This window comes from Streptomyces sp. NPDC041968 (genome assembly GCF_055589025.1).
In genome coordinates this window covers 171,645-226,526 of record NZ_JBVJCB010000007.1, presented here as the reverse complement: position 1 = coordinate 226,526, position 54,882 = coordinate 171,645, and the positions used below count along the sequence as shown (strand labels likewise).

The window sequence follows — 54,882 nt, the reverse complement described above, 5'->3', positions numbered from 1 at the left end:
CCGGCATCGAGCGCTGGATCTGGTCGAACTGCTCGCGGAATCGCTGTGGTGCCATGGCATGTCCTCCACTGAGGCGGCGGCGGTGACGGTCGTGGCCGCGGCCGTGGCTGCGGTCGTCGCTGGGTCGTCGCTGGGTCGTCAATCAGAGTCCCGGGGTGGCTGATTGATACAGACACCCACCTGTGGGGCGTGGTTCCGGAGCACTACCATCCGTGGAGTGACAGCGGGAAACGAGTCGGTTCTCCAACTGCTGCCGATGGTGTTCGCCGCCCCCAACGAAGCGCTGACGCGGGCGGAGGAGCTGCTCGGGGCCGAGCCCGCGCCGCTGCACGCCTCGATCGCCCATCAGGTGATCGGCATCTGGCAGCGCGACTTCGGGGACACCCGGCAGGCGCTGGCCCATCTGCGGCGCGCCCGCGACCTGGCGGCCCGGGCGGACTCGGCCGAGCGGGAGGCGGACGTGCTGGCCACGCTCGGGGTGGCGCTGGTGCACTCCGGCCGCACCCGCGAGGGGCTGGCGGCGTTCGAGCGGGGCGTGGCACGCGGCAGCGGGCACACCCGGGCACGGGTGCTGTACCGGCGGGCGTACGTGTGGTGGGTGCTGGGGCGCCACCGGGAGGCGCTGGAGGACGTACGACGGGCGATCCCGGTGCTGCGGCAGGCGGACGACGTGATCTGGACGGCGCGGGCCCTCACCCTGCGGGCCACGGTGCACCTGGCGCTCGGCGCGGTGGAGCGGGCCGACGCGGACTTCACCGAGGCGGAGGCGCTGTGGGACACCACCGGCCAGGAGCACGACAAGGCCGACGCGGTGGAGAGCCGCGGCCTCGCGGCGTTCCGCTCGGGTGATGTGCCGACGGCACTGCGGCTGCTCGACGAGGCCGAGGAGCGGTACGCCAAGCTGGGCACGCCGACCTTCATGCTCACCATCCGGCGCTGTGAGGTCCTGATGGCGGCGGGGCTGGCCACGGAGGCGCTGGCCGAGGCGGACGGGGCGATCGCGGCGCTGGACGGGATCGGCGGGCAGTCCACCCGCAAGGCGGAGCTGCTGCTGGTCGCCGCCCGCGCGGCCCGGCTGGCGGGTGAGGCGCAGACCGCGCTCGCGCGCGCGGCCGTCGCGGTGCGGCTCTTCGCGGGGCAGCGACGTACCTGGTACGAGACACACGCCCGGCTGGTGCTGATCGAGGCCCGGGTCGCCACGGGGCACGGGTCGGGCCGGCTGGTCGCGGACGCGGCGGCGGTGGCGGAGCGCCTGGCCGCCTTCGGTGCGCCGGCCGCCCCGGAGGCCTCCCTGCTCGCGGGCCGGATCGCGCTGGACCTGGGCTGGACGGCGGACGCGGAGCGGCATCTGGCGGTCGCCGCGCGCAGCCGGCACGGCGGGCCGCCGCTGGCGCGGATGACGGGTTGGGCGGCGCAGGCGCTGCGGGCGCGCGCGGCGGGTTCGGCGCGGGGGGTGCTCGAAGCATGCCGTCGTGGCCTCGACGTCCTCGACGACCACCGCATGACACTGGGCGCCTCGGAGCTGCGGGCCCGGGCCACCGCGCAGGGCGCGGAGCTGGCCGCACTGGCGCAGCGGGCGAGTCTGGTCTCGGGCGGGCCGCGGCGGCTGCTGGTGTGGAGCGAACGCTGGCGGGCGACGGTGCTGACGGCGCCGCCCACCCGGCCGCCGGCCGATCCGGTGCTGCTGAGCACGATGACGGCCTTCCGGGAGCTGGCCGCCCGGGTGGACGACGCCCGCACGGGCGGCGGCCGGCCCGTCCCCGCCCTGGAGCGCGAACAGCGGCGCCTGGAGCGGGAGATCCGCTCCCGCACCCTGCACATGCGGGGTGAGGCCCCGGGCGACGGCGACCGCTTCGACGTCGGGCGGCTGCTGGACCGGCTCGGTGACGACGTACGCCTGGTGGAGCTGGCCGTGCTCGACGGGCGGGTGCACGTGCTGCTGTGCGGGCAGGGGCGGGTGCGGCGGTTCGAGGCCGGGCTGCTGGCGGAGGCGGAGGCGGAGGCCGAGCACGTACAGGCCGGTCTGCGGCGGCTCGCCCACCCCGGGGCGGAGGCCCGGCTGCCGCTGGTGGAGGCGGCGGGCGCGCGCCTTCAGGAGCTGCTGCTCGGCCCCGCCGCGGCGCATCTCGGCTCCGGTCCGGTCGTGGTGGTGCCGCCGGGCCGCCTGCACCGCGTGCCGTGGGCCCTGCTGCCCGTCCTGCGCGAACGGGTCCTGAGCGTCTCCCCGTCGGCGAGCAGCTGGCTGCGCGCCAGGGAGACCGCGCCTCCGCCCGGCGGCCGTCAGGTCCTGGTACGCGGGCCGGGACTGGCGAGCGACGGTGCCGAGGTCTCCGAACTCGCCGACCGCTACGGCGCGCGGCGCCCCACCGGAACGGTCGCACGGGGCGACGGCGCCCAGCACGCCGGGCCCCGGGACAGCACAGTGCGGGACGACGGCCGGGGCGCCGGGGGCGGTGCGCCTCGGGAGCCGGTGCGGGTGGGCCGGCCGACCGTGCTGGAGGGCGACGAGGCGCGGGTGCCGCGGGTGTTGCGGGAGTTGGACGGGGCGGCGTCGGCGCACATCGCCGCGCACGGCACCTTCCGTGCGGACAGCCCCTTGTTCTCGTCGTTGCGGATGGCGGACGGTCCGCTCATCGTGCACGACTTCGAGCGGCTGGACCGCAGTCCGTACCGGATCATCCTGTCCTGCTGCGACACCGCCCGGTTCGCCTCGGTCGGCGCGGACGAGCTGCTCGGCCTGGTCACCGCGCTGCTGCCGCTGGGCACCGCCGGGGTGGTGGCGTGCTGCGCACCGGTCAACGACGCCGCGGTGGTGCCGCTGATGCTCGCGCTGCACAAGGGCCTGGACGCCGGGCTGTCCCTGGCGGAGGCGCTGCGCGACGCGCGGGCCGCGCTGCCGGGCGACGCGGTGCACCAGGCGACGGGGTGGGCGTTCTCCGCGTTCGGCGCGGCCTGACGCCGGGCGGCTCACGCGGGCTGGGGTTCGGGCAGCTCCATCAGCCACGGCAGCGCGCCGCGGTCGCCGGCGCCCAGGCGGGTGTAGGCGCCGTAGAGGTGGTTGCCGACGGTGCGGACGGAGAGGGTGAGCCGCTCCGCGATCTGCCGGTTGCTCAGTCCGGCGGCGGCGAGCGTCACGATCTGCCGCTGCCGGGCGGTGAGTTCGCCGAGGGCCAGGCCGGAGAGGGCCGGGGTGCGGGCGCCCTCGCAGCGCCGGGCCAGGGCGACGGCACGGGTACGGGCGGTGCGGGCGGCGCCGGGGTCGCGGTGGGCGCCCGCCGCCTGGGCGCGGGCCTCGGCGGCGAAGAGCAGGAAGCCCCGCCGCTCCAGTTCTCCGGCCACCTCGTCCAGTGCCGGTCCGTCGCCCCGCGCGAGCGCGTCGGCGTGCGCGGCGAAGACGCCGGTCAGCCGGCCGACCGCCCGTTCGGGGGCACCGAGCCGGACGGCGTCGTACGGATCGCCGGCGGTGGCCAGCCGGACCGCCGCGTCCAGGTCACCGCGCGCGGCGGCGGCCCAGGCGGCGGCCGCGCCCCCGTCCTCCGCCGAGGTGTCGCCCGACTGGGCCGTCGCCAGGGCGAGTTCGTCCCGGCAGGACGCGTCGGCGGGGCTCGTCCGCAGCCCTTCGCGGGCCCAGGCCGCGGCCTCGCGGAGCAGACCGCCGAGGCGCGCGAGGCGGGCCCGCGACGCCGCGTACCGCGCCGGTACGGGCAGGCCCTCGGCCGCCAGCCACTCCCCCACGGGTGCCTCCGGCGCCCGTACGTCCCCCCGCTCGACGCGCTGCGCCAGCAGGGCCTCCTCCGCCGCCAGGGCGGGGCCGCACCGGTCCGGGGTGCGGGACAGGCGCCGGGCCCGCAGGCGGCCCGCGGCGGCGCGCAGCACCGGGCCGTGCAGGGGGTGGGCGAGCCGGGTGGCACCGTGGTCGTCGACGGCGACCAGGCCCTCGGCCTCCAGGCGTTCCAGGACGCCCGTGTCGAGGTCGTCCGCGTCGAGGGGCAGCGGCTCGGCGAAGGCGAGGCGTTCGAGCGTCTCCCGCTCCGCCGGGAGGGTGCGGTCGAGCACGTGGGCGGTGCGCTCCCGTACGGCCGCCGTGACCGGCACCGGGCCGCGCCACATCCGCCGGTCGGTGTCCGGGACCGGTTCGAGCAGGCCGCGCTCGCGCACCGCGGTCAGCAGTTCGCGCAGCAGCCGCAGGTCCCCCCGGCACAGGCGGTGCAGCCGGTCGGTGGTGAGCGGCTCCAGGGCGCCGCCCGCGCCGGCCGTGAGCAGTTCTGCGGTCTCCTCGCGGGGCAGCGGTTCCAGGGCGAGCCGCGGCAGCAGCTCGCCGGACCACAGCCGGGACACCGCCCCTGGTACGGGCACCCCCTCCGCGGCGACGACCAGGAGCCGGGTGCGGCCGTGCACGGCCAGCTGGTGCACGAGGGCGGCGGAGGCGTCGTCGAGCAGGTGCGCGTCGTCGACCACCAGGAGCCGCACGCCGGACAGGACGCGCACCGCGTCGTGCAGGGTGACGGTGCCGGGCAGCAGGTGGGCGAAGGCGGCGAAGGGAATGCCCCGGGTCTCGGGCGTCCCGGCCGCGACGGCACGGTCGGTGCCGCGGACGGCCTCGGTCACGAGCCGGGACTTGCCGCAGCCCGCCGGGCCCGTGACCACGATGCCGTTGCGTCCGGCGGTCAGGGACCGGCGCACCAGTTCCAGTTCGTCCGCGCGTCCGGTGAACGGCCAGGCGGTCTCCAGCGTCTTCGCGTCCCGCGGTGAAATCGTCACGGCAACATGAGTCGGCGTACTCATCCCTGATACAGGGTGACTTGAGTAGCCCCCGACTCAGGCGCCCGGAGCGGCCGGGACGGCAGTCTGGGGGCCATGACCGCACGTTACTGCTCGCTCGCGCAGCAGCCGGAGCCCGCGTTCGCGCCGGGGCTGGCCGCCGAGCGCCTCTCCGCGCTCGTGGGCGGGCAGCGGATGTGGGTCAACGGGACGGTTCTGCACTACTGCTTCCTCGGCGGCGACACCGACTCCTCCGTCGTGCCGATGCCGGGCACCGGCCGGCCGCGGCGGGCGTCCTGGGTGGGGACCGAGGAGCAGCGGGACGTGGTGCGCGACTGCTTCCGGGAGTGGCGCGACCTGGGCATCGGACTGGTGCTCACCGAGGTCGGCGACCGTTCGGAGGCGGAGCTGCGCATCGGCTTCCGGCCCGGCGACGGTTCCTGGTCGGCGGTGGGCAAGGACGCGCTCCGGGTGGGTCTGAACGACCGGACGATGAACTTCGGCTGGGACCTGACCGCGCCCGGGGAGCGCGCGACGGTGCTGCACCAGATCGGGCACGCACTCGGCATGCTCCACGAGCACCAGAGCCCGTTCGCCGGCATCCTCTGGGACGACGAGGCCGTGTACGCCGAGTTGGCGGGTCCGCCGAACCACTGGAGCCGGGACCTGACGTACCACAACATTCTGCGCAAGCTCGACACCGACGAGGTCAACGGCCCGGTCTGGGACCCCCAGTCGATCATGGAGTACCCGTTTCCGTCGGGGCTGATACTGGAGCCCGAGCACTACCGGTCCGGTCTGCACCCGCCGGGCACCCTCTCGGCGGCCGACAAGGAGTTCGCGCTGCGCTGGTACCCGCCGATCAGCCGGCCGGGGCCACTGGTGCCGTTCCGCTCGGTTCCGCTGGGTCTCGGGCCGGGCGAGCAGGCCGACTTCCGCGTGGACCCGCCGGAGACCCGCGAGTACACCGTGGGCACCTTCGGTGACAGCGACGCCGTCGTCGTGATCTTCGAGGTGCGGGACGGGGAGCCCCGCTACCTCGCGGGACGGGACGACGGGGGAACACCCCGCAACGCCACGATCAGGGCCCGTCTCGTCAAGGGCCGCCGCTATGTGGTCCGGGTGCGCCTGTACTCCTCGTGGGGTGCGGGGGAGACGGCGGTCATGTGCTGGTGACCGCGCGGCTCCGCGGCGCCCGGGCACCGCGGCCACAGACCGGCGCCGGGGACGGCCGGGAGGCGTCACCTTCGGGGGACGGTGTCCTCGGACACTGAACAGGGGTGACGCCCTCGGCCGACCGGGCCCGCCGCTTCGGGGGAGGTGGCGGGCCCGGTCACACGACGGAGGGCCCTCGCGAGCTGCTGCCCGCGAGGGCCCTCCGTCACCGTCGGGACGACAGGATTTGAACCTGCGACCCCTTGACCCCCAGTCAAGTGCGCTACCAAGCTGCGCCACGTCCCGGTGCGCGCCGCACGGCTGGTACATCCCCGGTTGCCCGGTTTCCGTGTGATCGCGCTGGTCAAGCCTACCTCATCCGCGCCTCGGGACAGCGCCGCCGCAGCCTGCCGACGGTCGCTGACGCGAACCGTCCCGATGATCACATCGCGAGACGGCTTTGCGCCACGCCGCCCGCCAGGCGTTTCCTCGCACCGTGCGAACCGAACGACCCGAACGCCTAAGCAACGACAGCAACGACGCCACCGGTGACCGCTCCGCGCGGCGCGCCGTCACCGTGTTCCCGATCCTCGTTCTCGCGGCCGGCGCCCTGGGCCTGCTGCTCCCCGGCGGTTTCAGCGGGTGGGGCGAGTCGGTGCCGTACCTCCTGGGCGTCGTGATGTTCTGCATGGGCATCACCATGACCCCGGAGGACTTTCGCGGGGTCGCCAGGCGCCCCTGGGCGGTGGCCCTCGGGCTGGTCGCGCACTACGTCATCATGCCGGGGCTCGGCTGGGCCGTCGCGCACCTGCTCGACCTCCCGCCGCAGCTCGCCGCCGGTGTGATCCTCGTCGGCTGCGCGCCCAGCGGCACGGCCTCCAACGTGGTGACGTACCTGGCCCGGGGCGACGTCGCCCTGTCGGTCTCCGTCGCGACCGTGTCGACGCTCGTCGCCCCGCTGGTCACCCCGCCGCTGACGCTGCTGCTCGCCGGTGAGTACCTCCCGGTGGACGCCGGGTCCATGGTCACTGACATCCTCAAGACGGTGCTGCTGCCGGTCCTCGCGGGGCTGGCCGTACGGCTGCTGGCGGGACGGTACGTGGAGCGGGCGCTGCCGGCGCTGCCGTGGCTGTCGGCGCTGACGATCTCGGTGATCGTGGCGGTCGTCGTGGCGGGCAGCGCCGATGCCATCAAGTCGGCGGCCGGGCTGGTGTTCGTCGCCGTGGTGCTGCACAACGGCCTCGGGCTGGCGCTCGGTTACGGCGCCGGCCGCATCGCCCGGCTCGGCGAACCGGCGAGCCGGGCCATGGCCTTCGAGGTCGGCATGCAGAACTCGGGCCTCGCGGCCTCCCTGGCCACCGCCCACTTCAGCCCGCTGGCGGCGCTGCCGGCCGCGGTCTTCTCCGTCTGGCACAACGTCTCCGGTGCCCTGACCGCCGCCTGGCTGTCGCGCCGCGGGCGGTGACCGCGGTCGACCGAGCCGGGCGGGGCCGGGGGGCACCGGTCAGGTCCGGGCCGGCGCGCGCACCATGAACACGTCCACCGGGGTCTCGGTCTCGACGGTGAAGCCGTGCCGCTCGTACAGCCGTCGGGCCGGACTGCCCCGCAGCACGTTCAACCGGACCGGGTCGCCGCCGCGGTCGCACCGGTTGAGCAGCGAGCGCAGCACCCCGGAGCCGATGCCACTGCCCTGGAGGCCGGGGGCGAGGTAGAAGTGCTCCAGCCACCAGGCGTCCGCGGCCGGTCGCAGCGCCACGCAGCCCGCGAACGCGCCCTCGACCTCGATCACCCGGGTGTGCGTCGGGTCGAAGCCGTCCCGCAGCCGCTGCCGCACCCGCCGCTCGTCGTACCGTCCGAGCCGCTCCAGGTCCGCCCTGAGCACGACGGCCCGCAACTCCGCGACCGCGTCGACGTCCGACTCCGACGCCGGCCGCAACTCCCACTGCGCCATGGCCGCCACGCTACAGCGCGGCCCCTCCCGGTCCGGGGCGGGAGGGGCCGCGGACGCCGACACCGACCGCCGCGTTCCCGCGGTGACCGGCACCCGTCCCCGTCCGCCCGGGGCGCTCGGGGCGGACGGGGCGGACGGGGCGCTCAGTGGGCGCCGATCAGCTTCTCCTGCGTACCGTCGGCAGCCGTCCGCCTGGCCGTACGCAGCGCTTCCCGTGCGAGGCGGCCGGGGTGATGGCGCCGCCCGCCCGCCACACGAAGTCCCCCGCGTGCGCGGTGACGACGAGTGTCGACCGTGGGGTGGCGGCGGGCGCGTTGCCGTGCGTCATGGGTGAAATCTCCCTGCTGGGCAGGTGACGGCCGCCTCGGCCGCCTGTGAGTTCCTGGCCTCGATCCCCTCGATCATGGCCAGGCGCTCGTTCAGGGATTGCTGGGGACGCCCGGGACGCAGCGCCAGCAGGAAGCGGTGCCGCACCAACAGGTCGATCAGGGCGGCCCGGATGCTGGCCCGGAGCACGCCGAACTGCTCGGCGAGTTCGGTCTCCACCAGCCGCTGCGCGGGTGCCATCTCGCCGCGCAGGATCGCCTGCCGCAGTTGCCCGAGCGCAAGCTGTTTCGCCCGGCACGGCGCGGCACGACGAAGTGTCCGCGCGTGCGGACCGACACGCCGCACTCTGTCGCCCCCGGAACACCGCGGACCCCCTCTAGCGTCACGGCATGACCCACAGCTTCGTTGTCCACGTCCCCGACGCCGAGCTCGAACCCGAGCCCCTCCCCCCCGAGCAGATCGTGTCCGGCGCCCCCGAGGTGACCGGCAAGGTGCTCTGGGAGTCGGCCGACGGCCGCCAGGTGCGCGGCGTCTGGCAGATCACCCCCGGGACCGTCACCGACACCGAGGCGGACGAGATGTTCGTCGTCCTCAGCGGTGCGGCCACGATCGAGGTCGCCGGCGGTCCGACGCTGACGGTCGGCCCGGGCGACCTGGTCGTGCTGCGGAAGGGCGACCGGACGACGTGGACGGTGCACGAGACGCTGCGCAAGGCGTACGCGATCAACCTCGGGTGAACGCGCGCGACCGGGCCGTACTTTGTCCTGTCAGAAGGTTGACATGATGCCTGTGCTCCGCCCAGGGTGGGCGGGACAGAGCAGGGACCGGTCCGTAGAGGGGCTCTCATGGTGGACGCACTCGGTGTCGCCGTCGTCGGTTTCGGCTGGATGGGCCGGGTGCACACCCAGGCGTACGCCCGGGTCCGCCACCACTACCCGGACCTGCCCGTGCGCCCGGAGCTGGTGACGGTCGCCGAGGAGGTGCCGGGCCGGGCGGAGGAGGCCGCCGCGCGGTTCGGGTTCGCCTCGACCACCCGCGACTGGCGCGAGGTGGCCGCCGACCCCCGGATCGGGGCGGTCAGCATCACCGCCCCGAACTTCCTGCACCGCGAGATCGCCGTCGCGATGGCCGAGGCCGGCAAGCACCTGTGGATCGAGAAGCCGGTCGGCCTGACCGCCGACGACGCCCGGGCGGTGGCGGAGGCGGTCGCCAAGGCCGGCGTCCAGGCCGCGGTCGGCTTCAACTACCGCAACGCGCCCGCCGTGGAGGCCGCCCGCGACCTGATCACGTCCGGCGCGATCGGCACCGTCACACACGTCCGCATCCGCCTCTTCAGCGACTACGCGGCGCATCCGGAGTCCGCGCTGACCTGGCGCTACGAGCGGGAGCGCGGCGGAAACGGGGTGCTCGGCGACCTGGCCTCGCACGGCGCCGACCTGGCCCGGTTCCTGCTCGGCGACCTCGCGTCCCTGACCGCCGACACGGCGGTCTTCGTGCCCGAGCGGGCCCGTCCGGCCACCGCGACGGCCGGTCACTCCCGCGCCGCGGGCGGTGAGCGCGGCCCGGTCGAGAACGAGGACTACGTCAGCTGTCTGCTGCGCTTCGCCTCCGGCGCCCGGGGTGTCCTGGAGGCCTGCCGGGTCTCGGTCGGCGAGCAGAACAACTACGGCTTCGAGGTGCACGGCACCACCGGGGCGGTCTTCTGGGACTTCCGCCGCATGAACGAACTGTGCGTCAGCAGCGGCACGGCGTACCAGGACCAGCCCGTCAGCACCGTTCACGTCGGCCCCGGGCACGGCGACTTCGCGGCCTTCCAGCCGGGTGCCGCGAACGCCATGGGCTACGACGACCTGAAGGTGGTCGAGGCCCACCGCTTCCTGCGCTCGATCGCCGAGGGCACCCCGTACGGCGCCACCCTGGAGGACGCCGTGCACAGCGCGGCGGCCCTGGACGCGATGGCGCGGTCGGCCGAGCGGGGCACCTGGGTCGAGGTGCGGCCGCAGGGGTGAGGCCGCGACACCCGGCTGGGTGCCGCCGGTACGCCCACCCCGGTCGGCACGACATGTTCCGCGCGCTCGTCGAGCGGCCCGACTCATCAAGGAGCAAGACCCGTATGCGCATCGGAATCCTCGGCCTCGGCCGCATCGGCGCCTTCCACGCCGAGACCCTCGCCGGACTCGCCGCCGTCGAGTCGCTCGTCGTCGCCGACCCCTTCGCTCACGCCGCCAAGGCCGCCGCCGAGCGGTTCGGCGCCGACATGGCGGACTCGCCCGAGGCGGTGCTGGCCGCGGGGGTCGACGGAGTGGTGATCGCGGCGGCGACCGACGCCCACCCGGGCCTGATCCTGGCCGCCGTGGAGGCGGGCCTGCCCGTCTTCTGCGAGAAGCCCGTCGCCCGCACCATGGCGGAGGGCGTCGAGGTGCTCAAGGCGGTGGCGGGCCGCGACGCGCCGGTCCAGATCGGGTACAACCGCCGCTTCGACGCCGGGTTCGTCGCCGCCCGGGCGGCCGTGCAAGGGGGTGAGCTGGGCAAGCTGCACACGGTGCGGTCGACCACGCTGGACCCGGCGCCGCCGCCGGCCGGGTACATCGCCGCGTCCGGGGGCATCTTCCGCGACTGCGCGGTGCACGACTTCGACGCCATCCGCTGGGTGACCGGCCGCGAGGTGTCCGAGGTCTACGCCGTCGGCGGCAACCGCGGCGCCGACTTCATCAAGGACGCCGGCGACGCCGACACCGCCGGCGCGGTCCTCACCCTGGACGACGGCACGATCGGCGTGGTGTCCAACAGCAGGCACAATGCGCGCGGTTACGACGTCCGGATGGAACTCCACGGCTTCGCGGACTCCGTCGCGGTCGGTCTGGAGGAGAAGCTGCCACTGCGCTCGGTCGAGCCCGGCGTGACCTTCCCGGGCGGTGCTCCGCACGACTTCTTCATGGACCGCTTCGCCGCCGCCTACCGCGCCGAGCTGACCGCGTTCACCCAGGTGGTCGCCGGGTCGCGGCCCTCCCCGTGCACGATCGAGGACGCCCTGGAGGCGGGCTGGATCGCGGAGGCGTGCGCCCTGTCGGTGCGGGAGCACCGTCCGGTGACGATCGCCGAGGTGCGACGGGGCTGAGCGGGGGCTGGCGCGGCGGGCTCGGGCGTCAGCTCGTCGGCTCGCCGATGTTCACCATCCAGGGGACGCCGAACCGGTCCGTGCACATACCGAAGACGTCGCCCCACATCTGCTTCTCCAGCGGCACGGTGACGGAGCCGCCCGCGGACAGCTTCTCCCAGTACCCGCGCAGCTCGGCCTCGTCGTCGCCGCTGAGGCTCACGGCGTGGGTGTTGCCCGGGCGGTGCTCCTCCCCCGGCGGCATGTCGGCGCCCATCAGGGTGAAGCCGCTCGGGGTCTGCAGCATGCCGTGCATGATGTTGTCGGCCTGCGGGCTGTCGGCCATGCCGAACGCGCCGAACGTGTTCAGCGCCAGGGTGCCGCCGAACACCTGCTCGTAGAACTCCATCGCCTGTCGGGCGTCGCCGTCGAAGCTGAGGTAGGGATTGAGACGTGAGGTCATGACTGCCTCCCGGAGCGGGACGAAGTGCCAGTTCCTGCACGCTAGCGCGCAGCACTGACAACGGCCCGCCGAGCGGCGCGCCGGCGGGACCCGCCCCGCCGGCCCGCTCGCCTCAGGTGCCTGTGTCTCAGGCGCCGCAGGAGCGCAGGAACCTGCGGGTGCGCACCGCGATGGGGAGCGGCCGGTCCGGCTCGCAGGGGTACATGTCCTGCTCCACGATGGCGAACAGGTCCACGCCCAGCTTCTGGGCGGCGGTCAGCACCGGGCCCAGCTCGGGCACCCCGGCGGGCGGTTCGCACATCACCCCGCGCTGCACGGCCGGCCCGAACGGCACCCCGCCCGCCCGCACCTCGGCGAGGATCTCCGGGTCGACCTGTTTGAGGTGCAGGTAGCCGATGCGCTCGCCGTAGGTCTCGATCAGCTTGACGCTGTCGCCACCGCAGTAGGAGTAGTGGCCGGTGTCGAGGCAGAGGTTGACCAGGTCGGAGTCGGTGGAGTCGAGGAAGCGCTCGACGTGCTCCTCGGTGTCGATGTGGGTGTCGGCGTGCGGATGGACGACGATGTCCAGGCCGTACGTCTCCCGTACCTGGTGGCCGAGGCGTTCCATGCCCCGGGTGAGGTGCGCCCACTGCTCGCCGGTCAGCTCCGGGGGCTCCAGGATCTCGGCGGTCTTGTCGTCGCGCCAGAAGGACGGGATGACGACGAGGTGCTTCGCGCCCATGGCCCGGGTGAGGGCGGCGACGCGGCTGACCTGTTCCCAGGTGGCGTCCCACGCCGAGGGGCCGCGGTGCAGGCCGCAGAAGATGGTGCCGGCGGAGACCCTGAGACCGCGCCGGGCCACCTCGTCGGTGAGCCGGGCCGGGTCGGTGGGCAGGTAGCCGTAGGGGCCCAGCTCGATCCACTCGTAACCGGCCTCGGCGACCTCGTCCAGGAACCGCTCCCAGGGCACCTGCCGGTCGTCGTCCGGGAACCACACCCCCCAGGAGTCCGGAGCCGAGCCGACGCGGATGCGGTCCAGGGCAGCGGTCATGTCAGGCCTTTCCCTTCGGCGGATGCGGTGGAGTCGGCGGACGCCACGGAACGGGGGGCTGCCGCGGGACCGGCGGCGTCGTGCGCCGCGCCGCCGGGTGCGGGTACCTCCGGCGCCGCCCCCGGCAGCGCGCCGACGTCGACACCGCCGTCCTGCGCCAGCTCGTGCTTGAGGGCGGCGAGTTCGGCGCCGCCCGCCATGTGGTGGGTGAGTTGTTCGAGGGTGATGTCGGCGCGGGCGGCGCTGAGTTCGAGGGTGCCCAGGCGCAGCACGCCGAAGTGGTCGCCGACCAGGTAGGCGTGGTGGGGGTTGTGGGTGATGAAGATGACGCCGAGGCCGCGTTCGCGGGCGGCGGCGACGTACTTGAGGACCACGCCGGACTGCTTGACGCCCAGGGCGGCGGTGGGCTCGTCGAGGATGAGGACGCGGGCGCCGAAGTGGACGGCCCGGGCGATGGCGACGCACTGGCGCTGTCCGCCGGAGAGGGTTCCGATGGGCTGTTCCAGGTCGTCGAGGACGATGCCCATGTTGCGCAGCTCCTCGTCGGCGGTCCGCTTCATGCGGGCGATGTCGAGGCGGCGGACGGGCCAGGGGCCCTTCGTCATCTCGGAGCCGAGGAAGAAGTTGCGCCACACCGGCATCAGGGGCACCGTCGCGAGGTCCTGGTAGACGGTGGCGATGCCCCGGGCGAGGGCGTCTCGGGGCGTGGCGAAGCGCACCGGTTCGCCGTCGACGAGGAGCTCTCCCTCGGTGTGCTGGTGCAGCCCCGAGATGATCTTGATGAGGGTGGACTTGCCGGCCCCGTTGTCGCCGAGCACGCAGGTCACCCGGCCGGGGTGGACGGCGAGGTCGACGCCGTGCAGGGCGCGGATGTTGCCGTAGGCCTTGCCGGCGCCGCGCAGTTCGACGATCGGCCGGTCCCGCTCGGGCGGGGTGTCCGCGAGGACGGCTCCGTGGGTGCCGGTGGTCTTGCTGGTCATTTCCGATCACCTCCGGGTCGCCGCGCGGCGGACCCACAGATTGATGAGGACGGCGCCGATGAGCATCACGCCGAGGAAGGCCTTGAACCAGTCGGGGTTCCAGCCGGCGTAGACGATGCCCTGGTTCACCATGCCGAACATGAAGGCGCCGAAGACCGGTCCGACGGCGGAGCCGTAGCCGCCGGTGAGCAGGCAGCCGCCGATCACCGCCGCGGCGATGTAGATCAGTTCCTGGCCGACGCCCTCGCCGGACTGCACGGTGTTGAAGGAGAACAGCTGGTGCATGCCGACGAACCAGGCGCCGAAGCCGACCAGCATGAACAGCGTGATCTTGGTGAACCTGACGGGAACGCCCACCGCGCGGGCGGACTCCTGGTTGCCGCCGACCGCAAAGATCCAGTTGCCGTACTTGGTGCGCAGCAGCACCCAGGTGGCCAGCGCCGCGAAGACCAGCCACCACACCACCGTGATCTTCACCTGGACGCCGCCGACGTCGAAGGAGGAGGCGAAGACCGCCTCGGCCTGGTCGAAGCCGTCCATGTCGCTGATGTCGTCGGTGGCGACGTTCCCGGTGACCAGCTTGGTGACCGCGAGGTTGACGCCCTGGAGGATCAGGAACGTGCCGAGCGTGACGAGGAAGCTTGGCAGTCCGGTCTTCATCAGCACCCAGCCGTTGAAGGCGCCGACGGCGAGGGAGACCACGAGGGCGACGATCACGCCCATCCACACGTTCATGGTCAGCTGGTAGCTGAGCATGCCCGCGGTGAGCGCCGAGGCGACCACGGCGACACCGGCCGACAGGTCGAACTCGCCGCCGATCATCAGCAGGGCCACCGGCAGCGCCATGATGCCGATGGTGGACGACTGGTACAGGACCGTCGCCATGGAGCTGCCCTCGCGGACCGAGGGGGCGGCGATCAGGAAGAAGACGAAGACGGCGACGGCGCCGAGGAAGACCCCGACCTCGGGCCGGGCGAGCAGGCGCAGCGCCATGGAGCGCTGCCGGGTCCGCCCGTCGGCCTCCTGGGGGCCGGGGGCCGGCGGTGGGGTCACCGCCGGCTCGGCCTGCTGGGCCGTGCTCATCACCGGGTGCCCTTCGCGGCGAACTCGGCGACGGTCTTCACGTTGGACTTGTCGACGAAGGCCGGGCCGGTCAGCACCGGCTGCTCGCCGCCGCCGCTGTAGTTGCCGTTGTTCTTGTAGAGCCACAGGCCGTCGACGGCCAGGTAGCCCTGGAGGTAGGGCTGCTGGTCGACGGCGAACTCGATGTCGCCCTTCTCGATGGCCCCGGTCAGTTCCTTGTTGAGGTCGAAGGTGGCGACCTCGGCCTCGCTGCCGCCCTCGTCCACCGACTGCACGGCGGTCATGGCGAAGGGCGCGCCGAGGGTGACGAGGTGGTCGATGTCCCCGTCCTGCTTGAGCTTGGCGGTGATGGTCGACTTCACCGAGGGCATGTCGGTGCCGTTGACGTAGAGGTTCTCGATGGAGCCCTCGAAGGTGTTCTTCACGCCCTCGCAGCGCTGGGTCAGGCCGACGTTGCCCTGCTCGTGGATCACGCAGACGGCCTTCTTCGCGCCGTCCTCGTTCAGCCGCTTGCCGAGCGCCTCGCCGGCCACGGTCTCGTCCTGGCCGAAGAACTCCATCAGGCCGAGCTTCTTCCAGTCCGCGAGGCCCGAGTTGAGCCCCACGACGGGTATCCCCGCCTTCTCCGCCTTCCCGAGGACACCGCGCAGGGCGTCCGGCTTGGCGAGGGTGACGGCGATGCCGTCGACCTTCTGGTCGATCGCGTTCTGCACCAGGTTGGCCTGGTTGCCCGCGTTCGGGTCGGCGGAGTAGACGAGCTTGACGTTGTCCTTGGTCGCGGCGGCCTCCGCACCCTTGCGGACGATGTCCCAGAAGGTGTCGCCCGGCGCCTGATGGGTGACCAGGGCGACGGTCATGCGAGGGGTGTTCGCCTTCCCGGCGGAGCCGCCCGAGCCGCCCTCCTCGTCGGCCTTCTTCCCTCCCGAGCTGCTGGAGCAGCCGGCGAGGGTCAGGGCCGCGGCGGCGGCGAGGGCCACGGCCGGAGCGAATCCACGGGGGCGGGCGTGCGAAGAGCGGTCCATCTTTCCTGCACCTCACTGTGCGACTGTGCGACGGGGAAGCCGTGTGCCAGACCAGAGAACGACGTCGGTCGCGCTGGGACGACGTCTGTTGCGCTGGTCCCGGATACAAGCCCTTGAGACGCCCGCTGTCAATACTTTGTCAAGACATCATTTCACGAACAGGTCCGAATGTAAGTACAAACTATTGACACGGTCGCCTCGGAGTCATACACCTGGGAGGCGGCAGGCCCCCGCCCAGCCCGAGGAGCGTCGCACATGGCCGAGTCAGTCCCGCGTTTCGATCTGATCACGATGGGCCGCATCGGGGTCGATCTCTATCCCCTCCAGACGGGTGTACCCCTGGCGGAGGTGGAGAGCTTCGGGAAATTCCTCGGCGGTTCGGCCAGCAACGTGGCGGTCGCCGCCGCCCGTCTCGGCCGTGCCGCGGCCGTCGTCACCCGCACGGGTGACGACCCGTTCGGCGCCTACCTGCACCGGGCGTTGCGGGAGTTCGGCGTCGACGACCGCTGGGTCACCCCGGTCGCCGCGTACCCCACCCCCGTCACCTTCTGCGAGATCTTCCCGCCGGACGACTTCCCGCTGTACTTCTACCGCCACCCCAAGGCCCCTGACCTGGAGATCCACCCCGACGAGCTGGACCTCGACGCGATCCGTGCGGCCCGCGTCTTCTGGGTCACCGGCACCGGGCTCAGCGAGGAACCGAGCCGCACCGCCACCCTGACCGCCCTCGCCCACCGCGCCAAGTCCAACGCCACGGTCTTCGACCTGGACTGGCGCCCCATGTTCTGGGCCGACCCCGACCAGGCCCGCCCGCACTACGCCGAGGCGCTGCGGCACGCGACCGTCGCGGTGGGCAACCTCGACGAGTGCGAGGTCGCCACGGGCCGGCGCGAGCCGCAGGCCTGCGCCGAGGCGCTGCTCGCGGCCGGTGTGGAGCTGGCCGTGGTCAAGCAGGGCCCGAAGGGCGTGCTCGCCGTGCACCGCGACGGCCGCCGGGCCGAGGTGGACCCCGTACCGGTCGAGGTGGTCAACGGGCTGGGCGCCGGCGACGCGTTCGGCGGCTCGCTCTGCCACGGTCTGCTCTCCGGCTGGGAGCTGGAACGGACCGTGCGGTACGCCAACGCGGCCGGCGCCCTGGTCGCCTCCCGTCTCGCCTGCTCCTCCGCGATGCCCACCGAGGCGGAGGTCGACGACCTCCTCGCGCGAGCCACTCCCTGAACGGAGCCACGTCTTGTCCCTCAGCATTCCCGACCTCACCGCGGTCAGAGCCCGGCATCCGGAGGCCATCGCGGAGGCAGCCGCCCGCCGGACACGCCGCCCGCTGATCGGCGGTTCCGGCCGCCTGATGATCGTGGCCGCCGACCACCCGGCACGCGGCGCGCTCGGTGTCGGCGACCGCGGACTCGCCATGGCCAACCGGGCCGACCTGCTCGAACGCCTGTGCACCGCGCTGTCCCGGCCGGGCGTCGACGGGGTGCTCGCCACCGCCGACGTGCTGGAGGACCTGCTGCTGCTCGGGGTGCTGGAGAACAAGGTCGTCATGGGGTCGATGAACCGCGGTGGACTCGCGGGCGCGGCCTTCGAGATGGACGACCGCTTCACCGGCCACCGTCCTGAGGACCTCGCCCGGCTGCGCTTCGACGCGGGGAAGCTGCTGCTGCGCATCGACTACGACGACCCGGGCTCCCTGGCCACCATGGAGACCGGTGCCCGTGCGGTCGACGCCATGGCCGAGCGGCGGCTGCCGCTCTTCGTGGAGCCGTTCATCTCCCGCCGCGTCGAGGGCCAGGTCCGCAACGACCTGTCCGCCGAGGCCGTGACCCGGTCCGTCGCCATCGCCTCGGGCCTGGGCGGGACCTCCGCCTACACCTGGCTGAAACTGCCCGTCACCCACGACCCCGACGACATGGGCGAGGTCCTGGAGACCTCCACGCTGCCCGCCGTCCTGCTGGGCGGCGACATAGGAGGTTCGCCCGCCGACCAGGCCGCCGCCTACGAACGCTGGCGCAAAGCGCTCAGGTTGCCCACCGTGCAGGGCATGGTGGTCGGCCGCTCGCTGCTCTACCCGGCCGAGGGCAGTGTGGAGCAAGCGGTGGACACCGCCGTGGGACTGCTGTGACGTACCGGGACCTCGGCGGCCGAGGAGACCCCGAGGGAGCCGAGGAGACCGAGGGAGCCGAGGAGAGGACGCGGAGATGAAATACCACCTGCCGGCCGGCCAGGCCGCGAGCGCTGACTGCGCCGTGGACCTGACGCCCGAGAGGGCCGGCTGGGACCACGCCGCCCTGCGCGTGCTGCACCTGCCGCCCGGCGGCGCCCACACCTTCGACAGCGGCGACAGCGAGTGGATCGTGCTCCCCCTGAGCGGCGGCTGCACGGTCGCCACGGCGGACGACTTCGGCCAGGAGACCTTCGAACTCACCGGCCGCACCGACGTGTTCAGCGGCGTGAGCGACTTCGCCTACGTGCCGCGGGACGCCCGTACGACCGTGACCTCCACGGGCGGTGGCCGGTTCGCGCTCACCGGAGCCCGCTGCACGCGCCGTCTGCCCGCGCGGCACGGCCCGGCCTCGTCGGTGCCGGTCGAACTGCGGGGCACCGGGAACTGCTCGCGGCAGGTCAACAACTTCGGCGCGGCGGGGGTGTTCGAGTGCGACCGGCTGATCGCGGTCGAGGTGCTCACGCCGGGCGGCAACTGGTCCTCCTTCCCGCCGCACAAGCACGACGAGCACCGCCCCGGCGAGGAGTCGGTGCTGGAGGAGATCTACTACTTCGAGTTCGCCGCCCACGACGGCACCCCGGGCCTCGGCTACCAGCGGGTCTCCCCGTCCGGGCGGGGGCGGGGCACGGACGTGCTGGCCGAGGTGCGCGACGGGGACGTCGTCCTCATCCCCGACGGATGGCACGGACCGTCGATGGCCGTGCCCGGTCACGACATGTACTACCTCAACGTCATGGCGGGCCCCGAGGCCGAACGTGCCTGGCTGATCTGCGACCACCCCGACCACGCCTGGATCCGCGACACCTGGCCGGACCGTCCCGTCGACCCCCGGCTCCCCCTCTACACCGCACCGGAGAGGTCCGCATGAGCGCCCCCACCCGCCGACTGACCACCGCCCAGGCCCTGGTGCGCTTCCTGGCCGCCCAGTACACCGAACGCGACGGCGTGCGGCACCGCCTGATCGCGGGCTGCTGGGGCATCTTCGGCCACGGCAACGTGGCGGGTCTGGGCGAGGCCCTCGTCGAGCACGCCACCGTGCCCGACGGGGGGACGGCTCCCGCGATGCCGTACCACCAGGGCCGCAACGAGCAGGCCATGGTGCACGCGGCCGTCGGGTACGCCCGGCACCTCGACCGCCTGTCCGCGCAGGCGGTGACGACGTCGATCGGCCCGGGCGCCACCAACCTGGTCACGGGCGCCGCCCTCGCCACGATCAACCGCATCCCGGTCCTCCTCCTCCCCGGCGACTACTTCGCCTCGCACGCCGCCGACCCCCTGCTCCAGCAGCTGGAGCACCCGACCGAGGCGGACGTGTCCGTCAACGACACCCTGCGCCCCGTCTCCCGGTACTTCGACCGGATCAGCCGCCCCGAGGCCCTGATCGCCTCGGCGCTGCGGGCGATGCGGGTGCTCGCCGACCCGGCGGAGACCGGCGCGGTCACCCTGGCGCTGCCCCAGGACGTGCAGGTGGAGGCGTACGACTGGCCGGAGGAGTTCTTCGTGGACCGGGTCTGGCAGGTGCGGCGACCGGTACCCGACCCGGTGGAGCTGGCCGGGGCGGTGCGGGTGATCCGCGCCGCCGGTCGCCCGCTGATCGTCGCGGGCGGCGGCGTCCACCACAGCCGGGCCGAGGAGGCGCTGCGGGCACTGGTCGACGCCACCGGCATCCCGGTCGCCTCCACCCAGGCCGGAAAGGGCGCGCTGCCCCACGACCACCCGGCCGACCTGGGCGGCATCGGCCACACCGGCACCGCCGTCAGCGACGACCTCGCCCGTACCGCCGACCTCGTGATCGGCGTCGGCACCCGGTACTCCGACTTCACCACGGCTTCGGGCACCCTCTTCCAGCGACCGGACGTGCGTTTCCTGAACCTCAACATCACGGCCTTCGACGCCCACAAGCTCGCCGCCGACACCCTGGTCTGCGACGCGCGGGCGGGGCTCACGGCGCTGGCCGGGGAACTGGCCGCGTACCGGGTCGACGCGGCGTACGAGGCCGAGTACCGGGCGGGCAAGAGCCGTTGGGACGCGACGGTCGAGGCGGCCTTCCGCGCGGACGACGACGGCGCCGTACCGACCCAGACGCAGGTGCTGGGTGCGCTGGACGCGGTGGTCGGCGACACGGACGTGGTGATCAACGCGGCCGGTTCGCTCCCGGGCGACCTGCACAAGCTGTGGCGCGCCCGGTCCCCGCGCCAGTACCACCTGGAGTACGGCTACTCGTGCATGGGCTACGAGATCCCGGCCGCGCTGGGCGTCCAGCAGGCCGCGCCCGGCACCCGCGTGTGGGCCCTGGTCGGCGACGGCACGTACCTGATGAACCCGACGGAGATCGTGACGGCCGTACAGGAGAACCTGCCGGTCAAGCTGGTCCTGGTCCAGAACCACGGCTACGCCTCCATCGGCGGCCTCTCCGAGTCGGTGGGCGCCGAGCGCTTCGGCACCGACTACCGCCACCGCGCCGCCGACGGCACCTTCACCGGCGCCCCGCTCCCCGTCGACCTCGCCGCCAACGCGGCCAGCCTGGGCATGGAGGTGCTGCGCGCCAAGACGGTGCGCGAGCTGCGCGAGGCGCTGGCGGCGGCCCGTGCGGCGACCCGCCCGACCTGCGTCCACGTCGAGACCGATCCGGCGCCGACGGCTCCCCCGGCCGAGGCCTGGTGGGACGTGCCGGTGGCCGAGGTGTCCGCCCGCGGGCCGGCCACCGACGCCCGCGCGCAGTACGAGCGGGCCGTCGCCGACCGCCGCCACCACCTCTGACCGCCCGTCACCCACTCATGGGAGGTACGTCCATGGCGAGAACCGGCGACCACGCGCGAGCCGTGACCGCCTCCGCGCTCGGCGCCCTGGACTTCACCCTGGACCGCGGCAGCCCCGTGCCCCTCTACCACCAGCTCGCCCAGCAGTTGGAGGCGGCGATAGCGCACGGCGCCCTCGCCCCGGGGAACCTCCTGGGCAACGAGGTCGACCTGTCCGTCCGCCTCGGCCTGTCCAGGCCGACCGTCCGTCAGGCCATCCAGTCCCTGGTCGACAAGGGGCTCCTGGTCCGGCGGCGCGGGGTCGGCACCCAGGTGGTGCACAGCCAGGTCAGGCGGCCACTGGAGCTGAGCAGCCTCTACGACGACTTGTCGGCGGCCGGGCAGGGACCCTCCACGCGGGTGCTGCGCAACGAGGGCGTCCCGGCCGGCCCCGACGTGGCGGCGGCCCTCGGCGTCCCGGAGGGCACCGAGGTCACCGTGGTGGAGCGGCTGCGCCTCACCCACGGCCGGCCGGTGGCCCTGCTGTGCAACCACCTGCCGGCCGCGCTGCTGGACCTGGACACCGCCCGGCTGGAGTCGACCGGCCTGTACCGGATGATGCGCGCCCGCGGCATCACCCTGCACAGCGCCCGCCAGACCGTCGGCGCCCGCACCGCCGGCCGGGAGGAGGCGGCACGTCTCGACGAGGAGGAGGGCGCCGCGCTGCTGACCATGCGGCGGACGGCGTACGACGACACCGGACGGCCGGTCGAGTACGGCACCCACCTCTACCGGGCGTCGCGCTATTCGTTCGACTTCCAGCTGCTGGTGCGCGGTTAGCCGTCCTGCCCGTACGCAGCCGAGGGGTGGGTGGTGGCGGGGGTGTCGGCCGGTACGCCTCCGCGGGTTCAGCTTCCCGTGTGCCATCGGTGGTCGGGCAGGAAGGTCACGTCGTACTGCCGCGGCACGGCGGCGAACCGGTGCGGTTCGGGTACGAACGGGCGCTGTGGTAGGCCGAGTTCGTCGGTGGCGGTGCCGAGGGTCTCGAAGAACCGCTCGAAGGTGCCGCCGGGACCGGCCGCGACACCGACGATCTGGCTGTGGTGGCGCTCGATGCGGTAGGCGTGCGGGCAGTTCTTCGGCACGAAGCCGAAGTCGCCGGCGGTGAGCAGCCTCTCCTCCTGCTCGCCCCGCAGGTCCTCCACGAACAGGCGGACCGCACCCTGCGTGACGAAGAAGACCTCGTAGGTGTCGGGGTGCGAGTGGGCCGGGATGATGTCGCCCTTGGGGCCCTCGCAGGTGAAGAAGTTGAAGGTGTTCTCGGTCTGCGGGCCGCCCGCGTAGACGGTGACGAGGTCACCGAAGAGGTGGGCGCGATCGCCCATGCCCTTCTCGATGAAGTACGGCGTGCCCGGTTCGGCGGGAATGAGGGAGGGGGAGCGCCTGGCGAATTCGATGGTCATGGAAGCCTCCGGCTCGGCGCGGCACAGGACGGAAGCGTCAGGCAACCTGACGCAACAACGTCAGGCTACCTGACGATCAAGAGGCCGATCGGCCCCCCACAGGAAAAGGGTCGAGGGCTCCGCGCGGCCGCGCCGTATGCTCATGGCCGAGACGTCCGAGGAGCCATGACGCGAGCCGAGCGAGCCGAGCAACCCGACGCACCCGTGGAAGCGGTGCGGAACCTGCCCCTGCTGCTGGCCGGAGCCAGGCGCTGGTTCGACGACGCCCTGATGGCGAGCATGCGGGCGGCGGGCGAGCAGCCGCTGAGCAGCGCCCAGGGCCAGGTCTTCGCCCTCCTGGACGCACAGGGCACCACGGTCGCCGAACTGGCCCGGCGTCTCGGCGTCACCCGCCAGACCGCCCACCAGGCCGTACACGGTCTGCTCGCGCTGGGGCTGCTCGAACAGGTCCCCGACCCGGCCTCCGCGCGCAACCGTCTGATCCGCATCACCGCGGAGGGGGCCCGCGTCCACCGGCGCGCGCAGGCGACCCTCGCCGTCATCGAGGAGGTCCTGGCCGACCGCATCGGCTCCCGGGAGGCCTCCGCGCTGCGCGCCGCCCTCACCCTGCCCCGCGGCGAGCCGCCGGTCGTGGTGGCCCCGTGACCAGGCGACGCCACAAGAAGCTGTCCCGGCGGCTCGTCGTCGCCGCGCTGGTCGGCGACCTCGCGGGGGTGCGAGCGGCACTGCGGGCCGGGGCTCCGGCCGAGACGACGGACACCGCTGGCTCCACGCCGTTGTACCTGGCCTCCGTGAACGGCACCGCCGACATCGTCCGCGTGCTGCTGGCGGCGGGCGCCTTCCCCGACACGGAGAGCGGGATCGGCTCGGAGGGCACGCCCCTGTGCGGGGCGGCCGCGTGGGGGCACACCGAAGCCGTACGCGCGCTCCTCGAAGGAGGCGCCGACCCCGATCTCCGGGAGGACCACGGCACCGGCCTCGCGCCGCTCGACTGGGCGTCCAGAGGGCCGTACCCCGAGACGGTCGACCTGCTCGTGGCCGCCGGGGCACACCCCAGTCGGTGAGCGGCGGGGCTCCGGCCCCCGAAACAGCTGAGAGGCCGTCCCAGATTCCTCTGGAACGGCCTCTCACCAGCGACTCTCTCGAGTCGGGACGACAGGATTTGAACCTGCGACCCCTTGACCCCCAGTCAAGTGCGCTACCAAGCTGCGCCACGTCCCGGTGTGCTCACGCACGGCGAACCGCGCGATCACGCGGACTGCACTTTACCCCACACTCCGGGGCACGCCTAAGCGGGCTGGACCGGGGGACAATCGGACCCATGAACAGTCCTGCCGACAGCTCCATGGACAGCACGGCCCCGGACCGGCCGGTGGGCGCCCGGGACCGCGACGACGAGGGCCGCGCGCGGAACGCGAGGCCGCGGGACGGGCTGGGACGCCCGCTGCCGTACGGCGCGGACGGCGTCCCCCGCCAGCCCGAGGGGGTGGTACGGCCGCCCGAGGAGACGGTGGCGCAGGCGCAGCGGCTGCTGGACGAGGGGAAGCCGTTCCACGCGCACGAGGTCTTCGAGGACGCCTGGAAGTCGGGGCCCGAGACGGAGCGGGAGCTGTGGCGGGGGCTGGCCCAGCTGGCCGTCGGACTCACGCACGCGGCCCGCGGCAATGCCACCGGCGGGGCCAGGCTGCTGCGCCGCGGGGCCGGGGCGGTGACGGACTGGTCGGGCTCGGCGTCCGGGCAGCGGCGGCCGTACGGGATCGACCTGGGCGAAGTCGCCGACTGGGCCCGGCGGCTGGCGGGGGACGTGGAGGACGGCGCCGCCGTGGACGCGGGGGCGCGGGCGCCCCGGCTGCGGGGCTGAGAGGGCGGCCGGCGCGAGCGGCACAGGACCGGGCCCGGGCGGCCGGAGGGTCGCGGGTGGCGTACGGCAGACTCGTGGCGTGCGGACCATTCATGTGATCGGTATCGGCGCGGGCGACCCCGACCAGCTGACCCTGCAGGCGGTCAGGGCGCTGCGGGCCACGGACGTCTTCTTCGTCCTGGACAAGGGCGAGGTGAAGGCCGACCTGGTGCGGTCGCGCCGGGACATGCTGGAGACGCACCTGACGCGGGGGACGTACCGGATCGTCGAGGCACGCGACCCCGAGCGGGACCGGGAAGCGGGCGGCGCGGCGTACCCCCCGGCCGTCGGGGACTGGCGCGGCGCCCGGGCCGACGTCTACGCGCGGCTGATCGCCGAGGAGCTGGGCGAGGACGAGAGCGGCGCGTTCCTGGTCTGGGGCGACCCCGCGCTGTACGACAGCACGCTGGGCATCCTGGAGGAGATCCTGGAGCGCGGCGAGGTCGCCTTCGAGTACGACGTCGTGCCGGGCATCAGCAGCGTCTCCTCACTCGTCGCCCGGCACCGGACCGGGCTGAACCGGGTGGCGCGGCCGGTGCAGATCACCACCGGGCGGCGGCTCGCGGAGGGCTTCCCGGAGGGCGTGGACGACGTGGTCGTGATGCTCGACGCCCACCAGGCCTTCCGGCGGTACGCGGACCAGGACATCGACATCTACTGGGGCGCTTATCTGGGCACCCCGGACGAGATCCTGGCCTCCGGTCCGATCGCCGAGGCCGGGCCCCGCATCGAGCGGCTGCGGGCCGAGGCCCGGGAGCGCAAGGGCTGGATCATGGACACGTACCTGCTGCGCCGCAACCCGGGTGACGGCTAGCCGGGGGGGCCGGCCCCCGGCGGAGCCGCGCACCCGGGCGGACCGCCCCCGCATGCGTGGCCGCTGCACCGGTGTGATCGTGACCGTGTGACAGTCGCCGAGGGAACGCCACCGACCGCCACCGCCCAGCCGCCCGTGCTGGACCGGCGCCGCCGCAACGTCGTCTTCGTCACGATCATGCTGGGCATGCTGCTCGCGGCCCTGGACCAGACCATCGTCGGCACCGCGCTGCCGACGATCGTGTCGGACCTGGGCGGCGGCGAGCACATGTCGTGGGTGGTGACCTCGTACCTGCTCGCGGAGACCGTGGCGACGGTACTGGTCGGCAAGTTCGGCGACATGTTCGGCCGCAAGGTCGTCTTCCAGGTCGCGGCGGTCGTGTTCATCACGGGCTCGTTCCTGTGCGGGCTGGCCACGAGCATGCCGCTGCTCATCCTCTGGCGCGCGATGCAGGGCGTCGGCGCGGGCGGGCTCATGGTGACGTCGATGGCGCTGATCGCGGACGTCATCCCGCTGCGGGAGCGCGGCAAGTACCAGGGCGCCATCGGCGCGGTGTTCGGCGTGGCCACGGTGGTCGGCCCGCTGCTGGGCGGGCTCTTCACCGACCACCTCTCCTGGCGCTGGGCCTTCTACGTGAACGTGCCCATCGCGATCGTCGTCGTCATCGCCGCCGCCCGCACCATCCCGGTCGTGAAGTCGGCCGCCCGGCCCGTCATCGACTACCTGGGCATCGCGCTGGTGGCGGTCGGCGCGAGCGCGCTGATCCTGGCGACCAGCTGGGGCGGCAACGAGTACGGGTGGGGCTCGGTCGTGATCATCGGCCTGTTCGCGGGGGGTCTGCTCGCGCTCGGACTGTTCTGCTGGGTGGAGACCCGGGCGGCCGAGCCGATGCTGCCGATGCGGCTCTTCGGCAATCCGGTGTTCCGGGTCTGCTCGATCCTCAGCTTCATCGTGGGTTTCGCGATGCTCGGCGCGCTGACGTACCTGCCGACCTACCTCCAGTACGTCGACGGCGACTCGGCCACCGTCTCGGGCGTGCGGACGCTGCCGATGGTGGCCGGGCTGCTGATCGCGTCGGTCTTCAGCGGGAGCGTGGTCAGCAGGACCGGGCGGTACCGGCTGTTCCCGATCGTGGGCACCCTGGTGATGGGCGTCGGCCTGTACCTGATGTCGCTGATGGGACCGTCCACGGGCGCCTGGCTGGAGTCGCTGTTCATGTTCGTGCTGGGCACGGGCATCGGTCTGTCCATGCAGGTGCTGACCATCGCCGTGCAGAACACCGTCGACTACTCCGACCTCGGCACCGCGACCTCCGGCGTCACCTTCTTCCGCACGCTGGGCAGTTCCTTCGGCACCGCCGTCTTCGGCACGATCTACGCCAACGCGCTCGGCCCCAACCTGCGCGACGGCGTGTCGGAGGCGGCGCGGACCGGGACCGCGGATCCGGCCGTGATCAGCGGGGCGGCGAGCAGTCCGGAAGGCGTGCACCGGCTGCCGTCGGAGGCGTCGGCGCCGATCGTCGGCGCGTACGCGGACACCATCCAGACCGTGTTCCTGTGGACGGTCCCGGTCGCGGCCCTCGGTCTCCTCGTCGCCCTGTTCCTCAAACAGGTGCAGTTGCGCGACAGTGCCCGCGCGGGCTCCACCGACATGGGCGAGGGCTTCGCCTCACCGCACGACGCCAGCAGCAGGCGGGCGCTGGAGGCCGCCGTGGGGAAGATCATCGGCCGTACGGAGCTGGACACCGCCCGCCGGATCGTGGCCGGCAGCGACACCCGGCTGGACGTCGCCGGCGCCTGGGCCGTCATGCAGGTCGAGCTGTTCACTCGGCTGGTCGGGCACGCGAGCCTCGGTCTGATCGCGGCCCGTCGCCGGATGCCGCCGGAGGTGCTGCTGCCGGTCTTCGACCGCATGGTCGAGGAGGGTTTCCTGACCCGTCACGGCTCGCTCCTGTCCCACACCGACGCGGGCGCCCGCGAGGCCCTGGTGATCGGCCGGGCCTGGTCGGCCTGGCTGGAGGACCGGGTGGAGCAGGACATCGGCCGCCCCTCGGACGCGGAGCTGCGGGCGGCGCTCGACTCGATCGCCAAGCGCCTGCTGGTCGAGGACCTCGGCAACGGCTTCCCCGAGCGGGTACGGCAGGCGGTCGGGGCCGGGGCCCGCTGACGCGGCGGCGAACCGGCGTACCGGCGCGCCAGGACGGCGTCCTCCGGCGCTCACCCGCCGCGCCGACGGGTCAGCCCAGCAGCAGTTGGAGGCCGCCCAGCACGGTCGCCGCGATCACCAGGCGCTCGAACAGGACCTGGTCGATCCTGCCCACGGCCCAGGTGCCGAGGAAGGCACCGGGCACCACGAACACCAGGAGCGCGGCGTCGAGCAGCAGCGAGCGGCCGTCGATCAGGCCGAGGCCGGCGCTGAAGGGCAGTTTGGCGACATTGACGATCAGGAAGAAGATCGCCGACGTTCCCAGGAAGCCGAGCTTCCTGAAGCCCGTGGAGAGCAGGTACATCGACATCACCGGCCCGCCCGCGTTGGCCACCATGGTGGTGAAGCCGCCCAGGACGCCGTAGGCGCGGGCTTTGGTCCGGCCCGCTCTGGAGGTGACCTCCCCCGGTTGCCCGGCCTGGTCCGCCCGCCGTCGGCGCCACACCGTCACGGCGGCCATCAGCAGCAGGATGGCGCCGATGGACGTCCGTACGATCGCGTCGTTCGCCCACACGAGGAAGACGGTGCCGACGACCACGCCGGCCCCGACCGCCGGGAACAGCCGCCACAGCGTGGGCCAGTGCGCGTGCCGCCGGTAGGTGAGGACCGCCAGGAGGTCGCCCGCGATCAGGACCGGCAGCAGGATGCCGGTCGAGGCGCGGGCGGGCAGGACCATCGCGAAGATCGCGAGGCTGACCGTGTTGGCCCCGCTCACGGCGGTCTTGGAGAAGCCGACGAGCAGCGCCGCGAAGGCGAGCGCGGCGAACTCCCAGCCGGTCAGGTTCCACAGTGTCATCGTGTTCATGGCGAAGATCGATGCTATGCGCACCTGCCTGGTGCCGGGCCCGCCCCTCGTAGAGGACCCGATCGGGGCGTCCGGAACCGGTGGGGCACAGGACGGTGCGACCGATCCGGTGAAATGAGGCGACACACGGAGGCCGGTTACCCAGCGTGGCTATATACGTATTATCTGCCACTCCTTCGCCCCTTCTGAGTGCATTGCGGCAGATCGTCACACCGGAGGCCGCAGTGAGAACGTTCACCAGGATCGAGCAGCGTTTCGAGTCTCTGATCAACGGCACTTTCGCCAAGGTCTTCAAATCCGCGGTCCAGCCCATGGAGTTCATCGGCGCGCTTCGACGCGAATGCGACGTCAACGCCAGGATCTGGAACCGGGACTCCACCATCGCGCCCAACGGCTTCATCGTGGAGCTCAGTCCGGGTGACCACGAACTGTACGGCGCGTGCCTCGTCATGATCGGTGAGGACCTGGTCCAGAGACTGCGCGAGTACGCCGAGCAACAGAACTACACGTTCGTGGGCCCGTTGAAGGTGCAGTTGCAGCGGTCGGAGAGCCTGAGGGCCGGCCAGTTCCGCGTCCGCAGCCGGCTCGAGGTGCCACCGGACGTCCAGTACGCCGTGCGGGCCGGCCGGCTCCACGGTGCGGCGTACGCGATGCCGGTCGGGCCCAGCGCCGACGAGGCCGCGGCCGTGCCCGCGGCGGCGCTCGTCCGGCGGGGGGACAAGCAGGTCCTGACGGCGGCGCAGTTCATATCCATGGGGCTGACGTTCGCCGAGGACGGCACGCTCGTCCGCGCCGACCCGCCGATCGCCCTGACCACGCCACCCGGGCCGTCGCGGCTCGTCCGCCCCGCGGTGGACGACGCGACCCCGGCCGCCCTGTGCCGCGGGGAGCACGAGCCGCTCGCCCTTCCCGCGGGACCGGTCGGGCCTCCCGTGCTCACCTCCCGGGGACACCGGACGCACCGGTTCGGGCGCGGTCCCGGCCGCCCGCTGACCGTCGGCTCGCCCGAACCGCCGGTCAGGGACCTGGCCTCGGCCCGCCCCCCGCTCACTCCCGTTCCGGTCGGCGGTCTGCGCCGCGCCGAGGCCCCAGACATGTGGGCCGGCGGCCGCACCGGACCGCCGGCCGGCCGGCACGACCCTCGGCGCGTCACCGACCCGGTGCCCGTCGGCTTCACCGTCTTCTCGAAAGGACTCATCGTGACCACCGATCGCGACATCTCCGTCGACAACTCTCCGCCCCCCGGGGCGCAGACGGCGCCGACGGACCCGGCCTCGCACCGGCCGGCCCCCGGTCCGTACGCCGCCGACGGTTCCCGGGGAGCCGTGCCGGCCGAGCCCGGCCCCGGCATCCCGGTGGCCCACCAGGCCGTGCCGCACCACGGTGCGACGGAGTACCACCCCTCGGCGCCCGTCATGCCCGGGCCCACCGCGCAGCCCCTGTCCAACTCCGATGCGCGGCGGGCGCACCTGCCGCAGGGCGCGTCCGCGGTGCCGCCGCACCTGCGTCCGCCGGCACCCCACAACCCCGCGCTCTGGCCGCCCGCGGACTCCGGCCGTATCGGTCACAGCGCCTCGGTCGAGCTCTCCTCCGAGCGCCTGCTGCGGGGCCGGCCGGGCGAGCGTCGGGGACTCAGCAGGCTGAAGATCTTCGGCAGGTCCGCGGAGCGGGAGCGGGAGCAGAAGCTGGCCATCCTCCGCACTCCGGTGATGAAATGCCACAAGATCGCCGTCATCAGCCTCAAGGGCGGTGTGGGCAAGACCACCACCACGACCGCCCTCGGCGCCATGCTCGCCACCGAGCGCCAGGACCGGGTGGTCGCCATCGACGCGAACCCGGACGCGGGCACGCTCAGCCGCCGGGTACGCCGGGAGACCGATGCCACGATCCGCGATCTGGTGGCCGAGATCCCTGCCATCGACAACTACATGGCCGTCCGGCGGTTCACCTCCCAGTCCCCGAGCGGCCTGGAGATCCTCGCCAACGAAGCCGACCCCACCCTGTCCACCGCGTTCGACGACGAGGACTACCGCCAGGTGGTCGGCTGCCTCGGGCAGCACTACCCGATCATCCTGACCGACTCGGGAACGGGCCTGCTGCACAGCGCGATGCGCGCCGTCCTGGACCACGCCGACCAGCTGATCGTGGTCGCCACACCGACCGTGGACGGCGCCACCAGCGCCAGCACCACCCTGGACTGGCTCAACGCCCACCACTACGAGGACCTGATGCAGCGGAGCATCACGGTGATCTCCGAGGCCCGCAACAAGAGCAAGAGGGTCAAGGTGAACGACGTCCTGGACCACTTCCGGGCCCGCTGCCGGGGCGTGGTCATGGTTCCGTTCGACGAGCACCTCGCCACGGGCGCGGAGGTCGACCTGGAGCGGATGAAGCCGCGCACCCGTGAGGCCTACTTCGACCTGGCGACGCTGGTGGCCGCCGACTTCCCGCGCAGCCAGCCCGAGGCCGTGGGCTGGGGCGCCACCTACCCCCACTCGGGATACAACGCGGCCAGCATGTTCGCCGCTCCCGCGTGGGGCTGACCCGCCGCGCGCCACGGAGCACCCCGCCCCGCCCCGGCCCCCCGAGGGGTCCGGGGCGGAGGCGTCCCGTCTAGCCCGCCGCGTACCGCACGCGCAGTTCCCGCTTGAGCACCTTCATGCTGGGGCCGAGCGGCAGCTCGTCCGCGAACTCCACGCGGCGCGGGTACTTGTACCTGCCGAGGTACTGCTTGGACCACTCGGTGATCCCGTCGGCGTCCCGGGCGGCGTCCGGCGCGGGGACGACCACGGCGCACACCTCCTCGCCGTGCAGCTCGTCCGGCAGCCCGATGACGGCGACCTGCGCGATGCCGGGGTGGCGCATCAGCACCTCCTCGACCTCCCGCGGGTAGACGTTGTAACCACCCCGGATGATGACGTCCTTCTTGCGGTCGACGATCCTGAGGAACCCCTCGTCGTCCTTGGTGCCGAGGTCCCCGGTGCGGAACCAGCCGTCGACGAGCGCCTCGGCGGTGGCCTCCGGCCGGCCCAGGTAGCCGGAGAACACGTTGTGGCCGCGGACGACGACCTCGCCCAGTTCCCCGGGCGGCAGCAGCTCGACCCGCCCCTCCACCTCGGCGCGGGCGATCTCCACGTCCACGCCCCACAGGGGGTGGCCGATGGTGCCGGGCTTGGCGCCGAACACGGGCTGGTTCACGGCCGCCGCCGGGGAGGTCTCCGACAGCCCGTACCCCTCGTAGATCTTCGCCCCGAACGCCTCCTCGAAGCGCTCCAGCACGGCGACGGGCAGGGAGGCGCCACCGGAGACGCACACCCGCAGGTCGGGCAGGGTGTCGGCACCGCCCGCGGCGGCGGCGAGGGCGACGAACATGGTCGGCACACCGTGGAAGGTGTTGACCTTCTCCTTCACCATCAGCTCGATCGCCCGCGCGGCGTCGAAGCGCGGCAGCAGGACGAGGGTGGCTCCGGCGCGCCAGGTGGAGTTCAGGGAGACCGTCTGCCCGAAGGCGTGGAAGAGCGGCAGCGCGCCGAGCGCGACGTCGTCGGGCCGGATGTCGTTGGCGTCGAAGGCGTTGACGGTCGCGTTCATGACCAGGTTGAAGTGACTGAGCACCGCGCCCTTGGGCACGCCGGTGGTGCCGCTCGTGTAGAAGACGACGGCCGGGTCGTCGGCGTCCCGGGTGACGTACGAGTGCAGCGGCTCGGCGTCCGCCGCCAGCTTGTCGAACTCGTCGCCGAGGGCAACCATACGTACGCCCGCCTCGCGCGCGGCGGCCGCTCCGGTCCCCGCCTGGGCGGGGTGGCACAGCAGCAGCGTGGCGCCGCTGTCGCGCAGGACGTGCTCGACCTCGCCCGCCGACAGCAGCAGGTGGACCGGCACGACGACGCCGCCGGTCGCGGCGATCGCGTAGTACGCCTGCGGGAACTCGGCGGTGTTGGGCGCCATCAGCGCGACCCGGTCGCCCGGCCGCACGCCCAGGCCGGTGAGGGCGCCGGCCTGGGCCCGGGCCCGCCGCCAGACCTCGGCGAAGGTCAGCCGCAGGTCGCCCTCGACCAGCGCCTCCTTCTCGGGGCGGCGCCGGGCGTTCTCGGCGAGGACGGCGGCGACGGAGAGGGTTGCCATGAAGTATTGCTCCGTTCCTTGCTGCGGCTGTGCGAGGTGGGTGGCGTACGGGCCCGGCTCGGGCCTGTCCGGCCATTCCCGCCCGCCTCGGGGCGACGACGCGAATGGCCGGACAGGCCCTAGTGCCGTTCGACGAGCACCGCGCTGCCCTGCCCCACGCCGACGCACATCGTGGCGAGCCCGCGGGCTCCTCCCGTGCGGCGCATGCGGTGGAGCAGCGTGGTCAGGATGCGGGCGCCCGAGCAGCCGAGCGGGTGGCCCAGCGCGATGGCGCCCCCGCTGGGGTTGACCAGGCCGGGGTCGATGCCCAGCTGGTCGACGCAGGCGAGGGCCTGGGCGGCGAACGCCTCGTTGAACTCGGCCTCCGCGAGGTCGTCGACGCTCCAGCCGGCGCGGGCGAGGACCTTGCGGGTGGCGGGGACCGGACCGATGCCCATGACGTCCGGGTGCACGCCGGCCGAGCCGCCCGCGACATAGCGGCCGAGGGACTCCAGGCCCAGCTCGTTCAGTGCCTCCTCGCTCACCAGGAGGAGGCCGGCGGCCCCGTCGTTCATCGGGGAGGCGTTGCCCGCGGTGACGGTGCCGCCGGGGCGGAAGACCGGCTTGAGCCGGGCGAGCTTCTCACCGGAGGTGTCCTCGCGGACGCACTCGTCGGCGTCGACGGTCACGCCGTCGGGGCGCTCGACCGGGAGCAGCTCGTCCTCGAAGTGGCCGCTCTTCCGGGCCTCGGCGGCCAGGCGGTGGCTGCGCAGGGCGAACTCGTCCTGGCGCTCGCGCGGGATCCCGTACCGCTCGGCGACCTCCTCGGCGGTCTCGCCCATGGCCAACAGCCCGTGCAGCTCCTTCATCGCGGGGTTGACCAGGCGCCAGCCGAGCCGGGTGTCGGCGGTCTCGATGCGGTGCGGCAGCGCCTCGTCGGGGCGGGGCAGCACGAAGGGGGCGCGGCTCATCGACTCGGAGCCGCCCGCGAGCACGATGTCGGCCTCGCCCGCGGCGATGGTGCGGGCGGCGGTGGTGACGGCCTCCAGTCCGGAGGCGCACAGCCGGTTCACCGTGGCACCGGGCACGCTCTCGGGCAGGCCGGCCAGGAGGGCCGCCATACGGGCGACGTTGCGGTTGTCCTCGCCGGCCTGGTTGGCGGCGCCCCAGTAGACGTCGTCGATCCGGGCGGGGTCGAGCGCGGGCACGTCGGCGATCAGGCCCCGGATCACGGTGGCCGCGAGATCGTCGGGCCGCACGCCGGACAGGGCACCGCGGAGCTTGCCTATCGGGGTGCGGCGGGCGGCCGCGAAGTGGACGGGACGCACAAGAGCTCCTGACCGTCGTCGCTCGGTCGCCGGGCGGTACACCACCGTCCGGCGGGCCTCCACCCGGCTGGACCCGGGAGGCGGGAGCCGCGGAGGCCGTTAATTAGCACTGCTAGTTTTGGACTATAGACCGTCGGCGCCCTCCCTGGGAAGATCCTCGGGTGACCTTCACCGACCCGGCCGGAGGAGACATGACCGAGGTCCGCGAGCACGTCCTGACCGGAACGCGGGGGCGGCTCGCCACGCGCGAGTGGGCCGCCGGGACGCCCCGGTACGTGGCGCTGCTGGTGCACGGGTACGGCGAGCACGTCGGCCGTTACGACGAGGTGGCGGGCGTCCTGGCGGCGCACGGCGCGGCCGTGTACGGCGTCGACCACATCGGGCACGGGCGGTCGGACGGCGAACGGGTGCTGATCGAGGACTTCGAGGACGTGGTCACCGACGTGCGCACCGTGGCGGAGCGGGCCAAGGCCGCTCACCCGGGGCTGCCGGCGGTCATGATCGGCCACTCCATGGGCGGCCTGATCGCCTCCCGCTACGCCCAGCGCCACGGCGGCGGGCTGACCGCGCTGGTGCTGTCGGGGCCGGTCATCGGCGACTGGGAGCTGCCGCGCCGGCTGCTCGCCCACGACGAGATCCCCGACATCCCCATCAGCCCGGCCGCGCTCTCCCGCGACCCCGCCGTAGGAGCGGCGTACGCGGCCGACCCGCTGGTGTGGCACGGCCCGATGAAGCGGCCGACCCTGGAGGCGTTCGTGCGGACCCTCGCGACCGTGGCCGAGGGCGGCGACGTCGGGCGGCTCCCGCTGCTGTGGGTGCACGGCGACGACGACCGGCTGGTGCCGCTGCCCGGCAGCCGTGTCGGCGTCGAAGCGCTCAGCGGCGGTGACCTGACCGGGCGGACCTATCCGGGCGCCCGGCACGAGGTGTTCCACGAGACGAACCGGGCCGAGGTCTTCGCGGACCTCACGGGCTTCCTGGACGGCGTGCTCGCCCGCTGAGGACGCACCGGCGTTTGCACCGGCCGCCCCACGGGCACCCGCGCCCCCGTGGAGCGGCCGGGCCGTGCCTTCTCTCCGGGACGGACGCCCCGCTCCGCTCCCTACGGAAGACCACGGAGTACGCACGACGGAATGAGGGGCCCTGATGGCCGACGCCCTCGAACTCGACGCGCTGTGGGAGGACTTCCACCGCGTGGTGAACATGACCTCCGCGGAACTCGCGGACTGGCTCCGGGTGCGCGACTCCGGCGAGCCGGCCGAGCCGCTGCCGGACGACGCCGGCCCGCCGCTCGGCCGGCACGTCCTGGCGATCCTGCGGAAACGGCGCACCGACCTGACGGACGACGACGTCCGCGCCATGGCCGAAGTCGTGGAGACCGTGACGACGCGGGCCGACCTGGAGAACGAGCCCCGTGCCGAGGACGCCGGACTCCGGCACCGGCTGATGACGGTCGGTCACGACCCGCTCAAGCCCTGACCGTGAGCCGCGACCCGGGGCGCGTCCTGCGTGAGCTCCTCGACGCGCACGGGCGGACGTACGCCGAGGAGGCGGGCATTCGGCTGCGCGACACCCCTCAGCCGCTGTACCGGCTGCTGGTCCTCGCCCATCTGCTCAGCGCCCGCATCCGCGGCTCGATCGCCGTGGCGACCGCCCGTGCCCTGCACGAGGCGGGCCTGCGCGACCCGCGCCGCATGGCCCACGCCGACTGGCAGGAGCGGGTGGACGCCCTCGGCCGCGGCGGCTACCGGCGCTACGACGAGCGGACCGCCACCCAGCTCGGCGAGGCCGCCGAGCTGCTGACCGAGCGGTGGGGCGGAGATCTGCGCCGGCTGCGCGAGCAGGCGGGCGGCGAGGTGCCCGAAGTGCGGCGGCTGCTCCAGGAGTTCCCCGGGATCGGCCCGACCGGGGCGGACATCTTCCTCCGCGAGGTCCAGCGAGTCTGGCCCGCGACCGCTCCGTACCTGGACCGCAAGGCCCTTCAGGGCGCGGAACGGCTCGGTCTGCCGGGCGACCCCGACCGCCTGCTCGACCTCGCGGGGCCGGCCGATCCCGCCGTCCTCGCGGCGGCGCTCGTCCGCGCGTCGGTGGACCGCGCCGTCCTGCGGGACGCCCTCGACCGCGCCGGGTGAGCCGTCGGGGGCGACACGGGCGCACGCCGGTGCGGGGTCGGCCCCCGCGCACCGTCGCCGCCGCGGTGGGTCCCGCTCCGGGACGGTCACCCGGACAGCCCCGTGCGCTGGTGCGCGCGGGGACGCGGTGATGCGCTGAGGACACCGTTTCCCGTCCCAGGAGGCATCCCGCGATGAGCCGTCGTCCGTCCCGCCCCGTCCGTCTCCTGGCCTCCGCCCTGGCGGTGGGCACGCTGCTGACCGCGGCGGCGTGCTCGGACGGGGGAGGCGGCTCGGAAGCCGCCCCGGACACCGCCGCCGCCCGGGCCGCCGAGCGGGACGCGGCGGAGCAGGCGCCCACCGGCTCTCCCACCGGCTCCGCCAGCGCCTCCCCCGCCTCCCTCACCGAGTCCGGTGCGAAGGCCGCCCTGCTCACCGAGGCCGACCTGGAGGGCGGCTGGAACCAGGTGCAGGACGCGGACAGGTGGCGCGACCGGCTCCTCGTCGGAGAGGTCGACGTGTCCGACTTCCTCACCGCGAGGACCGACGCCACGGACTGCCAGGAACTGCTCGACGGGCTCTACCGCGACAGCCTGCTGGGCGAGCCGTCGGGACCGTCGGCGCTCACCGGCTTCGAGCAGGGCGGCTCCCGCCTGCTGGAGCAGGTCGCCGGCTACGACCGCGCCGGGCTGGACGCCCGTCTGAAGTGGATGGGCACCCTGCCGGACACGTGTGACCAGTTCACCGCGACCGGCTCCGCGGGCGGGACGCGCACGGTCCAGGTGACCGAGGCGTCGGTGCCCGGGACCGGCGACGCCCGGCAGGGCCTGCGCGTGACGGTGCAGGGGGACGCCGCCGGCAACCCGGCCACGCTCACCCTGGACATCGCCGCCGTGCGCGTCGGCACCTCGGCCCTCACCGTCACCGGCGGCGGCCTGGACGGTGGCCAGGAGTCCTCCGTGGAGCAGGCGGTGCGCCAGGGCACCGAGCGGCTGAAGACCGTCCTGGACGGCGGGACCCCGTCGCCGCAGCCCACCCCCATGGACTGACCGCCCCGCACAGCCGGCTCCGCCACCGGGCTCCGCGGCGCACCGCCCGGCCCACCGCGATGTGCGCTTCTCGGGTGAAACCCGGACAGGACGATCGCCGAACGGCACAATGGTGCGCGTCGGACGGCGCACGCGCGAAGGAGCCGAGACGTGAGCGAGAGCGACCCCGTCCCCGGCGGACGTCCGGGTGAGGTCGAGCGGGCCACCGCACTCGGCGGGGAGCTGTCCGGGCAGGACGTGCACGGTGTCGTGCCGGCCTACGTGGACACCGCGGGGATCGCCCGGGTGAAGACCGTCCCCACCGCGAAGTTCGCCTCGGCCGCGGACCTGGGGCGTCGGCATGTCCCCGGTGTTCGACACGTTCCTGGCGCACGACGCGACCGTCGCCACGGACGTCCTCGGCTCCCCCGACGGCGATCTGCGCCTCCATCCCGACCTCGACCGGCTGACCGGGCGTCGTGGGTGTGAAGTCGGTGGCGGCCTACCGCACCGGTTTCGACCTGGACCCGGCCCGCCCCTCGCCCGAGCGGGTCACCGAGGCCGCCCGGCGGTGGTTCGCCCGGGGGCTGGCCGGACCGCTCCAGGAACGGCTGGACGCCGACGAGATGTCCCTGCCGGACGCGCTGCGCCTCGCGCGCTGGGCGGGGCGCGACGACGCCCGCCGGGTCCACCGGCTGCCCGGCGGCCCGGCCGACGACGGCTGAGCGGCGTGGGACCCGTCACAGTCCCGGAGCGCCGCCCGGGAAGCAGGAACGGCTGAAAGTATGATCAAGCGATGTCTGACATGACCGAAACCACGCCGGGCTGGCTGACGACCGACGAGCTCGAGATGGCCCGCGCACGCATGCCGATCCTGTACGTCGAGGCCGTGCCCGTACGCGTCGACGACAGCGGGGAAGTCACGAGCGTCGGCCTGCTCCTGCGCATCGGGCCGGACGGGACGGTCAGCCGGACGCTGGTCTCCGGCCGGGTGCTGCACCACGAGCGGGTCCGGGACGCCCTGCTGCGCCACCTGGAGAAGGACCTCGGCCCGGTGGCGCTGCCCCGGGTGCCGTCCTCGCTCCAGCCCTTCACGGTGGCCGAGTACTTCCCCACGCACGGTGTCACGCCGTACCACGACCCCCGGCAGCACGCGGTCTCGCTCGCCTACGTCGTGCCGGTGACCGGCGACTGCCGTCCCCGTCAGGACGCGCTGGACCTGGTGTGGTTCAGCCCCCAGGAGGCGCTGTCCCCGGCGGTGCAGAGCGAGATGCCCGGCGGGCACGGGGTGCTGCTCAAGCAGGCGCTGGCGCACGTGGGCTGCGTGCTCTGAGCAGCGTCCGGAGCTACTCCTCGGGCCGCTCCCCGGGGCTCAACTGCGGGTCGAGGTCGTCCCGCAGCAGGCCCCGGGACCCGGTCTGCCCGGTGCGGTAGGCGGAGCGTGCCACCAGGTGCGAGGCGACCGGGCTGGTCAGGAACTGGAAGAACACGATGAGCGCGAGGGTGCCCAGGTCGATGCCGTGCCGCAGCCGCAGCGCCACCCCGGTCAGCACCAGGAGGATGCCGAGGGTCTGCGGTTTGGTGGCGGCGTGGCTGCGGGAGAGCACGTCGGGGAAGCGCAGCATCCCGATCACACCGAGCAGGCACTGGAGGCAGCCGAGCAGCAGCAGCGCCGCCCCGACCAGGTCGGCGGCCTCGGCCCAGGCGCTCACCGGTGGTCCTCCGTGCCGTCCGCCCGCAGCGAGGGCCGGTCGCGTACGGCGATGAACCGGGCGATGCCCACGGAGCCCGTGAAGCCCAGGAAGGCGAGCACCAGCATCACCGGGAAGTAGAAGGAGTCACCGTCCTGGGCGGCCTTGACGCCGATGCCGGCGATGATGAGGGCCGCCGCCACGTCCAGGGCGACGGCGCGGTCCAGCATCGACGGCCCGTACCAGATGCGGTACAGCAGCAGGGCCCCGGCGATGAGGACCATCACCACGGAGGTGGCCAGCATGGCGTCCTCCACGGCGTTCAGGGTGGTCACGGTGAGGAGTCCCCTTCCGGTACGGGCCGGGCGGCGTGGGCGATGTCCTCGGCGGTGCCGAAGGCGCGGGCGACGAGTTCCTCCATGCGCCACACCGACCGCCGGGCGCTCTCGATCTCGCCGGGGTCGTCGGCGTCGAGGACGTGCAGGAACAGGATGGCCGTCGACCGGCGCACCTCGATCACGGAGCCGCCGGGGACGTTGGAGACGGCCACGGCGGTGGCGGTGAGCATGAGGTCGCTGCGCACCCGCAGCGGGACGGCGACGACGGCGGCGTGGTACGGACCCTTGGCGAAGATCTGCCGGGTGACCTCGACGCTGGAGGAGAACATGTCGTACAGCAGGTAGGCCACCAGCCGCAGGATGCCCAGCGGGCGCAGCCGCAGGCCGATGTCCACGGCGGGCAGCGGGAAGGCGAGGCACAGGCACACCGCGACGAGGACGCCGTTGACGAGGTTGGCCCAGGAAGGGGTGCCCCACAGCAGGGCCCAGACGACGGCGAGCCAGGCGACCAGGGGCAGGTCGAGGACGCGCCGGCCGCGGCCCAGGCGGAAGGACCAGCTGTAGGGGGAGCGGTCGCGGAAGAGGTTGCTCACCGGCCGAGCACCGCCTCGATGTAGGGGGTACGGGCGAGGAGTTCGGCGGCGGCGGCCTCGGTGAACGTGGTGAGGGGGCCGCCGAGCACGGTGTAGAGCAGGCCGAGGGAGACGGCGGCGCCGGTCGCCACCAGCATCGGCCAGGGCAGCCGCTTGGTGGTGGTGATGGACTGCCCGAGGAAACCGGCGGGGACCACCGCGCCCGCGGGCACCGGCAGTCCGGAGCCGGCCGCCGCGCCGTGCCCGCCCGTTGTCTCCCCGGCCTCGCCGTCCTTGCCGTCGCTGCCATCGCTGCCGTCGTCGTCCGGCTCGTCCTCCGCGGATTCCAGCACCACGCCCTCGTGCTCGGCGCCGGGCGGCGCGTCGCGCCAGAACGCGAGGTTCCAGACCTTCGCCATGACGTAGAGGGTGAGCAGGCTGGTGGCGGCGGACCCGGCGACCAGCGCCCAGGCCCAGCCGCCACCGTTGTCGACGCCCGCCCGCATCAGGCCGAGCTTGCCGATGAAACCGGAGAGCGGCGGGATGCCCGCGAGGTTCATGGCGGGCACGAAGAACAGCACGGCGAGCAGCGGTGCCGCCCTCGCCAGGCCGCCGAGGCGGGTGAGTTCCGTGGTGCCGTCGCGCCGCTCGATGAGCCCGGCGACGAGGAACAGGGTGGTCTGCACGGTGATGTGATGGACCACGTACACGATCGCCCCGCTGATCGAACCTCGCCCCGCGAGCGCGATCCCGAAGACCATGTAGCCGATGTGGCTGATGAGGGTGAAGGAGAGCACGCGCTTCAGGTCGGTCTGGGCCACCGCCCCCAGGATGCCGATCACCATGGAGGCGAGCGCGGCGAGCATCAGCAGGTCGCCGAGACGGTGCCCGGGGAAGAGCAGGGTCTGGGTGCGCAGCATCGAGTACACGCCGACCTTGGTGAGGAGGCCCGCGAAGACGGCGGTGACCGGCGCGGGCGCGGTCGGGTAGGAGTCGGGCAGCCAGGCCGCGAGCGGGAACACCGCCGCCTTGATCGCGAAGACCGTCAGCAGCATCGCCTCCAGCAGGGTGCGCACCCCGACCGGTACCTCCTGCAGCCGCACCGCGAGCTGGGCGAGGTTCACGGTCCCCGCCACCGCGTAGGTCATGGCGATGGCGACGAGGAAGAGCACCGAGGAGAACAGCGAGATGATCACGTACGTCGATCCGGCCCGGATACGGGTCGCGGTGCCGCCGATGGTGAGCAGGACGAAGCTCGCCACGAGCATGATCTCGAAGCCGACGTAGAGGTTGACGAGGTCTCCGGCCAGGAAGGTGCAGGAGACGCCCGCCACGAGGATCAGGTAGGCGGGGTGGAAGACGCCGACCGGCGTCCGGTCGTCCCGGTCGGCCATGCCCTGGCCCAGTGAGTACAGGTTGACGAGCAGGGTGACGGCGCTGGACACGGTCAGCATCAGCCCCGCGAGCCGGTCGGCGACCAGGGTGATGCCGATCGGCGGTGCGAAGTCGCCGAGGTGCACGGTGAGCGGGCCGTGGCGGTCGGCGGCCACCATGAGGAGTACGGAGAGCACGAGGACCGCGCCCAGCACGGCGAGGGTGATGAAGCGCTGGAACCGCTGGAGTCTGGGGCCGATGGCCAGCTTCAGGCCCGTGACGCACAGGGGCAGCAGGACGGGGAGCGGGACGAGCGCGTTCACCTGGGGTCCTCCGTGCCTTCCGTGCCGTCCGTGCCGTCGGTGCCCTCCGTGCCCTCCGTGCCCGCGCCCCCGGGGTCGTCGGGCTGGTCGGGCACCGGGTGGCAAGAGTCCTCGCCGGGGTGCGAGTCGGGTTCGCGGCCGGTCTCCCCGGGGTCGTTGGAGGGCCCCGCGTCGCGGGCCGGTGCCGGCGCCGGCCTGCCCGCCGCGTCGGTGGAGCCCAGTTCCCGGCCCTCGCGGTAGTCCTCCGGGTCGGCGCCGAGGATGTCGTTCCACAGGTTCCCGGAGACGTCGTTGGCGCGGGCCTGGTAGGCGCGTTCCTCACGGACCCGCCTGCGCAGCCGTCTGCGGGCGGCGCGGTAGCGGGCGCCCAGCTCGGGGTCGGTGCCGGGCTCGGCGCGGGCCTCGCGGTAGCGGTCGCGCAGTTCGCTGCGCCGGTCGAGGAACTCGGCGCGCAGGGCGACCAACCGGTCCTCGGTGTCGTCGCTGATCTCGTCGGAGCCGGTGACCTGGTGACTGCGGTAGGCCATGGCGAGCAGGAACGCCGTGGTGGCGAGGGTGATGACGATCGCGGTCAGGGCGATGGCCTGGGGCAGCGGGTCGGTGACCCGGTTGCGGATGACGTTCGGGTAGAGCAGCGGCGCCTCGCCCGCGCTGCCGGTCGAGGCGAGCACCAGCAGGTTGACGCCGTTGCCGAGGACGACCGCGCCGAGCAGGATCCGGGTCAGGGACCGGGTCAGCAGCAGGGTGGCGCCGACGGCGGCGAGGACGGCGGCGGTCCCCAGCAGGGCGAGGCTGACGGTCATGCGGGGCCCGCCTCTCCGTGCGGGGCGCTGCGCGCGGCGGCTCGTTCGATGTGCCGGTCGATGCGTCCGCCGAGGGCCCGCACGATGTCCAGGACCACGCCGAGGACGAGGAGGTAGACGCCGCAGTCGAAGAGGACGGCGGTGGACAGGTGGGCGTCGCCCCACACGGGCAGGTGCCCCTTCCAGGTCCAGCCGTGCAGCACCGTGCCCTCGGCGAGGCCGCCCAGCGCTACCCCGGTAGAGACGAACAGGCCGAGCCCGGTGAACAGGCCCGGTTTGAAGGGCACGGCGTCGGCGAGTTCGTGCCGACCGCCCGCGAGGTAGCGGGTGATGAAGGCGACGCCCGCGGTCAGGCCCGCGACGAAGCCGCCGCCCGGCAGGTTCTCCGCGCACATCAGCAGGTAGACGGAGAGGACCAGGATGGGGTGGAAGATCAGCCGCGCGACCACCTCCAGGACGAGGGAACGGCGCTCGGGGGCCAGCGTGGAACTGGCCGCGAGCCAGGTCCGCTCGGGCCCGCCCTCGTCACCGCTGGGCAGGCCCGCCGATTCGTACGGGGTCGCCCGCCACGCGGTGCGCAGGCCGGCGTGCGGATGGTCCCCGGGCAGGGGCAGCACGGGCTGCTCGGCGCCCTCGGTGCGGCGGTGCAGGTAGATGAGGCTGGTGACGCCGATCGCGGCGGCGGCGAGCACCGCGGACTCCCCCATCGTGTCCCAGGCCCGCAGGTCGACGAGGATCGTGGCGACGACGTCCTTCAGACCGTGGTGGGCGGTCTCCTCGACCATCGCCGCCCCGGCGCTGTCGGCCCGGCGGTGCCCCGCCATGATCCAGACGACGACGGCGACGCAGGCACCGCCCGCGAGCGCCACCGGCATCCGCAGCAGGCGTCGCGACCGGCTGTAGTTCTCCTCGAAGAGCACCGGCATGCGGCGCAGCACCAGCACGAAGACGATCATCGAGACGGTCTCCACGCAGAACTGGGTCAGCGCGAGGTCGGGGGCGCCCTGCAGGACGAAGAGCAGCGCGGTGCCGTAGCCGGTGAGCCCGGCGAGCACGACGGCCTTCATCCGGCGCCGCACGCCCAGACACAGCAGGGCCGCGGCGCAGGTCAGCACCGCGACGCCGGCCTGGGCCGGGTGGTCCCACCCGCGCGGGGCGGGCACCGAGGCCCAGGGCTCGTCCGCGAGGAGCACGGCGAGCTGACCGGCGAGGACCACGCTCATGGTCGTCACCAGGTACACCGACAGCGAGCCGCGCTGCACGAAGCCGGTGCACTGCAGGGCGGTGCGCTCCAGGGCGAGCAGGCACCGTCCGAAGACCCGGTCGGCGGAGCGCCAGGCGAGGACCTGTCCGACCCGCAGGACGGGGTTCGCGGCGAGGAAGAGCAGGACACCGCCGGCCCAGGCCGCGCAGGACAGGCCGAGGGCGAGGCCCGCCCCGTGCCACAGCGCCAGGTGGTAGGGGTGGTCGGGCGCGGGGAACTGCCCGGCGTAGGTGCCGAGGAGGCCCTGGAGCCAGGACACGCCGGGTCCGAGGACGAGGCAGGCCAGGGCCAGGACGGCGGGCGGTGCGAGGAAGGCCGCCGGGACGGCGTGCGCCTGCGTGTCCGGGACGCCGGGTTTGCGGGCGAAGGCGCCCCAGAGGTAGCGCAGGGTGTAGGCGGTGGTCAGGGCGGAGCCGACGACGGTCGCGGCGAGCGCCCAGCGGTCGGCGGCGTCTCCGTCCAGGAGGGACTGGAAGGCGGCCTCCTTGGCGGTGAAGCCGAGCAGCGGCGGCACGGCGGCCATGGACAGTCCGGCGGTCGCGGCCACGGCGCACACGGCGGGCAGCCGGCGGCCGAGCCCGGAGAGCCTGCGCAGGTCCCGGGTACCGGTGGCGTGGTCGATGATCCCGGTGACCAGGAACAGCGGGGCCTTGAACAGGGCGTGGCCGAGGATCATGGCGGTGGCCGCCAGGCCGGTGTCGTGGCGGCCCGCGCCGGTGAGGACGGTGAGGAAGCCGAGCTGGCTGACGGTGCCGTGGGCGAGGACGAGCTTCAGGTCGTTGAGGCGCAGCGCCCGCCAGCCGCCCAGCAGCATCGTCGCGGAGCCGAGGACGAGCAGGAGCGGCCGCCAGGGCGTGACCTCCGCGAACGCGGGGGCGAGCCGGGCGATGAGGTAGACGCCGGCCTTCACCATCGCGGCGGCGTGCAGATAGGCGCTGACCGGGGTGGGGGCGGCCATGGCGTTGGGCAGCCAGAGGCTGAACGGCCAGATCGCGGACTTGGAGAGGGCGCCTACGAGGATCAGCACGATCGCCGTGGACAGCGCCGCCGACGCGGCCGGCGGGTCGGCGAGGATCTCGGAGATCCGGTAGGTGCCCGCCTCGTGACCCAGGATCAGGAACCCGACGAGCATGGTCAGTCCGCCGAGTGTGGTGACCGTCAGGGCCTGCAGGGCGCTGCGCCGGTTGCGTTTGTGGTCGCTGCTCTGGCCGATCAGCAGGTAGGAGAAGACGGTCGTCAGTTCCCAGAAGATGTAGAGCAGGACGAGGTCGTCGGCGAGGACCAGGCCGAGCATGGCCCCGGCGAAGGCGAGGAGGGTCCCGGCGAACCTGCCGAGGTGCCGCGACCGCTCGTCGAAGTAGGAGGCGCAGTAGAGCAGGACGAGCGTGCCCACTCCCGCGGCGAGCAGCACCATGAGTTCGGCGAGGGCGTCCAGCCGCAGCGCCCAGTCCACGCCGTAGGCGGGCAGCCAGGCCCACTCTGTGGTGTCGGCACCGCCCACGGCCGTCGTGCTCCACCGGGTGGCCGCCCAGAGGGCCGCCACCGCGGGAGGCAGGGCCAGCACGAGGAAGGCGCGCGTTCCCCAGCGCCTCACCAGCGGCGCGGCGAACAGGGCCAGCCCGAAGTGGCACAGGACGAGCGCGGTCATGCGGGTCCGCGCGAGGGCGGGGTCACAAAAGGTGAATGATCAGGGCAAGAGGGACAGAACACCTGACAGTGATATATCGGGCGCCCCGGTGGGGCGCCCAGGCACGCCGCAGCGGCGGCACGACACCTGTCCGCACGCTCGCCTCACCGGGTGCCGCGCCCGGAAGACTCACCGGCGGCGGAAAAACGATCGAGGGCGGTTCCGGATCTCTCCGGAACCGCCCTCGAACCGCGACTGTCTCCAGTCGGGACGACAGGATTTGAACCTGCGACCCCTTGACCCCCAGTCAAGTGCGCTACCAAGCTGCGCCACGTCCCGTTGCCCGTCTGACCTGGGGTTTCCCCCGGTCGAACGCGCAGGAAAACCATACCGCACTCGGGCCGGTGGTCGCGCATCGCTTTCCGGGCTCCTCGGCTCCGCCGGACGGTCTCGAGCGGTCCTCCGGCGGGCCTCAGCCCCCGCTCGGCAGTCCCAGCCGGGGATGCGCGTCCAGCAGCCGGGTCGGGGCCGCCTGGCGCCAGGAGTCGGCGAGGATGTCGCGCAGCTCGTCCTCGCCCTCCAGGACGGCGAGCCGGGCCCGTACCCAGGCGAACTGGGCCTCGTGGCCGGCGATCCAGAACTTCTCCGGCTCGGCCAGCACCAGCTCGTCCCGCTCCTCCTTGGGGCACCGCACCGCCAGGGACGTCTCGTCCTCGGGCAGGGTGGCGAACATCTTCCCCGCCACCCGGAACGTGGGCATGTTCCAGGCGGTCTTCTCCGTCGTGTCCGGCAGGGACAGGGCGATACGGCGTACGTCTTCTGCGTCCGGCATGTCAGGCACCGTAGCCGCCGCCACTGACAATCACCCGGCGGTCGCGGGCGCGCCGATCCGCTTGAAGTAGAGCGTCGTGGGGCGCAGTTCCCCGCGCGGGTCAGCCGCGTAGTCGGGAATGGTTCCGGCGCGGGTCCATCCGGCGGACCGGTACAGGTGTTCGGCGGGGCTGCCCGTCTCGGTGTCGAGGTGGAGCAGGGTGATGCCGGCGGCCGCGGCCGCCTCCTCGGCGGTGGTCAGGAGCCTGCGGCCGAGGCCCAGGCCACGCGCCTCCCGGCGGACCATGAGCTTGACCAGCTCGGCACGGTGCCGGCTGTTGGGCTTGTCGGGCAGGGCGAGGCTCACCGTTCCGGTCACCCGCTCCCCCTGGTGCGCCACCCAGACGGCGAGGCGCCCGGCGGCCACGGCGGCGGTCCGGTCCCGCCACCAGGCGAGGGCCTCCGCCCGGCCGAGCGGCGCGAGGAAGCCGACGGAGGCGCCGCTCTCGACGGTGTCGGTCAGCAGGCCGGCCAGGGGCGCGAGCAGTGCCGTCAGCCGGTCGGCGTCGACGCGGGACACGTTCACGGCAGCACCACCGCCAGCGCGTACCGCGCGCCCTCGGGACCGGCGCACCGGAACCTCGTCGGCCCCCACACCCGCATCCGCAGGCAGTCCCCGGTGCCGAGGTGGTGCTCGACGTCCTGGGCCGTCACCTCCAGGGCTCCTTCGAGCACCCAGACGTGCTGCTCCAGACCCGGCACAGGGGGCCGGTCGTAGGAGAGGTCGGCACCGGCGGCGAGGCGGCCCTCGACGAGTTCGCCGCGCAGCCCCGCGTGCGGCGGGGACACGGAGCGGCGGACGAACCCCGCGGACCGGTCCTCCCACCGCGGCTGCTCGGCCGCGCGCACCAGCAGGGCGGGTTCCGCCTCGACCTCGCTGAGCAGCCGGGACATGGTCCGCCCGTAGACCGCGCACAGGCGGTTGAGGAGGGAGGCGGTCGGGCTGGTCTCCGCCCGCTCGGCCCGCGACAGGGTGGACCGGCTCACCCCGCTGCGCTCCGCCAGCTCCCCCAGTGACCAGCCGTGTTCGGCCCGCAGCTCGGCCAGCCGGGCGGCGAGCCGGGCGTCCACGGGGTCGGGGACGTCGTCCGTGTCTCTCATGTGCGGCACGTTATCCCGTATATGAGACGCCCTTGTTACGGGAGGCTCACGCCCGGGCGGCCTGGTCGAGTGCGTCCAGGACGGGACGGATCAGCGGGTGCTCCTCGGCCCCCCGGCGTACGGCGGCGAAGACGCGGCGGGTGGGCGCGACGCCGTCGACCGGCCGGACGACCACGCCCGTGAGGTCCGTGCCGTGCAGCGCGGAACGCGGGACGAGCGCCACGCCGACGTCGGCCGCGGCGAGGGACACCACCGCGCGGAAGTCGTCCGAGGAGTGCTCCATGCGGGGCTGGAATCCGGCGCTCTCGCAGGCCAGGACCACCACGTCGTGGCAGGGGTTGCCCGGGTAGGGGCCGATCCACGGGTCCTTGGCCAGCTCCGCGAGCGGCACCTCGGCGGCGTCCGCGAGGCGGTGGGCGACCGGGACGACCGCGTCGAAGGGCTCGGCGTACAGGGGTACGTGGGTCAGGCGCGGGTCGTCGGCGGGCGGCGCCCCGCGGTACTCGACGGCCACGGCCACGTCGACCCGCCGGTCGAGGACCATCGGCAGGCTGGCGTCGCCCTCGGCGTCCTGGACGCGGATGCGGATGCCGGGCGCCGACTCGGCGAGACGGCCCAGCGCGGGCGCCACGACCAGGGCGATGCCGGTCGCGAAGGAGGCCACCGTCACGGTCCCGGCGGCGCCCGAGCCGTACGCGGCGAGTTCCGCCTCGGCCCGCTCCAGCTGGGCGAGTACGGCGTTGGTGTGGCTGAGCAGGATCTCGCCGGCCGGGGTCAGCCGGACGCCCCGCGCGCCGCGCTCGACCAGGCGGTGGCCGGTCTCCTGCTCCAGGGCGGCCAGCTGCTGGGAGACCGCCGACGGGGTGAGGTACAGCGCGGCGGCAGCCGCCGTCACGGTGCGGTGGTCCGCCACCGCCCGGAGGATGTGCAGCCGCCGCGCTTCGATCACGGGATCGATTCTCTCAGGTCAGGCGGCCGTGGGCCCGACGCGGGCGGGGCCGGGCCCGAACCGGGCGGGCGTCACGCGTCCAGCTCCGCGCGCGCCGCCACGAAGGCGTCCACCGCGCGGTCGACGTCCTCGGTGGAGTGGGCGGCGGACAGCTGGACGCGGATGCGCGCCTGCCCCTGCGGGACGACCGGGTAGGAGAAGCCGATCACGTACACCCCGCGCTCCAGCAGCAGCTCCGCCATGCGGCCCGCCCGCGAGGCGTCGCCGATCATCACCGGTGCGATGGCGTGGTCGCCGGGGAGGATGTCGAAGCCCTCCTCCACCATCCGGCGGCGGAACAGGGCGGTGTTCTCGGCTAGCCGCACCCGCAGGTCGTCGGCCGACTCCAGCAGGTCGAGCACCTTGAGGGACGCGGCGGCGATGACCGGGGCGAGGGTGTTGGAGAACAGGTACGGCCGGGAGCGCTGGCGCAGCAGGGCGACGATCTCGGCGCGGGCGGCGACGTAGCCGCCGGAGGCGCCGCCGAGGGCCTTGCCCAGGGTGCCGGTGATGATGTCGACGCGGTCCATGACGCCGTGCAGCTCGGGGGTGCCGCGCCCGCCGGGGCCGACGAAGCCGACGGCGTGCGAGTCGTCGACCATGACCATGGCGTCGTAGCGGTCGGCCAGGTCGCAGATCTCGCTCAGCGGGGCGACGTAGCCGTCCATGGAGAAGACGCCGTCGGTGACGATCAGGCGGCGCCGGGCGTCCGAGGCGTCCTTGAGCTGCCGTTCCAGGTCGGCCAGGTCGCGGTTGGCGTAACGGAAGCGGCGGGCCTTGGAGAGGCGGATGCCGTCGATGATCGAGGCGTGGTTGAGGGCGTCGGAGATCACCGCGTCCTCCGGGCCGAGGAGGGTCTCGAACACGCCGCCGTTGGCGTCGAAGCAGGAGGAGTAGAGGATCGTGTCCTCCTGCCCGAGGAACGCGGAGAGCCGGGCCTCCAGCTCCTTGTGGACCTCCTGGGTACCGCAGATGAAGCGCACGGACGCCATGCCGTAGCCCCAGCGGTCCAGCGCCTCGTGGGCGGCGGCGACGACCTCGGGGTGGTCGGCGAGGCCGAGGTAGTTGTTGGCGCAGAAGTTGAGGACCTCGCCGGGGCGGCCGCCGGCCGTGACGGCGACGGTGGCGGACTGCGGGGTGCCGATCACGCGCTCGGGCTTGTGCAGGCCGGCGGCGCGGATCTCGTCGAGGGTGGCGCGCAGGTCGTCGCGCACGGAGTCGAACATCTCAGAAGCTCCTAGGAAAGCTGATGACTCGCGCGTGACTCACGCGGTCCAGTCGAGGATGACCTTGCCGCCCCGGCCGCTCGCCGCGTCGGCGAACGCGGCCTCGTGGTCGCGGTGGCTGTAGCGGCCGGTGATGACGGGGGCGAGGTCGAGGCCGCCTTCGAGCAGCACCGACATGGCGTACCAGGTCTCGAACATCTCGCGGCCGTAGATGCCCTTGACCGTGATCATCGAGGTGACGATCCGGGCCCAGTCGACGGGGAACTCCTCGGACGGCAGGCCCAGCATCGCGATCCGGCCGCCGTGCGTCATGTTGGCGATCATGTCACGCATGGCCTCGGCGCGGCCGGACATCTCCAGGCCGATGTCGAAGCCCTCGCGCAGGCCGAGTTCGCGCTGCCCGTCGGCGATGCTCGCCTTCGACACGTCGAGGGCGAGGCTGACACCGACCTTGAGGGCCAGGTCCAGACGTTCCTGGCTCACGTCGGTGATCACGACGTTGCGGGCGCCCGCGTGCCGGGCCACCGCGGCGGCCATCAGGCCGATCGGTCCGGCGCCGGTGATCAGGACGTCCTCGCCGACCAGCGGGAAGGACAGCGCGGTGTGCACGGCGTTGCCGAAGGGGTCGAAGATCGCGGCGACGTCGAGGTCGACGGGCACCCGGTGCACCCAGACGTTGGTGGCGGGCAGGGCGACGTACTCGGCGAACGCCCCGTCCCGGCCGACGCCGAGCCCGACCGTGGCGCGGCACAGGTGGCGCCGGCCGGCCAGGCAGTTGCGGCACTTGCCGCAGACCAGGTGGCCCTCGCCGCTGACCCGGTCGCCGGTCTTGATGTCGGTGACGTCCCGCCCGGTGTCGACGACCTCGCCGACGAACTCGTGCCCGACGACGAGCGGGGTGCGGATGGCCTGCCGCGCCCAGCCGTCCCACGCCCGGATGTGCAGGTCGGTGCCGCAGATGCCGGTGCGCAGCACCTTGATGAGGACGTCACCGGGTCCGATGACCGGCTCGGGGACGTCCGCGAGCCACAGCCCGGGCTCCGCCTTCTCCTTGACCAGCGCCTTCAACGCTACGGCTCCTGACGGGTGAGGTCCCGGCCCCGGGCATGCCGAGGCAGCCCGCGTCCGGGGAGGGGAGGGGAATCGCACAGCAATCTGCCGCACGACACCGCCCCGGGTCCATCGAGCCTTTCTTAAGCCCGGCCGCAGCTTTCCTTCACGCCCCGCGGACCCGCCCCGCGGACCCGCCCCGCCGGCCCGCCCCGTGCCGGCGGGCCGGTGACCGGCGGCTCACAGCGGAAGCCCGTCCTCCGCGCTGCGTTCGATGCGCCGCACCAGGTCGGCCGCCATCGACTTGATCGTCGCGAGGCCCGCCTGCCCCCAGGTCCGGGGCCGTACGTCGGACGCGGCCACCGTGCCCAGCACCGTGCCCGTGCTGTCGATGAGCGGGGCGCCGAGGTAGGAGCGGATGCCGAACTCGTCGACGACCGGGTTGCCCGCGAAACGCGGGTAGTCGCGCACGTCCTCCAGGACCAGGGCCTTGCCCCGGACCACCACGTGCGGGCAGAAGCCGTGGTCGCGGGGCTGGACCCGGCCGAACTCCGGGCTGGTGCCGTCCCCCCGCGTCACCGGCGGGAACTCCGGCACCCGCAGGCCCGCGAAGAACTGCCCGCCCTCGACGAGGAAGTTGACCATCGCGTACGGCGACTCGGCGAGCCCGGCGAGCTGTGCCGCGAAGGCGTCGAGAGCCGGGTCCGGGCACTGCGCCAGGCCGAGCCGGCGCAGCCGCCGCACCCGGGCGGGCGCCTCCCGGTCCTCGGGCGTGAGCAGCAGACGTCCGGCCGGGCGCGGCGGGTCGTACCTCATGGGCGGGCTCCGTCGCTGTGGACGTGCGTCATGTGCGGCTCCAGGGCGGTGCGGGCGTGGATCACCTGGGAATCACCGGGATTCACCTGTGGACGCCGAACCCCGTCGTGGGGGCCGGAGTGTGGGCGATGAGGTGGCGTACGAGGGTGAGCAGCGTCTGTACGCCGGAACTGGAGATCCGGGCGTCGCAGCGCACGATGGGGATCTCGGGGTGGAGGTCCATGGCGGCCCGCACCTCCTCGGGGTCGTAGCGGTAGGCGCCGTCGAACTCGTTGACGGCGACGATGAATCCGAGTCCTCGTTCCTCGAAGAAGTCGACGGCGGCGAAGGACTCCTCCAGCCGCCGGGTGTCGGCGATGATCACGGCGCCGAGAGCGCCCTCGCACAGCTCGTCCCACATGAACCAGAACCGTTCCTGGCCGGGTGTCCCGAACAGGTAGAGCACGTGCTGCGGGTCGAGGGTGATGCGGCCGAAGTCCATGGCCACGGTCGTCTCGAGTTTGTTCTCGATTCCGTCGAGGTTGTCGGTCGCGGCGCTGACCGTGGTGAGCAGTTCCTCCGTGCTCAGCGGCGCGATCTCGCTCACCGCGCCGACGAAGGTCGTCTTGCCCACTCCGAATCCGCCGGCCACGAGGATCTTCAGCGCGGTGGGGAACGGATCGGTGCCGGCGGCGTGGCCGTAGTCAGAGCTGTCGTCGTAGTCCATCGAGCACTGCCTCCAGAAGGGCCCGGTCCGTGGGGTTGTGGTGGAACGCGGCGGGGGGTTTCGTGGTCAGCGCGCCGCAGTCCACCAGGTCCGACAGCAGCACCTTGGTGACTGCCACCGGGAGCCTCAGACGAGCGGCGAGCTCGGCGACCGGGAGGGGCGCCCTGCACAGGTCCAGTGCCTGCGCGTGCTCGGGGCCCAGGTAGCCGAGGGGGGTCGCCCCGGTGGCCATCACCTGGGACATCAGGTCGAGCGCGACGGTCGGCCGGGTACGGCCGTTGCTCACGGTGAAGGGGCGCACCAGCCGTCCGGCCGCGTCGTCGAGCCAGGGCCCGTCGCCGGCCGCGGCCACCCTCAAGGCCTCATCGCCGGGGGTTCGACGGCGTACTGCCGGGGCGCGGTGACCAGGTACGGGCGGACGCTCTTGACGAGCATCGCCATCTCGTAGCCGAGCACGGCGGCGTCGGCCTCGCGGCCGGCCAGCACGGCGAGACAGGTGCCCGAGCCGGCAGTGGTGACGAAGAGCAGGGTCGAGTCGAGTTCGACGACGACCTGCCGTACGTCGCCGCCGTCGCCGAAGCGGACGCCGGCGCTGCGGCCGAGGGAGTAGAGGCCGGAGGCCAGGGCGGCCATGTGGTCGGCGCTGTCCGCGTCGAGGCCGTGGACGGACTTCACCAGTCCGTCGCAGGACAGCAGCACCGCGCTGGTCGTGTGCGGAACACGCTGCACGAGGCCGCTCATCAGCCAGTCGAGGTCGGACACGTGGCCGGTCGGCGCATCGCTCGCCATGGTGGATCGACTCCTTGGGGTACGAAGGTCTGCGGGAGCGCGGGTCGTGGTGGTGGGGGTGGGGGTGGAGGAAGGGCTCGGGGTGGTCGTGGGGGTGGCGGCGGAGGTGGTCACGGCTCTCATCCGGCCGGGTCCCGGCGGCTCTGCTCCACGGTGTGCGGCTCCGTGTACCGGGGCACCGGCTCGTCGTGCGCCGGCTCGGCCCGGGCCGGCTCCAGGAACGTCGGCTCCACGGACGTCGACTCCAGGTGCTGCTGGGCCTCCGCGAGTCCGATGCCGCGCTGGAAGGCGGCCATCAGCCCGGGGTCGTGCCCGGTGTGCTGCTCGGGTTCCTGGCGGGGTGCGGGGCCGCCGCGGAGCTGGGGCGCGATGTGCTCCTGGGCCCGGCGCCGGGGCAGGTGTGGCTTGCCCATGGTGCCGCGCACCGCGCTGTGGCGCGGCACGGGCGGGGCGGCCGCGTGCTCGGCGATCACGCCCCGGTCCTCGGGCCGGACGCCGGGCACCGCGGCGGCCGGCGTGGGCCGGTCCACGCGGGCGCCGCGCACGGGCAGCGGTACGGGTCCGCCGTCGGCCCGGTGGGAGGGGGCGGCCCGCACGGGCGCCTCGGGGGCGGGGGGCGGGGTGAAGGGCTCGGGAGGGGCGGGAACGGCCGCCGGAGTGGCGGGGGCGGCGGGGACGGGGGCGGGAGGGTCGAGGCCGGCTCCGGTGGGAGCCGGCGTCGCGTCGCCCGTGGGGCGCGGCCGCTGCCGGGGCGGCGGCGGCAGGGGCACCGGCCCGGAGCCGGTGACCTGGTCCGGCCGGGCCTCGCCCCCGGGGACGGCACCCGGCTCCGGCCCCAACAGGGCCTGCGGCACGACCAGGACGGCCTGGACACCGCCGTAGATGTTGGTCTGGAGCCGGACGGTGATGCCGTGCCGCTTGGCGAGCTGCGAGACGACGAACAGTCCGATGCGCCCGTCCGCGAGCAGGCGGGCGACGTTGACCTGGTCGGGGTCGGCGAGCAGCGCGTTCATGCGGCTCTGCTCGGCGACGGGCATACCGAGTCCGCGGTCCTCGACCTCCACGGCGAGGCCCGCGGTGACGAGGTTGGCCCGCATCAGCACCTGGGTCTGCGGGGCGGAGAACAGGGTGGCGTTCTCGACGAGTTCGGCCAGCAGGTGGATGACGTCGGCGACGGCGTGGCCGCGCAGGGTGCCGTCGATCGGGGGGACGAGCCGGACCCGGGAGTACTGCTCCACCTCGGCGATGGCCGAGCGCAGCACCTCGGTCATGTCGACCGGGTTGCTCCACTGCCGGCGGGAGACGGCACCGCCGAGCACGGCGAGGTTCTCGGCGTGGCGGCGGATGCGGGTGGCGAGGTGGTCGACGTGGAAGAGGCCCTTGAGGAGGTCGGGGTCCTCGATCTCGTTCTCCAGCTCGTCCAGGATGGAGATCTCGCGGTGCACCAGGGACTGGAGGCGCCGGGCGAGGTTGACGAAGACCTCCAGCTTCTGTTCGCTGCCCGCCTGGCTGGAGAGCTGGGCGGCCCGGACGACCGCGGTGACGGCGCCGTCGTGGGCGCGCGACAGGTCGGCGGCGAGCAGGTCGAAGTCGTCGGCGTCGTCCGGCGGTCCGTTCCGCGGTGTGCGGTGCGGCGGGGTCTCACCGCGGCGCAACGCCTCGACGACGTCCCGCAGTTCGCCCTCGCCGCGCGCGGTGCTGCGGCGCAGGGCGGCGACCCGGTCGTGCACGGACCGTGCGGCGCGGTCCGCCGCGACGGCGGCGATGGCGACGGCGGCGAGGGTCACCGAGACCGCCCCGGCGAGGACGGCCCACAGCACGGGGCTGGGGCGGGCGCCGGTGGACCGGACGGTGAACAGGACGACCGCGCAGGCGCTGAGGGCGACCGCGACGGGCGGCAGTACGGCCAGACGCAGCAGTTGGGGCCGTATGTGGGTCTCGGGCAACGCGAGGGCGGTACGGGAGGCCGGCCGGCCGTGCCGCCCGCCCTCGCGGCGGTCTGCTCGCGCGGCCGGGGCGCGGAGGTGAGACATCGGGGGTCCTCGTACTGGTCCGGTGGCCCGTCGGGCCTGGGTGCTCGCGCGTGGTGGCGGACGCCACGCGGACACGCGACGCCACGCGGGCACGCGCCGTCGCGATGTCGGCCGAGCGGACCGGGGATCCGGTCTACGTAGCCCGACGGACACTGACAGTAGTCGCCTGTGCATCATGTGCGGTGGGCAGTTGCCAAAGTCCCTCGGACAACGTCCCGCTCTGGTATGAGGCCTCGTACGACAGACCGATAAGCCGGTGAAGCACCTGCTCCGAAGAGGCTGAGGACCGGTCGGAACCGATCAGAAACGATCACTGTCGGTGAAGGCGCCGCCGCGCCACCGCTTCGGAGGCCGTGCACCCACGTGACGTGGACATCGCCGCATGGCTCGTGCAGGAGGACTGAAAGCGGGAGGCTCGGCAGGAGGTGGCCGTGAGCTGCGGACCCGGCGGGGCGCGTCATCCCGGGAGACGCTGTGGTGCGTCGTCCCAGGCCATGGAGGCGATCCTCCAGCCGGCCCGGGTCCGCAGGAACTGGGTGGTCTTGTGGCCGTGTCCCTCGAAGCGCGCTCCGTCCCGGACACCCGACTTGCGGTACTCGCTGAACCGGTGAGCGACGGATCCGAAGATCTCCGTCCGCGCGGAGACCTCCCACTCGGAGAACTCCGTCAGTGTCCCGTCGGTGAGCATCTTCTGACGCGGCTCGACGAACGCGTCCAGATCCATG

The 54,882-nt window shown here is 73.5% G+C and carries 54 protein-coding genes, 3 tRNA genes and 2 pseudogenes (2 of these 59 running past the window's edge); 24 read left to right on the top strand and 35 right to left on the bottom strand.

Going from position 1 to position 54,882, the window contains the following annotated elements; translation table 11 throughout:
* Window positions 1-55, bottom strand: the 5' portion of a protein-coding gene (locus ACZ6EG_RS19065) for a S8/S53 family peptidase (protein WP_391972770.1). It extends 1,379 nt beyond the left edge of the window; 55 of the gene's 1,434 nt are visible here — the first part of the coding sequence; the start codon lies at window positions 53-55; its stop codon lies off the left edge, out of view.
* Between the two features lie 201 nt (window positions 56-256).
* Here ACZ6EG_RS19065 and ACZ6EG_RS19060 point away from each other — a divergent pair, with 201 nt between their 5' ends.
* A complete protein-coding gene (locus ACZ6EG_RS19060; RefSeq protein WP_391972822.1) occupies window positions 257-2,956 on the top strand; it encodes a CHAT domain-containing protein in 2,700 nt (899 codons plus the stop codon).
* Window positions 2,957-2,967: 11 nt separating this feature from the next.
* Here the strand turns inward: ACZ6EG_RS19060 and ACZ6EG_RS19055 are convergent, their stop codons facing one another.
* Window positions 2,968-4,785 (bottom strand): LuxR family transcriptional regulator AbsR2, encoded by a 1,818-nt coding sequence (locus ACZ6EG_RS19055; RefSeq protein ID WP_469605897.1) that lies wholly within the window; start codon window positions 4,783-4,785, stop codon window positions 2,968-2,970.
* Window positions 4,786-4,857: 72 nt separating this feature from the next.
* Here ACZ6EG_RS19055 and absR1 point away from each other — a divergent pair, with 72 nt between their 5' ends.
* Window positions 4,858-5,937 (top strand): beta-glucuronidase AbsR1, encoded by a 1,080-nt coding sequence (gene absR1 / locus ACZ6EG_RS19050; RefSeq protein ID WP_391972772.1) that lies wholly within the window; start codon window positions 4,858-4,860, stop codon window positions 5,935-5,937.
* Between the two features lie 211 nt (window positions 5,938-6,148).
* Here absR1 and ACZ6EG_RS19045 read toward each other — a convergent pair.
* A tRNA-Pro gene (locus ACZ6EG_RS19045) sits at window positions 6,149-6,222 on the bottom strand.
* 190 nt (window positions 6,223-6,412) lie between these two features.
* Here ACZ6EG_RS19045 and ACZ6EG_RS19040 point away from each other — a divergent pair.
* Window positions 6,413-7,381, top strand: coding sequence for a bile acid:sodium symporter family protein (locus ACZ6EG_RS19040; protein ID WP_469605894.1), 969 nt, complete (start codon window positions 6,413-6,415; stop codon window positions 7,379-7,381).
* A gap of 39 nt (window positions 7,382-7,420) precedes the next feature.
* On the opposite strand, the gene ACZ6EG_RS19035 is transcribed toward ACZ6EG_RS19040, so the two are convergent.
* From ACZ6EG_RS19035 to ACZ6EG_RS19025, 3 genes and pseudogenes are all read right to left on the bottom strand, one after another.
* Entirely contained in the window at window positions 7,421-7,867 is a 447-nt protein-coding gene (locus ACZ6EG_RS19035) for a GNAT family N-acetyltransferase (protein ID WP_391972774.1), read from the bottom strand.
* Between the two features lie 205 nt (window positions 7,868-8,072).
* Window positions 8,073-8,195, bottom strand: a pseudogene (locus tag ACZ6EG_RS19030) (PIG-L family deacetylase); the annotation flags it as partial.
* Window positions 8,192-8,539, bottom strand: a complete 348-nt coding sequence (locus ACZ6EG_RS19025; RefSeq protein WP_469605890.1) for a GntR family transcriptional regulator — start codon at window positions 8,537-8,539, stop codon at window positions 8,192-8,194. The gene ACZ6EG_RS19025 and the pseudogene ACZ6EG_RS19030, both read right to left, overlap by 4 nt.
* A gap of 44 nt (window positions 8,540-8,583) precedes the next feature.
* Between ACZ6EG_RS19025 and ACZ6EG_RS19020 the strand changes: the two genes are divergently transcribed.
* The 3 genes from ACZ6EG_RS19020 to ACZ6EG_RS19010 all read left to right on the top strand — a co-directional run bounded on the left by ACZ6EG_RS19020 (window position 8,584) and on the right by ACZ6EG_RS19010 (window position 11,312).
* Window positions 8,584-8,931 (top strand): cupin domain-containing protein, encoded by a 348-nt coding sequence (locus ACZ6EG_RS19020; protein ID WP_469605887.1) that lies wholly within the window; start codon window positions 8,584-8,586, stop codon window positions 8,929-8,931.
* A 108-nt stretch (window positions 8,932-9,039) separates the two neighbouring features.
* Window positions 9,040-10,203, top strand: a complete 1,164-nt coding sequence (locus ACZ6EG_RS19015; RefSeq protein ID WP_391972776.1) for a Gfo/Idh/MocA family protein — start codon at window positions 9,040-9,042, stop codon at window positions 10,201-10,203.
* A gap of 104 nt (window positions 10,204-10,307) precedes the next feature.
* The gene (locus ACZ6EG_RS19010; RefSeq protein WP_391972777.1) at window positions 10,308-11,312 is read left to right on the top strand and encodes a Gfo/Idh/MocA family protein; all 1,005 of its coding nucleotides are present in this window, start codon (window positions 10,308-10,310) and stop codon (window positions 11,310-11,312) included.
* Window positions 11,313-11,340: 28 nt separating this feature from the next.
* Here the strand turns inward: ACZ6EG_RS19010 and ACZ6EG_RS19005 are convergent, their stop codons facing one another.
* The 5 genes from ACZ6EG_RS19005 to ACZ6EG_RS18985 all read right to left on the bottom strand — a co-directional run bounded on the left by ACZ6EG_RS19005 (window position 11,341) and on the right by ACZ6EG_RS18985 (window position 15,869).
* Entirely contained in the window at window positions 11,341-11,754 is a 414-nt protein-coding gene (locus ACZ6EG_RS19005; protein WP_469605883.1) for a VOC family protein, read from the bottom strand.
* Window positions 11,755-11,881: 127 nt separating this feature from the next.
* On the bottom strand, window positions 11,882-12,784 hold the full coding sequence (locus ACZ6EG_RS19000; RefSeq protein ID WP_469605880.1) for a sugar phosphate isomerase/epimerase family protein: 903 nt from the start codon (window positions 12,782-12,784) through the stop codon (window positions 11,882-11,884).
* Complete coding sequence (locus ACZ6EG_RS18995) at window positions 12,781-13,764, bottom strand: ATP-binding cassette domain-containing protein (RefSeq protein WP_391972780.1); 984 nt, start codon at window positions 13,762-13,764, stop codon at window positions 12,781-12,783. The genes ACZ6EG_RS19000 and ACZ6EG_RS18995 overlap by 4 nt, the downstream gene beginning before the upstream one ends.
* A gap of 6 nt (window positions 13,765-13,770) precedes the next feature.
* Window positions 13,771-14,847 (bottom strand): ABC transporter permease, encoded by a 1,077-nt coding sequence (locus ACZ6EG_RS18990; RefSeq protein WP_361018132.1) that lies wholly within the window; start codon window positions 14,845-14,847, stop codon window positions 13,771-13,773.
* Window positions 14,847-15,869, bottom strand: a complete 1,023-nt coding sequence (locus ACZ6EG_RS18985) for a sugar ABC transporter substrate-binding protein (protein ID WP_469605875.1) — start codon at window positions 15,867-15,869, stop codon at window positions 14,847-14,849. Before ACZ6EG_RS18985 ends, ACZ6EG_RS18990 begins: the two co-directional genes overlap by 1 nt.
* 255 nt (window positions 15,870-16,124) lie before the next feature.
* Between ACZ6EG_RS18985 and iolC the strand changes: the two genes are divergently transcribed.
* The 5 genes from iolC (at window position 16,125) to ACZ6EG_RS18960 (ending at window position 21,668) form a co-directional block, all read left to right on the top strand.
* Window positions 16,125-17,087, top strand: coding sequence for a 5-dehydro-2-deoxygluconokinase (gene iolC / locus ACZ6EG_RS18980; RefSeq protein WP_391972782.1), 963 nt, complete (start codon window positions 16,125-16,127; stop codon window positions 17,085-17,087).
* 13 nt (window positions 17,088-17,100) lie between these two features.
* The gene (locus ACZ6EG_RS18975; protein ID WP_469605871.1) at window positions 17,101-17,988 is read left to right on the top strand and encodes a Cgl0159 family (beta/alpha)8-fold protein; all 888 of its coding nucleotides are present in this window, start codon (window positions 17,101-17,103) and stop codon (window positions 17,986-17,988) included.
* A gap of 76 nt (window positions 17,989-18,064) precedes the next feature.
* A complete protein-coding gene (gene iolB / locus ACZ6EG_RS18970) occupies window positions 18,065-18,958 on the top strand; it encodes a 5-deoxy-glucuronate isomerase (RefSeq protein ID WP_469605868.1) in 894 nt (297 codons plus the stop codon).
* The gene (gene iolD, locus ACZ6EG_RS18965; RefSeq protein ID WP_469605865.1) at window positions 18,955-20,850 is read left to right on the top strand and encodes a 3D-(3,5/4)-trihydroxycyclohexane-1,2-dione acylhydrolase (decyclizing); all 1,896 of its coding nucleotides are present in this window, start codon (window positions 18,955-18,957) and stop codon (window positions 20,848-20,850) included. The genes iolB and iolD overlap by 4 nt, the downstream gene beginning before the upstream one ends.
* A 32-nt stretch (window positions 20,851-20,882) precedes the next feature.
* Complete coding sequence (locus tag ACZ6EG_RS18960) at window positions 20,883-21,668, top strand: GntR family transcriptional regulator (protein ID WP_469605862.1); 786 nt, start codon at window positions 20,883-20,885, stop codon at window positions 21,666-21,668.
* Between the two features lie 68 nt (window positions 21,669-21,736).
* Here ACZ6EG_RS18960 and ACZ6EG_RS18955 read toward each other — a convergent pair whose 3' ends face one another.
* Window positions 21,737-22,291: a quercetin 2,3-dioxygenase gene (locus tag ACZ6EG_RS18955; RefSeq protein ID WP_391972787.1), complete on the bottom strand. Its 555-nt coding sequence runs from the start codon at window positions 22,289-22,291 to the stop codon at window positions 21,737-21,739.
* A 165-nt stretch (window positions 22,292-22,456) separates the two neighbouring features.
* Here ACZ6EG_RS18955 and ACZ6EG_RS18950 point away from each other — a divergent pair, with 165 nt between their 5' ends.
* On the top strand, window positions 22,457-22,936 hold the full coding sequence (locus ACZ6EG_RS18950) for a MarR family winged helix-turn-helix transcriptional regulator (RefSeq protein WP_391972788.1): 480 nt from the start codon (window positions 22,457-22,459) through the stop codon (window positions 22,934-22,936).
* A complete protein-coding gene (locus tag ACZ6EG_RS18945) occupies window positions 22,933-23,355 on the top strand; it encodes an ankyrin repeat domain-containing protein (protein WP_391972789.1) in 423 nt (140 codons plus the stop codon). The genes ACZ6EG_RS18950 and ACZ6EG_RS18945 overlap by 4 nt, the downstream gene beginning before the upstream one ends.
* 83 nt (window positions 23,356-23,438) lie before the next feature.
* Here the strand turns inward: ACZ6EG_RS18945 and ACZ6EG_RS18940 are convergent.
* Window positions 23,439-23,512: transfer RNA gene (locus ACZ6EG_RS18940), tRNA-Pro, on the bottom strand.
* A gap of 100 nt (window positions 23,513-23,612) precedes the next feature.
* On the opposite strand from ACZ6EG_RS18940, the gene ACZ6EG_RS18935 reads away from it, so the two are divergent.
* The 3 genes from ACZ6EG_RS18935 (at window position 23,613) to ACZ6EG_RS18925 (ending at window position 27,171) form a co-directional block, all read left to right on the top strand.
* A complete protein-coding gene (locus ACZ6EG_RS18935; RefSeq protein ID WP_391972790.1) occupies window positions 23,613-24,152 on the top strand; it encodes a DUF309 domain-containing protein in 540 nt (179 codons plus the stop codon).
* Window positions 24,153-24,231: 79 nt separating this feature from the next.
* A complete protein-coding gene (gene cobF, locus ACZ6EG_RS18930; protein ID WP_391972791.1) occupies window positions 24,232-25,005 on the top strand; it encodes a precorrin-6A synthase (deacetylating) in 774 nt (257 codons plus the stop codon).
* An 87-nt stretch (window positions 25,006-25,092) separates the two neighbouring features.
* A complete protein-coding gene (locus ACZ6EG_RS18925; protein WP_469605855.1) occupies window positions 25,093-27,171 on the top strand; it encodes an MDR family MFS transporter in 2,079 nt (692 codons plus the stop codon).
* 70 nt (window positions 27,172-27,241) lie between these two features.
* Here ACZ6EG_RS18925 and ACZ6EG_RS18920 read toward each other — a convergent pair whose 3' ends face one another.
* Entirely contained in the window at window positions 27,242-28,015 is a 774-nt protein-coding gene (locus tag ACZ6EG_RS18920) for a sulfite exporter TauE/SafE family protein (RefSeq protein ID WP_469605852.1), read from the bottom strand.
* 224 nt (window positions 28,016-28,239) lie between these two features.
* On the opposite strand from ACZ6EG_RS18920, the gene ACZ6EG_RS18915 reads away from it, so the two are divergent.
* Window positions 28,240-30,558, top strand: a complete 2,319-nt coding sequence (locus ACZ6EG_RS18915; protein ID WP_469605849.1) for an FhaA domain-containing protein — start codon at window positions 28,240-28,242, stop codon at window positions 30,556-30,558.
* Window positions 30,559-30,628: 70 nt separating this feature from the next.
* Here ACZ6EG_RS18915 and ACZ6EG_RS18910 read toward each other — a convergent pair whose 3' ends face one another.
* Window positions 30,629-32,140 carry a long-chain-fatty-acid--CoA ligase gene (locus ACZ6EG_RS18910; RefSeq protein ID WP_391972794.1) on the bottom strand — a complete coding sequence of 504 codons (1,512 nt, stop codon included), beginning with the start codon at window positions 32,138-32,140 and terminating at the stop codon, window positions 30,629-30,631.
* A 119-nt stretch (window positions 32,141-32,259) separates the two neighbouring features.
* Entirely contained in the window at window positions 32,260-33,447 is a 1,188-nt protein-coding gene (locus ACZ6EG_RS18905; protein ID WP_469605845.1) for a thiolase family protein, read from the bottom strand.
* A gap of 191 nt (window positions 33,448-33,638) precedes the next feature.
* Between ACZ6EG_RS18905 and ACZ6EG_RS18900 the strand changes: the two genes are divergently transcribed.
* The 7 genes and pseudogenes from ACZ6EG_RS18900 (at window position 33,639) to ACZ6EG_RS18870 (ending at window position 37,919) form a co-directional block, all read left to right on the top strand.
* Window positions 33,639-34,448 (top strand): alpha/beta hydrolase, encoded by an 810-nt coding sequence (locus ACZ6EG_RS18900; RefSeq protein WP_469605842.1) that lies wholly within the window; start codon window positions 33,639-33,641, stop codon window positions 34,446-34,448.
* A 145-nt stretch (window positions 34,449-34,593) separates the two neighbouring features.
* A complete protein-coding gene (locus ACZ6EG_RS18895) occupies window positions 34,594-34,926 on the top strand; it encodes a DUF3140 domain-containing protein (RefSeq protein ID WP_469605839.1) in 333 nt (110 codons plus the stop codon).
* A 2-nt stretch (window positions 34,927-34,928) separates the two neighbouring features.
* Window positions 34,929-35,579: an HhH-GDP family DNA glycosylase gene (locus ACZ6EG_RS18890; RefSeq protein WP_391972797.1), complete on the top strand. Its 651-nt coding sequence runs from the start codon at window positions 34,929-34,931 to the stop codon at window positions 35,577-35,579.
* A gap of 173 nt (window positions 35,580-35,752) precedes the next feature.
* Window positions 35,753-36,607 carry a hypothetical protein gene (locus tag ACZ6EG_RS18885; protein ID WP_469605836.1) on the top strand — a complete coding sequence of 285 codons (855 nt, stop codon included), beginning with the start codon at window positions 35,753-35,755 and terminating at the stop codon, window positions 36,605-36,607.
* 150 nt (window positions 36,608-36,757) lie between these two features.
* Window positions 36,758-37,058 (top strand): annotated as a pseudogene (locus tag ACZ6EG_RS18880) (glutamine synthetase); the annotation flags it as partial.
* A gap of 7 nt (window positions 37,059-37,065) precedes the next feature.
* Window positions 37,066-37,311 (top strand): hypothetical protein, encoded by a 246-nt coding sequence (locus ACZ6EG_RS18875; protein WP_469606218.1) that lies wholly within the window; start codon window positions 37,066-37,068, stop codon window positions 37,309-37,311.
* Between the two features lie 80 nt (window positions 37,312-37,391).
* Window positions 37,392-37,919, top strand: coding sequence for an NUDIX hydrolase family protein (locus tag ACZ6EG_RS18870; protein WP_053140042.1), 528 nt, complete (start codon window positions 37,392-37,394; stop codon window positions 37,917-37,919).
* Between the two features lie 13 nt (window positions 37,920-37,932).
* Here ACZ6EG_RS18870 and mnhG read toward each other — a convergent pair whose 3' ends face one another.
* The 19 genes from mnhG to ACZ6EG_RS18775 form a co-directional block, all read right to left on the bottom strand.
* Window positions 37,933-38,298, bottom strand: coding sequence for a monovalent cation/H(+) antiporter subunit G (gene mnhG / locus ACZ6EG_RS18865; protein WP_391972799.1), 366 nt, complete (start codon window positions 38,296-38,298; stop codon window positions 37,933-37,935).
* Complete coding sequence (locus ACZ6EG_RS18860; protein WP_391972824.1) at window positions 38,295-38,582, bottom strand: MrpF/PhaF family protein; 288 nt, start codon at window positions 38,580-38,582, stop codon at window positions 38,295-38,297. The genes mnhG and ACZ6EG_RS18860 overlap by 4 nt, the downstream gene beginning before the upstream one ends.
* A gap of 26 nt (window positions 38,583-38,608) precedes the next feature.
* Window positions 38,609-39,208 (bottom strand): Na+/H+ antiporter subunit E, encoded by a 600-nt coding sequence (locus tag ACZ6EG_RS18855; protein ID WP_391972800.1) that lies wholly within the window; start codon window positions 39,206-39,208, stop codon window positions 38,609-38,611.
* Entirely contained in the window at window positions 39,205-40,884 is a 1,680-nt protein-coding gene (locus ACZ6EG_RS18850) for a Na+/H+ antiporter subunit D (RefSeq protein ID WP_469605831.1), read from the bottom strand. The genes ACZ6EG_RS18855 and ACZ6EG_RS18850 overlap by 4 nt, the downstream gene beginning before the upstream one ends.
* Window positions 40,881-41,687, bottom strand: coding sequence for a Na(+)/H(+) antiporter subunit C (locus ACZ6EG_RS18845; protein WP_469605828.1), 807 nt, complete (start codon window positions 41,685-41,687; stop codon window positions 40,881-40,883). The genes ACZ6EG_RS18850 and ACZ6EG_RS18845 overlap by 4 nt, the downstream gene beginning before the upstream one ends.
* Window positions 41,684-44,599, bottom strand: coding sequence for a Na+/H+ antiporter subunit A (locus ACZ6EG_RS18840; protein ID WP_469605825.1), 2,916 nt, complete (start codon window positions 44,597-44,599; stop codon window positions 41,684-41,686). Before ACZ6EG_RS18840 ends, ACZ6EG_RS18845 begins: the two co-directional genes overlap by 4 nt.
* Window positions 44,600-44,843: 244 nt before the next feature.
* Window positions 44,844-44,917 (bottom strand) — tRNA-Pro (locus tag ACZ6EG_RS18835).
* A gap of 133 nt (window positions 44,918-45,050) precedes the next feature.
* Complete coding sequence (locus ACZ6EG_RS18830) at window positions 45,051-45,410, bottom strand: MmcQ/YjbR family DNA-binding protein (protein ID WP_356611906.1); 360 nt, start codon at window positions 45,408-45,410, stop codon at window positions 45,051-45,053.
* Between the two features lie 30 nt (window positions 45,411-45,440).
* Window positions 45,441-45,974, bottom strand: a complete 534-nt coding sequence (locus ACZ6EG_RS18825) for a GNAT family N-acetyltransferase (RefSeq protein WP_391972804.1) — start codon at window positions 45,972-45,974, stop codon at window positions 45,441-45,443.
* Entirely contained in the window at window positions 45,971-46,549 is a 579-nt protein-coding gene (locus ACZ6EG_RS18820) for a helix-turn-helix domain-containing protein (protein WP_469605821.1), read from the bottom strand. The genes ACZ6EG_RS18825 and ACZ6EG_RS18820 overlap by 4 nt, the downstream gene beginning before the upstream one ends.
* A gap of 46 nt (window positions 46,550-46,595) precedes the next feature.
* On the bottom strand, window positions 46,596-47,498 hold the full coding sequence (locus ACZ6EG_RS18815) for a LysR family transcriptional regulator (RefSeq protein WP_356611910.1): 903 nt from the start codon (window positions 47,496-47,498) through the stop codon (window positions 46,596-46,598).
* Between the two features lie 71 nt (window positions 47,499-47,569).
* Window positions 47,570-48,763, bottom strand: coding sequence for a glycine C-acetyltransferase (locus ACZ6EG_RS18810; RefSeq protein WP_391972806.1), 1,194 nt, complete (start codon window positions 48,761-48,763; stop codon window positions 47,570-47,572).
* A gap of 39 nt (window positions 48,764-48,802) precedes the next feature.
* Complete coding sequence (tdh, locus tag ACZ6EG_RS18805) at window positions 48,803-49,831, bottom strand: L-threonine 3-dehydrogenase (protein WP_391972807.1); 1,029 nt, start codon at window positions 49,829-49,831, stop codon at window positions 48,803-48,805.
* Between the two features lie 222 nt (window positions 49,832-50,053).
* On the bottom strand, window positions 50,054-50,629 hold the full coding sequence (locus ACZ6EG_RS18800) for a GAF domain-containing protein (RefSeq protein WP_469605815.1): 576 nt from the start codon (window positions 50,627-50,629) through the stop codon (window positions 50,054-50,056).
* An 82-nt stretch (window positions 50,630-50,711) separates the two neighbouring features.
* Entirely contained in the window at window positions 50,712-51,335 is a 624-nt protein-coding gene (locus tag ACZ6EG_RS18795; protein ID WP_391972809.1) for a GTP-binding protein, read from the bottom strand.
* Entirely contained in the window at window positions 51,313-51,687 is a 375-nt protein-coding gene (locus ACZ6EG_RS18790; protein WP_391972810.1) for a DUF742 domain-containing protein, read from the bottom strand. The genes ACZ6EG_RS18795 and ACZ6EG_RS18790 overlap by 23 nt, the downstream gene beginning before the upstream one ends.
* A gap of 2 nt (window positions 51,688-51,689) precedes the next feature.
* The gene (locus ACZ6EG_RS18785; protein ID WP_053140002.1) at window positions 51,690-52,124 is read right to left on the bottom strand and encodes a roadblock/LC7 domain-containing protein; all 435 of its coding nucleotides are present in this window, start codon (window positions 52,122-52,124) and stop codon (window positions 51,690-51,692) included.
* A 119-nt stretch (window positions 52,125-52,243) separates the two neighbouring features.
* Complete coding sequence (locus ACZ6EG_RS18780; RefSeq protein ID WP_469605810.1) at window positions 52,244-54,157, bottom strand: sensor histidine kinase; 1,914 nt, start codon at window positions 54,155-54,157, stop codon at window positions 52,244-52,246.
* 457 nt (window positions 54,158-54,614) lie between these two features.
* Window positions 54,615-54,882: the final stretch of a GNAT family N-acetyltransferase gene (locus ACZ6EG_RS18775; RefSeq protein WP_469605807.1), read on the bottom strand. Its footprint extends 716 nt past the window's final position; the window shows 268 of its 984 coding nt (coding positions 717-984); the start codon falls outside the window, past its right edge — the gene reads right to left on this strand; its stop codon occupies window positions 54,615-54,617.

Coding starts and splice junctions, on each gene's coding strand:
- ACZ6EG_RS19060 (WP_391972822.1), top strand. CDS start 257: ATGGTGTTCGCCGCCCCCAACGAAGCGCTGACGCGGGCGGAGGAGCTG.
- ACZ6EG_RS19055 (WP_469605897.1), bottom strand. CDS start 4,785: ATGAGTACGCCGACTCATGTTGCCGTGACGATTTCACCGCGGGACGCG.
- absR1 (WP_391972772.1), top strand. CDS start 4,858: ATGACCGCACGTTACTGCTCGCTCGCGCAGCAGCCGGAGCCCGCGTTC.
- ACZ6EG_RS19035 (WP_391972774.1), bottom strand. CDS start 7,867: ATGGCGCAGTGGGAGTTGCGGCCGGCGTCGGAGTCGGACGTCGACGCG.
- ACZ6EG_RS19020 (WP_469605887.1), top strand. CDS start 8,584: ATGACCCACAGCTTCGTTGTCCACGTCCCCGACGCCGAGCTCGAACCC.
- ACZ6EG_RS19015 (WP_391972776.1), top strand. CDS start 9,040: ATGGTGGACGCACTCGGTGTCGCCGTCGTCGGTTTCGGCTGGATGGGC.
- ACZ6EG_RS19010 (WP_391972777.1), top strand. CDS start 10,308: ATGCGCATCGGAATCCTCGGCCTCGGCCGCATCGGCGCCTTCCACGCC.
- ACZ6EG_RS19005 (WP_469605883.1), bottom strand. CDS start 11,754: ATGACCTCACGTCTCAATCCCTACCTCAGCTTCGACGGCGACGCCCGA.
- ACZ6EG_RS19000 (WP_469605880.1), bottom strand. CDS start 12,784: ATGACCGCTGCCCTGGACCGCATCCGCGTCGGCTCGGCTCCGGACTCC.
- ACZ6EG_RS18995 (WP_391972780.1), bottom strand. CDS start 13,764: ATGACCAGCAAGACCACCGGCACCCACGGAGCCGTCCTCGCGGACACC.
- ACZ6EG_RS18990 (WP_361018132.1), bottom strand. CDS start 14,847: ATGAGCACGGCCCAGCAGGCCGAGCCGGCGGTGACCCCACCGCCGGCC.
- ACZ6EG_RS18985 (WP_469605875.1), bottom strand. CDS start 15,869: ATGGACCGCTCTTCGCACGCCCGCCCCCGTGGATTCGCTCCGGCCGTG.
- iolC (WP_391972782.1), top strand. CDS start 16,125: ATGGCCGAGTCAGTCCCGCGTTTCGATCTGATCACGATGGGCCGCATC.
- iolB (WP_469605868.1), top strand. CDS start 18,065: ATGAAATACCACCTGCCGGCCGGCCAGGCCGCGAGCGCTGACTGCGCC.
- iolD (WP_469605865.1), top strand. CDS start 18,955: ATGAGCGCCCCCACCCGCCGACTGACCACCGCCCAGGCCCTGGTGCGC.
- ACZ6EG_RS18960 (WP_469605862.1), top strand. CDS start 20,883: ATGGCGAGAACCGGCGACCACGCGCGAGCCGTGACCGCCTCCGCGCTC.
- ACZ6EG_RS18955 (WP_391972787.1), bottom strand. CDS start 22,291: ATGACCATCGAATTCGCCAGGCGCTCCCCCTCCCTCATTCCCGCCGAA.
- ACZ6EG_RS18950 (WP_391972788.1), top strand. CDS start 22,457: ATGACGCGAGCCGAGCGAGCCGAGCAACCCGACGCACCCGTGGAAGCG.
- ACZ6EG_RS18935 (WP_391972790.1), top strand. CDS start 23,613: ATGAACAGTCCTGCCGACAGCTCCATGGACAGCACGGCCCCGGACCGG.
- ACZ6EG_RS18920 (WP_469605852.1), bottom strand. CDS start 28,015: ATGAACACGATGACACTGTGGAACCTGACCGGCTGGGAGTTCGCCGCG.
- ACZ6EG_RS18910 (WP_391972794.1), bottom strand. CDS start 32,140: ATGGCAACCCTCTCCGTCGCCGCCGTCCTCGCCGAGAACGCCCGGCGC.
- ACZ6EG_RS18900 (WP_469605842.1), top strand. CDS start 33,639: ATGACCGAGGTCCGCGAGCACGTCCTGACCGGAACGCGGGGGCGGCTC.
- ACZ6EG_RS18895 (WP_469605839.1), top strand. CDS start 34,594: ATGGCCGACGCCCTCGAACTCGACGCGCTGTGGGAGGACTTCCACCGC.
- ACZ6EG_RS18885 (WP_469605836.1), top strand. CDS start 35,753: ATGAGCCGTCGTCCGTCCCGCCCCGTCCGTCTCCTGGCCTCCGCCCTG.
- ACZ6EG_RS18870 (WP_053140042.1), top strand. CDS start 37,392: ATGACCGAAACCACGCCGGGCTGGCTGACGACCGACGAGCTCGAGATG.
- ACZ6EG_RS18860 (WP_391972824.1), bottom strand. CDS start 38,582: ATGCTGGCCACCTCCGTGGTGATGGTCCTCATCGCCGGGGCCCTGCTG.
- ACZ6EG_RS18845 (WP_469605828.1), bottom strand. CDS start 41,687: ATGACCGTCAGCCTCGCCCTGCTGGGGACCGCCGCCGTCCTCGCCGCC.
- ACZ6EG_RS18840 (WP_469605825.1), bottom strand. CDS start 44,599: ATGACCGCGCTCGTCCTGTGCCACTTCGGGCTGGCCCTGTTCGCCGCG.
- ACZ6EG_RS18830 (WP_356611906.1), bottom strand. CDS start 45,410: ATGCCGGACGCAGAAGACGTACGCCGTATCGCCCTGTCCCTGCCGGAC.
- ACZ6EG_RS18820 (WP_469605821.1), bottom strand. CDS start 46,549: ATGAGAGACACGGACGACGTCCCCGACCCCGTGGACGCCCGGCTCGCC.
- ACZ6EG_RS18810 (WP_391972806.1), bottom strand. CDS start 48,763: ATGTTCGACTCCGTGCGCGACGACCTGCGCGCCACCCTCGACGAGATC.
- ACZ6EG_RS18800 (WP_469605815.1), bottom strand. CDS start 50,629: ATGAGGTACGACCCGCCGCGCCCGGCCGGACGTCTGCTGCTCACGCCC.
- ACZ6EG_RS18795 (WP_391972809.1), bottom strand. CDS start 51,335: ATGGACTACGACGACAGCTCTGACTACGGCCACGCCGCCGGCACCGAT.
- ACZ6EG_RS18785 (WP_053140002.1), bottom strand. CDS start 52,124: ATGGCGAGCGATGCGCCGACCGGCCACGTGTCCGACCTCGACTGGCTG.
- ACZ6EG_RS18780 (WP_469605810.1), bottom strand. CDS start 54,157: ATGTCTCACCTCCGCGCCCCGGCCGCGCGAGCAGACCGCCGCGAGGGC.